Origin of the sequence: Alterinioella nitratireducens (assembly GCF_013155465.1) — a bacterium.
GTDB lineage: Bacteria > Pseudomonadota > Alphaproteobacteria > Rhodobacterales > Rhodobacteraceae > Alterinioella > Alterinioella nitratireducens.
Genome location: NZ_JABJVX010000006.1, coordinates 108,342 through 163,288, shown reverse-complemented (window position 1 = coordinate 163,288; position 54,947 = coordinate 108,342). Strand labels below are relative to the sequence as shown.

General features: G+C 67.0%; 56 protein-coding genes (2 of these 56 cut by a window edge). 40 read left to right on the top strand and 16 right to left on the bottom strand.

The features are described 5' to 3' along the window. Positions 1 to 464 carry the 5' portion of an ActR/PrrA/RegA family redox response regulator transcription factor gene (locus tag HNS34_RS11890; protein ID WP_172320292.1) on the bottom strand. The gene continues 94 nt to the left of window position 1, outside the view, so the window shows 464 of its 558 coding nt (coding positions 1-464); it begins with the start codon at positions 462 to 464; its stop codon lies off the left edge, out of view. Positions 465 to 704: 240 nt separating this feature from the next. On the opposite strand from HNS34_RS11890, the gene HNS34_RS11885 reads away from it, so the two are divergent. Further along, complete coding sequence (locus tag HNS34_RS11885; protein WP_172320291.1) at positions 705 to 1,298, top strand: NAD(P)H-dependent oxidoreductase; 594 nt, start codon at positions 705 to 707, stop codon at positions 1,296 to 1,298. 76 nt (positions 1,299 to 1,374) lie between these two features. Here the strand turns inward: HNS34_RS11885 and HNS34_RS11880 are convergent, their stop codons facing one another. Further along, the gene (locus HNS34_RS11880) at positions 1,375 to 1,983 is read right to left on the bottom strand and encodes a helix-turn-helix transcriptional regulator (RefSeq protein WP_172320290.1); all 609 of its coding nucleotides are present in this window, start codon (positions 1,981 to 1,983) and stop codon (positions 1,375 to 1,377) included. Between the two features lie 14 nt (positions 1,984 to 1,997). Between HNS34_RS11880 and HNS34_RS11875 the strand changes: the two genes are divergently transcribed. Further along, the gene (locus HNS34_RS11875) at positions 1,998 to 2,477 is read left to right on the top strand and encodes an SRPBCC domain-containing protein (protein ID WP_172320289.1); all 480 of its coding nucleotides are present in this window, start codon (positions 1,998 to 2,000) and stop codon (positions 2,475 to 2,477) included. After that, positions 2,474 to 2,896, top strand: a complete 423-nt coding sequence (locus tag HNS34_RS11870) for a DUF6855 family protein (RefSeq protein WP_172320288.1) — start codon at positions 2,474 to 2,476, stop codon at positions 2,894 to 2,896. Before HNS34_RS11875 ends, HNS34_RS11870 begins: the two co-directional genes overlap by 4 nt. Positions 2,897 to 2,922: 26 nt before the next feature. Here HNS34_RS11870 and HNS34_RS11865 read toward each other — a convergent pair whose 3' ends face one another. Beyond that, positions 2,923 to 3,558, bottom strand: coding sequence for an SCO family protein (locus tag HNS34_RS11865; RefSeq protein ID WP_172320287.1), 636 nt, complete (start codon positions 3,556 to 3,558; stop codon positions 2,923 to 2,925). A 104-nt stretch (positions 3,559 to 3,662) separates the two neighbouring features. Here HNS34_RS11865 and regB point away from each other — a divergent pair, with 104 nt between their 5' ends. The 8 genes from regB to trxA all read left to right on the top strand — a co-directional run bounded on the left by regB (position 3,663) and on the right by trxA (position 15,655). Further along, on the top strand, positions 3,663 to 5,066 hold the full coding sequence (gene regB, locus HNS34_RS11860) for a sensor histidine kinase RegB (protein WP_172320286.1): 1,404 nt from the start codon (positions 3,663 to 3,665) through the stop codon (positions 5,064 to 5,066). 57 nt (positions 5,067 to 5,123) lie between these two features. Further along, positions 5,124 to 6,707, top strand: coding sequence for a PAS-domain containing protein (locus HNS34_RS11855; RefSeq protein WP_172320285.1), 1,584 nt, complete (start codon positions 5,124 to 5,126; stop codon positions 6,705 to 6,707). Between the two features lie 49 nt (positions 6,708 to 6,756). Next, a complete protein-coding gene (tsaE, locus tag HNS34_RS11850; RefSeq protein WP_172320284.1) occupies positions 6,757 to 7,245 on the top strand; it encodes a tRNA (adenosine(37)-N6)-threonylcarbamoyltransferase complex ATPase subunit type 1 TsaE in 489 nt (162 codons plus the stop codon). Further along, on the top strand, positions 7,242 to 8,147 hold the full coding sequence (locus HNS34_RS11845; RefSeq protein WP_172320283.1) for an aminoglycoside phosphotransferase family protein: 906 nt from the start codon (positions 7,242 to 7,244) through the stop codon (positions 8,145 to 8,147). Before tsaE ends, HNS34_RS11845 begins: the two co-directional genes overlap by 4 nt. Further along, a complete protein-coding gene (locus HNS34_RS11840; RefSeq protein WP_235952705.1) occupies positions 8,144 to 8,830 on the top strand; it encodes a nucleotidyltransferase family protein in 687 nt (228 codons plus the stop codon). The genes HNS34_RS11845 and HNS34_RS11840 overlap by 4 nt, the downstream gene beginning before the upstream one ends. Beyond that, positions 8,823 to 11,765 carry a double-strand break repair protein AddB gene (gene addB / locus HNS34_RS11835; RefSeq protein ID WP_172320282.1) on the top strand — a complete coding sequence of 981 codons (2,943 nt, stop codon included), beginning with the start codon at positions 8,823 to 8,825 and terminating at the stop codon, positions 11,763 to 11,765. The genes HNS34_RS11840 and addB overlap by 8 nt, the downstream gene beginning before the upstream one ends. After that, entirely contained in the window at positions 11,762 to 15,130 is a 3,369-nt protein-coding gene (addA, locus tag HNS34_RS11830) for a double-strand break repair helicase AddA (RefSeq protein WP_172320281.1), read from the top strand. The genes addB and addA overlap by 4 nt, the downstream gene beginning before the upstream one ends. A 204-nt stretch (positions 15,131 to 15,334) precedes the next feature. Continuing rightward, a complete protein-coding gene (trxA, locus tag HNS34_RS11825; RefSeq protein ID WP_172320280.1) occupies positions 15,335 to 15,655 on the top strand; it encodes a thioredoxin in 321 nt (106 codons plus the stop codon). Between the two features lie 163 nt (positions 15,656 to 15,818). On the opposite strand, the gene HNS34_RS11820 is transcribed toward trxA, so the two are convergent. Beyond that, positions 15,819 to 17,132 carry an ammonium transporter gene (locus HNS34_RS11820; protein WP_172320279.1) on the bottom strand — a complete coding sequence of 438 codons (1,314 nt, stop codon included), beginning with the start codon at positions 17,130 to 17,132 and terminating at the stop codon, positions 15,819 to 15,821. Positions 17,133 to 17,152: 20 nt separating this feature from the next. Continuing rightward, positions 17,153 to 17,491 (bottom strand): P-II family nitrogen regulator, encoded by a 339-nt coding sequence (locus tag HNS34_RS11815; protein WP_172320278.1) that lies wholly within the window; start codon positions 17,489 to 17,491, stop codon positions 17,153 to 17,155. A 256-nt stretch (positions 17,492 to 17,747) separates the two neighbouring features. Here HNS34_RS11815 and HNS34_RS11810 point away from each other — a divergent pair, with 256 nt between their 5' ends. Further along, a complete protein-coding gene (locus HNS34_RS11810) occupies positions 17,748 to 19,910 on the top strand; it encodes a transglycosylase domain-containing protein (RefSeq protein ID WP_172320277.1) in 2,163 nt (720 codons plus the stop codon). 65 nt (positions 19,911 to 19,975) lie between these two features. Here the strand turns inward: HNS34_RS11810 and HNS34_RS11805 are convergent, their stop codons facing one another. The 3 genes from HNS34_RS11805 to HNS34_RS11795 all read right to left on the bottom strand — a co-directional run bounded on the left by HNS34_RS11805 (position 19,976) and on the right by HNS34_RS11795 (position 23,322). After that, positions 19,976 to 21,916, bottom strand: a complete 1,941-nt coding sequence (locus HNS34_RS11805) for an acyltransferase family protein (RefSeq protein WP_172320276.1) — start codon at positions 21,914 to 21,916, stop codon at positions 19,976 to 19,978. Between the two features lie 61 nt (positions 21,917 to 21,977). Further along, positions 21,978 to 22,589, bottom strand: coding sequence for an MlaC/ttg2D family ABC transporter substrate-binding protein (locus HNS34_RS11800; protein ID WP_172320275.1), 612 nt, complete (start codon positions 22,587 to 22,589; stop codon positions 21,978 to 21,980). Continuing rightward, complete coding sequence (locus HNS34_RS11795) at positions 22,579 to 23,322, bottom strand: MlaA family lipoprotein (protein ID WP_172320274.1); 744 nt, start codon at positions 23,320 to 23,322, stop codon at positions 22,579 to 22,581. Before HNS34_RS11795 ends, HNS34_RS11800 begins: the two co-directional genes overlap by 11 nt. A gap of 218 nt (positions 23,323 to 23,540) precedes the next feature. On the opposite strand from HNS34_RS11795, the gene HNS34_RS11790 reads away from it, so the two are divergent. The 7 genes from HNS34_RS11790 (at position 23,541) to HNS34_RS11760 (ending at position 30,254) form a co-directional block, all read left to right on the top strand. Then, positions 23,541 to 25,277 (top strand): type I secretion system permease/ATPase, encoded by a 1,737-nt coding sequence (locus HNS34_RS11790; protein ID WP_172320273.1) that lies wholly within the window; start codon positions 23,541 to 23,543, stop codon positions 25,275 to 25,277. Next, positions 25,277 to 26,587 carry an HlyD family type I secretion periplasmic adaptor subunit gene (locus HNS34_RS11785; protein WP_172320272.1) on the top strand — a complete coding sequence of 437 codons (1,311 nt, stop codon included), beginning with the start codon at positions 25,277 to 25,279 and terminating at the stop codon, positions 26,585 to 26,587. Before HNS34_RS11790 ends, HNS34_RS11785 begins: the two co-directional genes overlap by 1 nt. 74 nt (positions 26,588 to 26,661) lie before the next feature. Then, positions 26,662 to 27,123: a RidA family protein gene (locus HNS34_RS11780; protein ID WP_172320271.1), complete on the top strand. Its 462-nt coding sequence runs from the start codon at positions 26,662 to 26,664 to the stop codon at positions 27,121 to 27,123. Continuing rightward, on the top strand, positions 27,120 to 27,872 hold the full coding sequence (locus HNS34_RS11775) for a glycerophosphodiester phosphodiesterase family protein (protein WP_172320270.1): 753 nt from the start codon (positions 27,120 to 27,122) through the stop codon (positions 27,870 to 27,872). Before HNS34_RS11780 ends, HNS34_RS11775 begins: the two co-directional genes overlap by 4 nt. A gap of 86 nt (positions 27,873 to 27,958) precedes the next feature. Then, positions 27,959 to 29,146: a GNAT family N-acetyltransferase gene (locus HNS34_RS11770; protein WP_172320269.1), complete on the top strand. Its 1,188-nt coding sequence runs from the start codon at positions 27,959 to 27,961 to the stop codon at positions 29,144 to 29,146. Beyond that, positions 29,143 to 29,442 carry a 4a-hydroxytetrahydrobiopterin dehydratase gene (locus HNS34_RS11765; protein ID WP_172320268.1) on the top strand — a complete coding sequence of 100 codons (300 nt, stop codon included), beginning with the start codon at positions 29,143 to 29,145 and terminating at the stop codon, positions 29,440 to 29,442. Before HNS34_RS11770 ends, HNS34_RS11765 begins: the two co-directional genes overlap by 4 nt. A 20-nt stretch (positions 29,443 to 29,462) precedes the next feature. Then, a complete protein-coding gene (locus tag HNS34_RS11760; protein WP_172320267.1) occupies positions 29,463 to 30,254 on the top strand; it encodes a mechanosensitive ion channel family protein in 792 nt (263 codons plus the stop codon). A gap of 113 nt (positions 30,255 to 30,367) precedes the next feature. On the opposite strand, the gene HNS34_RS11755 is transcribed toward HNS34_RS11760, so the two are convergent. After that, positions 30,368 to 30,856, bottom strand: coding sequence for a peroxiredoxin (locus HNS34_RS11755; protein ID WP_172320266.1), 489 nt, complete (start codon positions 30,854 to 30,856; stop codon positions 30,368 to 30,370). Positions 30,857 to 30,936: 80 nt separating this feature from the next. Between HNS34_RS11755 and HNS34_RS11750 the strand changes: the two genes are divergently transcribed. From HNS34_RS11750 to yaaA, 6 genes are all read left to right on the top strand, one after another. Beyond that, positions 30,937 to 32,145 carry an NAD(P)/FAD-dependent oxidoreductase gene (locus HNS34_RS11750; RefSeq protein WP_172320265.1) on the top strand — a complete coding sequence of 403 codons (1,209 nt, stop codon included), beginning with the start codon at positions 30,937 to 30,939 and terminating at the stop codon, positions 32,143 to 32,145. Beyond that, on the top strand, positions 32,142 to 32,708 hold the full coding sequence (gene rsmD / locus HNS34_RS11745) for a 16S rRNA (guanine(966)-N(2))-methyltransferase RsmD (protein WP_172320264.1): 567 nt from the start codon (positions 32,142 to 32,144) through the stop codon (positions 32,706 to 32,708). Before HNS34_RS11750 ends, rsmD begins: the two co-directional genes overlap by 4 nt. Continuing rightward, positions 32,701 to 33,351 (top strand): HAD family hydrolase, encoded by a 651-nt coding sequence (locus HNS34_RS11740; protein WP_172320263.1) that lies wholly within the window; start codon positions 32,701 to 32,703, stop codon positions 33,349 to 33,351. The genes rsmD and HNS34_RS11740 overlap by 8 nt, the downstream gene beginning before the upstream one ends. A 65-nt stretch (positions 33,352 to 33,416) precedes the next feature. Continuing rightward, positions 33,417 to 35,462: a DNA helicase RecQ gene (recQ, locus tag HNS34_RS11735; RefSeq protein ID WP_172320262.1), complete on the top strand. Its 2,046-nt coding sequence runs from the start codon at positions 33,417 to 33,419 to the stop codon at positions 35,460 to 35,462. After that, complete coding sequence (locus HNS34_RS11730) at positions 35,455 to 36,213, top strand: TSUP family transporter (RefSeq protein WP_172320261.1); 759 nt, start codon at positions 35,455 to 35,457, stop codon at positions 36,211 to 36,213. The genes recQ and HNS34_RS11730 overlap by 8 nt, the downstream gene beginning before the upstream one ends. A gap of 13 nt (positions 36,214 to 36,226) precedes the next feature. Further along, positions 36,227 to 36,991 carry a peroxide stress protein YaaA gene (gene yaaA / locus HNS34_RS11725; protein WP_172320260.1) on the top strand — a complete coding sequence of 255 codons (765 nt, stop codon included), beginning with the start codon at positions 36,227 to 36,229 and terminating at the stop codon, positions 36,989 to 36,991. A 41-nt stretch (positions 36,992 to 37,032) separates the two neighbouring features. On the opposite strand, the gene HNS34_RS11720 is transcribed toward yaaA, so the two are convergent. Further along, positions 37,033 to 37,350, bottom strand: coding sequence for a DUF1244 domain-containing protein (locus HNS34_RS11720; protein ID WP_172320259.1), 318 nt, complete (start codon positions 37,348 to 37,350; stop codon positions 37,033 to 37,035). A gap of 22 nt (positions 37,351 to 37,372) precedes the next feature. Beyond that, a complete protein-coding gene (locus HNS34_RS11715) occupies positions 37,373 to 38,128 on the bottom strand; it encodes an N-formylglutamate amidohydrolase (protein ID WP_172320258.1) in 756 nt (251 codons plus the stop codon). A gap of 120 nt (positions 38,129 to 38,248) precedes the next feature. Here HNS34_RS11715 and pyk point away from each other — a divergent pair, with 120 nt between their 5' ends. The 4 genes from pyk (at position 38,249) to rplT (ending at position 40,609) form a co-directional block, all read left to right on the top strand. Next, positions 38,249 to 39,694 (top strand): pyruvate kinase, encoded by a 1,446-nt coding sequence (gene pyk / locus HNS34_RS11710; RefSeq protein ID WP_172320257.1) that lies wholly within the window; start codon positions 38,249 to 38,251, stop codon positions 39,692 to 39,694. After that, positions 39,691 to 39,921 carry a hypothetical protein gene (locus tag HNS34_RS11705; protein ID WP_172320256.1) on the top strand — a complete coding sequence of 77 codons (231 nt, stop codon included), beginning with the start codon at positions 39,691 to 39,693 and terminating at the stop codon, positions 39,919 to 39,921. The genes pyk and HNS34_RS11705 overlap by 4 nt, the downstream gene beginning before the upstream one ends. A gap of 112 nt (positions 39,922 to 40,033) precedes the next feature. Further along, positions 40,034 to 40,234 (top strand): 50S ribosomal protein L35, encoded by a 201-nt coding sequence (rpmI, locus tag HNS34_RS11700; RefSeq protein WP_172320255.1) that lies wholly within the window; start codon positions 40,034 to 40,036, stop codon positions 40,232 to 40,234. A 12-nt stretch (positions 40,235 to 40,246) separates the two neighbouring features. Beyond that, entirely contained in the window at positions 40,247 to 40,609 is a 363-nt protein-coding gene (rplT, locus tag HNS34_RS11695; RefSeq protein WP_172320254.1) for a 50S ribosomal protein L20, read from the top strand. Between the two features lie 72 nt (positions 40,610 to 40,681). Here the strand turns inward: rplT and HNS34_RS11690 are convergent, their stop codons facing one another. Next, on the bottom strand, positions 40,682 to 41,821 hold the full coding sequence (locus tag HNS34_RS11690; protein WP_268879092.1) for an NnrS family protein: 1,140 nt from the start codon (positions 41,819 to 41,821) through the stop codon (positions 40,682 to 40,684). Positions 41,822 to 41,960: 139 nt separating this feature from the next. Between HNS34_RS11690 and pheS the strand changes: the two genes are divergently transcribed. Both pheS and HNS34_RS11680 read left to right on the top strand, forming a co-directional pair. Then, positions 41,961 to 43,025 (top strand): phenylalanine--tRNA ligase subunit alpha, encoded by a 1,065-nt coding sequence (gene pheS, locus HNS34_RS11685; protein ID WP_172320252.1) that lies wholly within the window; start codon positions 41,961 to 41,963, stop codon positions 43,023 to 43,025. Positions 43,026 to 43,028: 3 nt separating this feature from the next. After that, a complete protein-coding gene (locus HNS34_RS11680; protein ID WP_172320251.1) occupies positions 43,029 to 43,580 on the top strand; it encodes a hypothetical protein in 552 nt (183 codons plus the stop codon). A 557-nt stretch (positions 43,581 to 44,137) separates the two neighbouring features. Here the strand turns inward: HNS34_RS11680 and HNS34_RS11675 are convergent. Beyond that, positions 44,138 to 44,776, bottom strand: a complete 639-nt coding sequence (locus HNS34_RS11675) for an META domain-containing protein (protein WP_172320250.1) — start codon at positions 44,774 to 44,776, stop codon at positions 44,138 to 44,140. Positions 44,777 to 44,976: 200 nt separating this feature from the next. On the opposite strand from HNS34_RS11675, the gene pheT reads away from it, so the two are divergent. From pheT to mscL, 3 genes are all read left to right on the top strand, one after another. After that, positions 44,977 to 47,397: a phenylalanine--tRNA ligase subunit beta gene (pheT, locus tag HNS34_RS11670; RefSeq protein ID WP_172320249.1), complete on the top strand. Its 2,421-nt coding sequence runs from the start codon at positions 44,977 to 44,979 to the stop codon at positions 47,395 to 47,397. A 104-nt stretch (positions 47,398 to 47,501) separates the two neighbouring features. Then, the gene (locus tag HNS34_RS11665) at positions 47,502 to 47,945 is read left to right on the top strand and encodes a YtoQ family protein (protein WP_172320248.1); all 444 of its coding nucleotides are present in this window, start codon (positions 47,502 to 47,504) and stop codon (positions 47,943 to 47,945) included. A gap of 123 nt (positions 47,946 to 48,068) precedes the next feature. Beyond that, a complete protein-coding gene (gene mscL, locus HNS34_RS11660) occupies positions 48,069 to 48,515 on the top strand; it encodes a large conductance mechanosensitive channel protein MscL (RefSeq protein ID WP_172320247.1) in 447 nt (148 codons plus the stop codon). Here the strand turns inward: mscL and HNS34_RS11655 are convergent. Together HNS34_RS11655 and HNS34_RS11650 are read right to left on the bottom strand one after the other, a co-directional pair. Further along, entirely contained in the window at positions 48,512 to 48,844 is a 333-nt protein-coding gene (locus HNS34_RS11655) for an AzlD domain-containing protein (RefSeq protein ID WP_172320246.1), read from the bottom strand. The two genes, mscL and HNS34_RS11655, sit on opposite strands and share 4 nt — an antisense overlap. Further along, entirely contained in the window at positions 48,841 to 49,545 is a 705-nt protein-coding gene (locus HNS34_RS11650) for an AzlC family ABC transporter permease (protein ID WP_172320245.1), read from the bottom strand. The genes HNS34_RS11655 and HNS34_RS11650 overlap by 4 nt, the downstream gene beginning before the upstream one ends. 53 nt (positions 49,546 to 49,598) lie before the next feature. On the opposite strand from HNS34_RS11650, the gene HNS34_RS11645 reads away from it, so the two are divergent. The 6 genes from HNS34_RS11645 to HNS34_RS11620 all read left to right on the top strand — a co-directional run bounded on the left by HNS34_RS11645 (position 49,599) and on the right by HNS34_RS11620 (position 54,849). Continuing rightward, on the top strand, positions 49,599 to 50,492 hold the full coding sequence (locus tag HNS34_RS11645; protein ID WP_172320244.1) for a formate dehydrogenase accessory sulfurtransferase FdhD: 894 nt from the start codon (positions 49,599 to 49,601) through the stop codon (positions 50,490 to 50,492). Positions 50,493 to 50,565: 73 nt separating this feature from the next. Next, on the top strand, positions 50,566 to 51,177 hold the full coding sequence (gene mobA, locus HNS34_RS11640; protein ID WP_172320243.1) for a molybdenum cofactor guanylyltransferase MobA: 612 nt from the start codon (positions 50,566 to 50,568) through the stop codon (positions 51,175 to 51,177). After that, on the top strand, positions 51,174 to 51,665 hold the full coding sequence (gene mobB / locus HNS34_RS11635) for a molybdopterin-guanine dinucleotide biosynthesis protein B (RefSeq protein ID WP_172320242.1): 492 nt from the start codon (positions 51,174 to 51,176) through the stop codon (positions 51,663 to 51,665). The genes mobA and mobB overlap by 4 nt, the downstream gene beginning before the upstream one ends. Continuing rightward, entirely contained in the window at positions 51,662 to 53,764 is a 2,103-nt protein-coding gene (locus tag HNS34_RS11630; RefSeq protein ID WP_172320241.1) for a molybdopterin-binding protein, read from the top strand. The genes mobB and HNS34_RS11630 overlap by 4 nt, the downstream gene beginning before the upstream one ends. A gap of 64 nt (positions 53,765 to 53,828) precedes the next feature. Further along, a complete protein-coding gene (locus HNS34_RS11625) occupies positions 53,829 to 54,305 on the top strand; it encodes a hemerythrin domain-containing protein (protein ID WP_172320240.1) in 477 nt (158 codons plus the stop codon). Positions 54,306 to 54,369: 64 nt separating this feature from the next. Beyond that, positions 54,370 to 54,849 (top strand): VOC family protein, encoded by a 480-nt coding sequence (locus HNS34_RS11620; RefSeq protein ID WP_172320239.1) that lies wholly within the window; start codon positions 54,370 to 54,372, stop codon positions 54,847 to 54,849. Positions 54,850 to 54,922: 73 nt separating this feature from the next. Here HNS34_RS11620 and HNS34_RS11615 read toward each other — a convergent pair whose 3' ends face one another. Beyond that, positions 54,923 to 54,947, bottom strand: the end of a protein-coding gene (locus HNS34_RS11615) for a hypothetical protein (protein ID WP_172320238.1). Its footprint extends 998 nt past the window's final position; only the last 25 of its 1,023 coding nucleotides appear in the window; its start codon lies off the right edge, out of view — the gene reads right to left on this strand; the stop codon is at positions 54,923 to 54,925.

Sequence of the window (54,947 nt, the reverse complement as noted above, 5' to 3'; positions counted from 1 at the left end):
TCATAGACGCGCTGGATATGCTCCCACCGGACGCGATCGGCCGACATCGGGTTCTCGGGCGGCGGCGGCATTTCCTGCGGCTCGGCCAGAAGGGCCGCGGTGACGTCATTGGCGTCGGCGGGTTTCGACAGGTAATCCGTGGCGCCGATCTTGACGGCGGCGACGGCGGTGGCAATGGCCCCATAGCCGGTCAGCACCACGATGCGGGCGTCGGGGCGTTTTTCGCGCAGCACCTCGACCACGTCGAGCCCGTTGCCATCCTCGAGCCGCAGGTCGATCACCGCATAGGCGGGCGGACGGGCGGTGGCGATGGCCTTGCCCGCGGCGACGGAGCCTGCCGCCTCGACCTCGAAGCCGCGCTTTTCCATGGCGCGTTCCAGGCGACGCAGGAAGGGCTCGTCATCATCGACCAGAAGCAGGGACTTGTCGGGGCCGATATCCCTCAGACTGCGTTCAGATGCCATATGCGTTCCCTCTCGCGGTGCGTTTCACCTACTTAGACGGGTTGCGCGGGCGAGGTCAATTCGGGGCGGGGCGGCGCTCGGTAGACCGCGCGCAGGTGCGGCCCGTGGGCGGGGCCGCCGCGCGCTGTGGGGATGCGCACAGGCGCTGTTCGGTTCGGCTCCTTTGACGGGCCGGTGCGGGGGCCTATTTCCCAGTGCATGGGACATCCATCCGACGCTACAGAAAAAGGGAGCGACCCGATGAGCACGCCAAAGATCGCGATCATCTTCTACACAACCTATGGCACCAATCACGCCATGGCGCTGGAGGCGCAAAAGGCCGCCGAGGCGGCGGGCGCCGAGGTGCGCCTGCGCCGCTTCGCCGAAACCGCCCCCGACGAGGTCGTGCAGGGCCAGGAGGCCTGGGCCGCGCAGCTGGACAAGATGCAGGACATCCAAGAGGTTTCCCATGACGACATGGTCTGGGCCGACGGATATTTCATCTCGGCCCCCACCCGCTATGGCAACATGCCAAGCCAGGTGCGCGCCTTCATCGACACGCTGGGCGGGCTCTGGCAGGAGGGCAAGCTGGTGAACAAGACCATCAGCGCCACGACCAGCGCGCAGACCCTGCATGGCGGGCACGAAACGACGCTGTGGTCCCTCTATGTGAGCGCGATGCACTGGGGCTGCATCATCGTGCCGCCGGGCTATGCCGATCCGCTGAAATTCGAGGATGGCGGCAACCCCTACGGCTATTCGACTCCGGCCGGCGGGTTCGACGAGACCGGCAAGCGCTCGGTGGCCTTCCAGGCGCAGCGGCTGGTCGAGGTGACGGCGAAACTGGCGGGCTGAGCGGGGACGCGCTCGGTCGACCGAGCGCGTGTGCGGCCCGAGGGCGGGCCGCCGCTCGCCCCGGGGGGGGCGCCGATCAGAATTGCAGCGCGGAGACATTGACCCGCCCCCAATCGGACAGCGGCACCCAATGGTCCACCCGTCCATCGCGGACGGCCCAATCCGCGCCGTCGAGTCGCATCGCCGTTGGATGGATCGCGATCTCACCCAATGTCGAAAACCGCAGCCTGACCTTCAGCCGGTTCCGCACCGCGTGCGCCATCGCCTTGATGCGGGGGTCGTGTTGCCTCCCGTCACCGGTTACCGTGAACGTCTCCGACATTCTTTTCGCCGCAGCCCTCGACTTGTCCGGCAGGCTTTCGACAAGCTTTGCGCGCGCCCGCCGCGCCGCGTCCTCGGCGCCAAGGGCAGAGACCAGGGGACTGGGCGCGGCCAGGATAAGACCAAGCGCCTCGGCCTCGTCCTGCGCGAGACCCGTCAATCGCGTTCGGTAGTTGAAGCCAAGCTCGATGCCGCCCTGGTTCCCCTGATACACGATGATCGGCAGGCCGGCCTCCGTCATCGCATCGACATCGCGCAGGATCGTTCGGCTGGACACTTCCAGTTCAGACGCAAGTTGTGCCGATGTCAGGCGGCCCCGGTTCTGGAGGAGGAGCAGGAGTTGCAGCAATCTGGCGGCGCGCATCGAATGTCTCGAACATGACAGGAGATGTCATATTACTCCGGTTAGATGTGTTTTCGTCAACAGGGGGGGTGAGCGTGAAGACATACGAGACAACGATTCGGATCGACGCACCGCGCGAGAGCGTCTGGCGCGTGCTGACGCAAGAGGTTCCACGCGACCCCGCACCGTTCGGCATTCTCAGGCTGGAGGGCGAGATTCGGCCCGGGGCGCGCTTGATGCTCTGGTCGGAGGTGGCCCCCGACAGGGCATTCGCGCTGACCGTCACCGAATTCGATGCCCCCGGACGGATGGTGTGGCGCGGTGGGATGCCGCTCGGGCTTTTCACCGGCACGCGGTCCTTCGATCTGTCGCCAATGACGGGCGGGACGCAATTTGCCATGCGGGAGGTCTTTTCCGGGCCCTTGTCCCCTCTTATCGCGAAATCCATCCCCGATCTGACGCCCAGTTTCGAAAAGTTCTCCCAAACACTTAAGGAAAAGGCGGAATCGCAATGAATGATGTAACCTACGGATCGGGCACTGCGGAAGACCCCTGGATTCTGAAGACGCCACCGCAGACGTCGGAATTTCAGGTCTGGAAAGTCGAGGACCAGGATCCCCCGGCATTGGTGGTGCAAGTGGGCAAGACACGATTGTCCTATCAGGTCCGGGCATTGCAGGACGCGCATGGGATGCTGAAGGAGCATGGCGATTGGATGCCCCTGGGAAATGCGGATGAGGGCAAACCGGTGACCGAGGGGACGTTGGAAGCCTGGGCGCGATCCCCCGACAACCCGGTCGGGGGCTATTACGGTCTGCGCAAGGGCTACCGGGGGAGATTTGCGAACTATGTCGCACCGACCATGGAGCTTCTGGGTTTGGTCGAGCTTGAGCACAATGCGCGCAACAACCGGATCAGGGCCATCGGACCGTGAGCCGGACCAAGGGCCGTGCTGTTCGCCTATGAGGCCGCGTCGATGAAACAGGCGATGCGGTCGGCCATCTCCTCGGGGCTGGTGTCGCGGCGGAAGAATTCCACGAAGCCGTGTTCGGGCAGCACCAGGTAGGAGAAGGTCGAGTGATCGACGAGGTAGAATTCGTCCCCCTCGGCGTCATGGCGGTTGTAATAGGTGCGGTAGGCGCGCGAGGCGGCGGCGACCTGCGCCTCCGACCCCGTCAGCCCGATCATGCGCGGGTGCATGTTGTCGGTGAACTCGGCCACGCGGGCCACGTCGTCGCGGGCGGGGTCCACGGTGACGAAGACCGGCGTGATCATCCGGCCGCGCTCCTCCAGGATTTCCGTCGCGATGGCGTTGCGCGAGACGTCGAGCGGGCAGATATCGGGGCAGAAGGTGTAGCCGAAATAGATCAGCACCGGCTCGGTGATCACCTCTGCCTCGGTCACCGTCTCGCCGGTTTCCGAGACCAGTTCGAACGGCCCGCCGATATCGCCCGCCCCGCCCGCCACGCGGGTGGCGCGGCACTGCGCGAAAGGATCGTCGCGGCCATTGAGATTGCCCCACAGGATATGGGCCCCGATCCCCCCGATGAGGGCGGCGATGAGGGCGAGGGCGCTGATCGCGTAAAGACGGGACATCGGACAGACTTTCGGGCGGATGGGCTGCGCACCGTTGATCCCCCATATTTCCCCGGCTATCAATTCACGTCTGGTATTCCGCGACAAAAAGGCCCCATCCGCGCATGGCCCTCCTGACCGAGTCTTCCCCGCCGCCGGTGACGCAGGATCTGCGCAACGGCTGGGTGCGGCTGCGGACGCTTCTGATGCTGCGCTGGCTGGCGATCCTGGGCCAGACCGTCACCGTGGTGGTGGCCAGTTTCTTCCTGGGGCTGCGGATCGAGCTGGGCCTGTGTTTCCTGGCCATCGGCGCCTCGGTCCTGTCGAACATGATCGCGATGACGGTGTTTCCGCCAAGCCAGCGGCTGCGCGATGTCGATGCCATGCTGACGCTGATCTTCGACATGACGCAGCTGTCTTTCCTGCTGTTCCTGACCGGCGGGCTGAACAACCCCTTCGCGCTTCTGATCCTGGCCCCGGTGACGATCTCGGCCACCGCGCTGACGCTGCGTTCGACCGTGATCCTGGGCGTCATGTCGGTGGCGATGATCACGCTGGTGGCGTTCTACCACATCCCGCTCAGGCAGATGGATGGCACCGTGCTGGCGCAGCCGCGCCAGATCCTGCTGGGGTTCTGGATCTCGATCGTGATCGGGATCGTCTTCCTGTCGGTCTATGCCCGTCGCGTGGCGCAGGAGGTGCAGACCATGAACGAGGCGCTTCTGGCGACGCAGGAGGCGCTGGCGCGCGAACAGAAGCTGACCGATCTGGGGGGCGCCGTGGCCGCCGCCGCGCATGAGCTGGGCACGCCGCTGGCCACGATCAAGCTGGTCTCGACCGAACTGGCCGAGGAACTGGAGGGCAACCCCGAACTGGCCGAGGATGCCCGCCTGATCCGCCAGCAGGCCGACCGCTGCCGCGACATCCTGCGCGACATGGGGCGGGCCGGGAAGGACGACCTGCACATGCGATCGGCGCCTTTGGGGGCCGTGATGCACGAGGCCGCCGAGCCGCATGAAGATCGCGGCGTCGCGCTGCATTTCGCCTTCGAGCCGGTCGGCGGCGAGGCCGAACAGCCGGTGATCTTCCGCCGCCCCGAGATCATCCACGGGCTGCGCAACCTGGTGCAGAACGCGGTCGATTTCGCGAAATCCGATGTCTGGATCGACGGGGCCTGGGGCGATGGCCAAATCCGCCTGAAGATCGTCGATGATGGCGAGGGCTACCCGACCGACCTGATCGGGCGGCTCGGCGATCCGTTCCTGCGGCGGCGGCGGTCGGGGCGCGAGCAGAGCCGCAGGCCGGGCTATGAGGGGATGGGCCTGGGCCTCTTCATCGCCAAGACGCTGCTGGAGCGCTCGGGCGCGACGGTCAGTTTCCGCAACGCCCGCGATCCCTTCCTGCTGGACGAGGAAAGCGGCGCGCGGCGCGGCGCGATGGTCGAGGTGACCTGGCCCGCCGCCGCGATCCAGATCGGGGACGCCGAGGCAAAGGCGCCACTCGGTGTTAATCGGCGGTTTCCCGCTTAACCCCCCCTTAACCATTTGCCTGTTCAATTCATCTCAATTCGTCACGGGTGGGCCTGAATGCTGTTTTCCGATCCTCTTACGCTGATGTTCCTGGCGGGCACCAGCATCGCCGCGGCGGGGTTCGCCGTCTTTGCCGCCAGTTGGATGGCCTCTGCCTCGGGGCGCGGCCATGTGATGCTGCAAGGCGTCGACCTGCCGCGCGATTACCGGTTCCGCGATGGCTACCTCCTGTCCGACATCGAGGAGGAGGACGCCTTTCTGCACGACCCCGACGACCGGGTCGGCGCGTGGAAGGACCTGGCCGATTGCCTTGCGGGGCTGAACGCGGACGCGGTGGCGCGGATGAACCGGCTGCGCGAACGCGGCGAGGGCTTCGTGCTGATCGGCAAGATCGGCGATGACAGCCTGTCGATCACCGGTCGCCGGGAAGAGGATCAATGCGTGATCTCGGTCTCGGCGCTGGATGCCCGCCGCGCCCGCCGCAGCATCGACCAGGCGGGTCTGGACGCGCTGGAGCATGAGGTTGACCTGCTGCGCACCGCGATGGACCATTGCAGCGCGGTGATGTGGCGCGCGGGGCCGGACGGGCAGATCACCTGGGCCAATGCCGCCTATTACACCTTGCTGGAGGAGGTCGATGACAGCGCCGGCGCGCTGGTCTGGCCGATCAAGCCGATCTTCGACCCGCACACCACGCCTCCACCCGAGGAGGGTCGCGTGCGCCGGTGCTCGCTGGAGATCGCGGGCCAGCCGCTGCCGCGCTGGTTCGACATCTCGATGACCGACCAGGGGGTGGGCGTGTTGTTCACGGCTCGGCCCATCGACCAGCTGGTCGCGGCGGAAACCTCGCTGCGCGAATTCGTGCAGACCCTGTCGCGCACTTTCGCGCATCTGCCCATCGGGCTGGCGATCTTCGACCAGCGGCGCAAGCTGGTGCTGTTCAACCCGGCGCTGGTGACGCTGTCCACCCTCTCGACCGAATGGCTGTCGACGCGGCCCGACCTGTTTTCCTTCCTCGACCAGCTGCGCGAACACCAGCGCATGCCGGAGCCCAAGAATTACCACGCATGGCGCGCGGAGCTGGCCGAGCTGGAACAGGCCGCGCGCGATGGCACCTACCAGGACATGTGGACCCTGCCCACGGGCCAGACCTACCGCGTGATCGGGCGGCCCCATGCCGATGGCGCGGTGGCCTTCATGTTCCAGGACATCACCTCGGAAGTGTCGCTGACACGCCAGTTCCGCGGCGACCTGGAGACCTACCAAGCGGTCATGGATGAAAGCGAAGAGGCGTTGGCGGTGTTTTCCGCCGATGGCCAGCTGACCCTGCGCAACACCGCCTATGACGCGCTCTGGGGCGCGGCGACGGGCGCAGCCCCGGTCAGCGTCACCGATGCCACCCGCGCCTGGTCCGACCAAAGCGTGCCGACCCCGCTCTGGGGCGAGATCCGCAATTTCGTCGGCGGCTATTCCGATCGCAGCCCGTGGTGCGAGACCCTGACGCTGAGCGATGGACGCATGTTGCGGGCTCGCGTTTCACCGTTGAAGGGTGGCGCGACCCTGGTGGCGTTCGATGCCGTGGAGGCGCAGGATCACCCCGCCCTTGTCGAGGCGCCGGTCAAGGCGGTTTCGGCAGGCTGACCCCTCGCATCCGTTTGCGGCGGCGCGCACCTGCGCTAAAGTCGCCGCCATGAGCGATCCCTCCCCCCTCTTCGATCTTGGCACGATGCGCCTGCCCGATGCCGATGCGACCAGCGCCCTTGCCCTGCGTCTGGCCCCGCTTCTGGGACCGGGCGATTGCCTCTGCCTGATGGGCGATCTGGGCGCGGGCAAGACCCATTTCGCGCGGGCGGTAATCCAGGCGCGGTTGACGGAGCCCGAGGATGTGCCCTCGCCCACCTTCACGCTGGTGCAGACCTATCAGGCGGGCGGGCTGGAGATCTGGCACAGCGACCTCTACCGGCTGAGCGATGCGCAGGAGATGGACGAGTTGGGCCTGACCGAGGCGTTCGAGACCGCGCTCTGCCTCATCGAATGGCCCGACCGGTTCGCGGATGAGATGCCCGAGGCGGCGCTCTGGCTGCATTTCACGATGGCGGGCGAGGGGCGCGTGGTCACGCTGCGCAGCGCCCGCCCCGATCCGTGGCAGGCGCGGCTGGCCGGGGTTGTGCCGGGATGAGCGTCGAGGCGTTTCTGGCCCGCGCCGGATGGGGCGATGCGCAGCGGGAGCCTCTGGCGGGCGATGCCTCCACGCGCCGGTATGAGCGATTGCACCGGGGCAGGGACAGCGCGGTCCTGATGATCGCCCCGCCGCAGGAGCGCGCGGCGTTCGACGCGTTTCAGAACATCGCGGGGCGGTTGCGCGCGGCGGGATTGTCCGCGCCGGACGTGCTGGAGGCGTCCCCGGACAGCGGGCTGATGTTGCTGGAAGACCTCGGCGCGGAGACCTTCGCGGATCTGCCGGACGCGCAAGGCCCGAACCGGGTGGCGGTGGATGTGCTGGCGCATCTGGCAACCCGTGGGCCCTGGCCGGTCAATCGCCTGACACCGGACGTGATGGCGCGGATGACCGCGATTGCCCTGCCCGAGGGGGCGGAGGCGGCGCTGGCCGCGATGGAGGCGGAATTTGCCCGTATCTTCACCGATCCCCTGGTGCCGGCCTTGCGCGATTTCCATGCGGAAAACCTGATCTGGCTGCCGGAGCGCGCGGGGCTGGCGCGGGTCGGGCTCTTGGACTTTCAGGACGCGGTTATGGCGCCCCCCGGCTATGACCTGACCTCGCTGACGCATGACGCGCGGCGGGATATGGGCCGGGAGGGGCAGGCGGAGCTGACGGCGCGCTATGCGGGTGCCTTGGGCCTGGGTCACGACCGGTTCGCCACCCAATGCGCGGCTCTCGTGTTCCAGCGCAACCTGCGGATCATGGGCGTCTTCCGGCGTCTGGCGCGGGCGCGCGGCAAGCCCGGATACCTCGCGCATCTGCCACGTGTCTACGGCCATGTGACGGGGGCCCTGAGGCATCCGGAACTATCCGACCTGTCCCGCGCGATGGCCCCGCATCTGGAGGCGATCGCGCCATGAGGGGCTGCATGATCCTGGCGGCAGGCTTCGGCACCCGGATGGGCGCGTTGACAAAAGACCGGCCCAAGCCGCTGATCCCGGTGGCGGGCAAACCCCTGATCGACCACGCGCTGGACCAGGCGCGGGCGGCGGCCGACCGGATCGTGGTCAACGGGCATTACCTGGCGGATCAGATGCGGGCGCATCTGGCGGGCATGGAAGACGTGACGTTTCAGGAGGAGATGCCGGAGATCCTCGATTCCGCCGGTGGTATCCGCGCGGCACTGCCCCTGCTTGGCGGAACGGAGGTCTTCACGCTCAACGCCGATGCGGTCTGGACCGGGGCGCGGGCATTGGGTGAACTGGATGCCGCATGGGACGCGCAGAGGATGGACGCACTCCTGCTGATGCTGCCGCAGCCGCGCGCGGTGGGGCGACAGCCGGGGGGCGATTTCGCCATCGGCGCGCAGGGGCGGCTCAGCTGGGACAAGGCGGGCGCGGTCTATACCGGGGCGCAGATCGTCAAGACCTCGCTTTTCGAGGGCTACAAGCCGGGCCCGTTTTCCCTGCACGCGGTCTGGAACGACGCGCTGGCGCGGGGGCGGCTTTTCGGCACGCTGCACGAGGGCGGATGGGCCGATGTGGGCCACCCGGAGGGCATTGCACTGGCCGAGGAAATGGTGAGACAACAAGGCGATGTTTGACCCACAGGACACCCCCCGAGTCTTTGCCACGCCGATCGGGGTCGATTTCTCGCGCGCCGTGGTGGCAGGAATCGCCGAGCGGATGGCGGGCGCGCCGCCCGAGGCGCTGGCCCGCGTCGAGGTCTATGTGAACACCGCCCGCACGCAGCGCCGGTTGCGCGAGATCTACGCCCAGAGCGGGCCGGGTTTCCTGCCGCGCATCCGGCTGATTACCGACCTCGCGGCGCGCGCGGATATGGCGGGGCTGCCCGCCCCCATCCCCGACCTGCGGCTGCGTCTGGAACTGTCGCAACTGGTCGCGGCGCTGCTCGACCGGCAGCCCCAGCTTGCGCCGCGCTCCTCGCTCTATGGTCTGTCCGATGCGCTGGCCGACCTGATGGCCGAGATGCAGGAGGAGCGGGTGACCCCCGACACCGTCGCGGGCCTGGACGTGGAGGGGCATTCTGATCACTGGCAGCGCGCGCAGGAATTCCTCAGGATCGTCGCGCCCTATTTCGCGGAAGGGGATGACGCGGCGCTGTCCATCGAGGCGCGGCAATCGCGGGTGGCCGACATGCTGGCCGCCGATTGGGCCAAGGCCCCGCCGCAACACCCGGTGATCGTGGCGGGCTCCACCGGGTCGCGCGGGCCGACCGCGCGCTTCATGGCCGCCGTCGCGCATCTGCCGCAGGGCGCGGTGATCCTGCCGGGGCTGGATTACGACCAGCCGGGCGAGGTCTGGGACAAGCTGACCGACGGGCTGAGTGCCGAGGATCATCCGCAGTTCCGCTTCATGAAATTCGCCACTGGCCTGGGGCTGCACCCGCTGGATATTGCCCGCTGGAGCACCGATACCCCGGCGAACCCGCCCCGCAACCGCTTGATTTCGCTGGCCCTGCGTCCCGCCCCTGTCACCGATCAATGGCTTGAGGAAGGTCCGAAGCTGGAGGGGTTGGCGGAGGCCGCTTCGGGCCTGACGCTGATCGAGGCGCCGACCCCGCAGGCCGAGGCCGCGGCGATTGCCTTGCGCCTGCGCCGTGCCGCCGAGGACGGGATCACCGCGGCCCTGATCAGCCCCGATGTGACGCTGACCCGGCAGGTGACGGCGGCGCTGGACCGCTGGGGGATCGAGCCCGACGATTCCAGCGGGTTGCCCCTGTCGCACACCGCGCCGGGGCGGCTCCTGCGCCATGTCGCCGAGGCGCGCGCCACGCGGGTCAGTGCCGAGACGCTGCTGGTGCTCCTGAAACATCCGCTGACCCATGCGGGGCGCGCGGACCGGGGCGAGCATCTCAAGCGCACGCGCGACCTGGAACTGCAGCTCCTGCGCCGCGAGGCCCCGTTTCCGACCCGCGCCGACCTGACGCGATGGGCGGAGAGACGCAAGAACGACGCGGGCGCGGTGGCCTGGGCCATGTGGGTCTCGGATACCGTGCTGGACCTGTTCGCGCCGGAGCAGCAGCCCTTGCAGGCCCATGTCTCGGCGCATCTTGAGGCGGTCGAGCGGCTTTCGGCGGGGCCGGGGGGCGGCGAACCGGCGGAGCTTTGGGAGAAGGAAGAAGGCCGCAAGACCCGCGCGCAGATGCAGGCATTGACGCGCGAGGCCGAGGCGGGCGGCACGCTGACGGCGGGGGAATACCGCGATTTCCTGACCGCGATCCTGGCCGAGGAGGAAGCGCGCGATCCCGTAAGCCCGCATCCCCGCATCATGATCTGGGGCACGCTGGAGGCGCGGGTGCAGGGCGCCGACCTTGTCATCCTGGGCGGGCTCAACGAAGGCTCCTGGCCCTCCGCGCCGGGGGCGGATCCGTGGCTCAACCGCCGGATGCGGGCCGAGGCGGGGCTGCGCCTGCCGGATCGGGTGATCGGGCTGGCGGCGCATGATTTCCAGCAATCGGTGGGCGGGGCGGAGGTCTGGCTGAGCCGCGCGCGCCGTGATGCCGAGACGGAAACGGTGCCGTCGCGCTGGCTCAACCGGATCACCAACCTGATGGAGGGGGCGAGCGACGAGAGCCGGACGGCGCTGGAGGGGATGCGCGAACGCGGCGCGGACTGGGTGGCGATGGCAATGCGGCTGGATGAGCCGGTCGAGACGGTGCCCGCCGCCAAGCGTCCCGCGCCCTGCCCGCCGGTGGGTCAGCGGCCAAACCAGCTCAGCGTGACCGATATCGAAAAGCTCATCCGCGACCCCTACGCGATCTATGCCCGCAAGGTGCTGGACCTCCACGCGCTGAACCCGCTGCGCCAGATGCCCGATGCGCCGCTGCGCGGCACGATCCTGCACGACATCCTGCGCCGCTTTACCGAGGTCACGATGGAGGGCCTGCCCGAGGACGCCGAGGCGCTCCTCCTGCGGATCACCGAGGAGATGCTGGAGGACGGCGCGCCCTGGCCCGCCGCGCGGCGCATCTGGCTCGCGCGCATCGCCCGCGTCGCGCCCTGGTTCATCGAGACGGAACGCGCGCGGCGCGCATTGGGCCAGCCGGTGCTGCTGGAGGAGAAGCGCCAGACCCGGTTCGAGGCGCTGGATTTCACCCTGACCGCGAAGCCCGACCGGGTGGATGTGACACCGGATGGCCGCGTGATCCTCTATGATTACAAGACCGGCGGCGTGCCCACGACCGAGCAGGAGGCGCATTACAACAAGCAGCTCTGGCTCGAGGCGCTGATGGCGCGCGACGGCGCGTTCGGCGATCATCGTGACGTGGCCCGGATCAGCTATATCGGGCTTGGCAGCGGCGGCAAGATCACCGAGGCCGAGGTGTCAACGGCTGAGCTGGACGAGGTCGCGCAGGGCTTCGCGCGGCTGATCACCCATTTCGCGGACCCAGGCAGCGGTTACCCCTCGCGCCGGGCAATGGAAAAGCTGGCCTATTCGGGCGATTTCGACCACCTCGCGCGGCATGGCGAATGGGATGAGACGATGGAACCCGTGAAGGCGAAGGTGGGCGAATGAGGTTCGACGACGCCACGCTTGCCCAGATCGAGGCGGCCGATCCCGGTGCCTCCACCTGGCTTTCGGCCAACGCGGGCAGCGGCAAGACGCGGGTGCTGACGGACCGGGTGGCGCGGCTCCTGCTGCGCGAGGTGCCGCCGGAACGCATCCTGTGCCTGACCTACACCAAGGCCGCCGCCTCCGAGATGCAGAACCGGCTGTTCAGGCGATTGGGCGAATGGGCGATGCTGGCCGAGGGCGAGTTGCGCGGCGCACTCATCGGGCTCGGCGTGCCGCAGGCGGAGGTCACGGAGACGCTGCTGGCGCGTGCAAGAACGCTCTTTGCCCGCGCCATCGAGACGCCGGGCGGGCTGAAGATCCAGACCATCCATTCCTTCTGCGCCGCGATCCTGCGCCGGTTCCCGCTGGAGGCGGGCGTGTCGCCGCGCTTCACGGAGATGGACGAACGCGCGCAGGCGATCCTCTGCGCCGACGTGCTGGACGGGCTGGCCGGTGGCGGCGACGTCGGCGCGGTCGATGCGCTGGCCGAATATCTCTCGGGCGATGACGCAATGCCGTTCCTCAAGGCGCTGCTGGGGTGGCGCGAGGCGATCGGGGCGGGGGCCACGCGCGATGAGGTGTTCGACTGGTTCGGGGTGCCCGCGGGCGAGACAGAGGCGCGCATCGTCGCGGATGTGTTCGAGGGGGGCGAGGGCGACCTGTGCCACGCGGTCAGTGCCTATCTGGACCCGGAAAAGAAGAACCACGCCAGCAATATCGCGCGGTTTCAGCGGGTGACATGGGACGCGCCGGGGCTGGCGGATGTGGAATTGCTGGAGGAGGCGTTCCTGAGCGGCTCGGACACCAGGACACCGGATACCGCCAAGATCGGCAGCTTCCCGACCAAGCCGATCTGGGCGCAGATGGCCGAGCTTACCCCAGACCTTGAGGCGCTGATGGAACGCGTCGAGGCCGCCCGCCCGCGCCGCCGCGCGTTCCAGGCGGCACAGAAAACCGCCGCGCTGCATCGCTTCGCCGCCGGGTTCCTGCCCGCGTTCGAGGCCGCGAAAGCGGCACTTGGCTGGCTCGATTTCGACGATCTGATCCTGCGCACGCGGGCGCTGCTCAGCCGGGGGGGCGTCGCGCAATGGGTGCTCTTCCGGCTCGATGGCGGCATCGACCATATCCTCGTCGACGAGGCGCAGGACACCGCCCCCGCCCAATGGGAGATCATCGCCGATCTGGCGGGCGAGTTTGCGTCAGGGGCCGGCGCGCGAACGGACGTGGCGCGCACGATCTTCGTCGTCGGCGACAAGAAACAGTCGATCTATTCCTTCCAGGGCGCCGATCCCGGCGGGTTCGACCGGATGCGGGAGCATTTCCGGCAGGGCCTGACCGCGTCCGGCGCACCGTTCCAGGATTGCGCGCTCCTGCATTCCTTCCGCTCCGCGCCTCCGGTCCTGGCGCTGGTCGATCGGGTGTTCGAGGGCGAGGGCGGCGCGGGCGTCGGCACGGATGTGGAGCACATCGCCCACAAGGCGACGCTGCCGGGCCGCGTCGACATCTGGCCGCATGTCGAGGAGGTCAAGGCGGGCGCGCCCGCGCAATGGGACGACCCCGTCGACCGGCTCTCGGATGACGACCACAAGGTGATCCTCGCCCGCCGCATCGCGCAGGCCATCGACACGATGCTGACGGATGGCACGCCGATTGTCGTGGAGGGCCAGCGCCGCCCGGTGCGCGCGGGCGATATCCTGATCCTGGTGCAGCGCCGCTCCGACGTGTTTCACGAGATCATCGCGGCGATCAAGGCCAGGGGGCTGCCCATTGCGGGGGCCGATGTGATGCGGCTGGCCGCCGAGCTTGCGGTGAAGGATCTGACGGCCCTCATGGCGTTCCTGGCCACGCCCGAGGATGACCTGTCGCTGGCCGCGATCCTGCGCTCGCCCCTCTTCGGCTGGTCCGAGGCGGGTTTGCACGATCTGGCTCATGGCCGGGGCAGCTACCTCTGGCGCGCCTTGCAGGACCGGCAGGCCGAATTCCCCGAAACGGTGAAAATGCTGGTCGACCTGCGCAACCGGGCCGATTTCCTGCGCCCCTACGACCTGTTGGAACGGGTGCTGATCCGCCATGACGGGCGGCGCAGGCTGCTGGCGCGTCTCGGGGCCGAGGCCGAGGACGGGATCGACGCGATGCTGGCGCAGGCGCTGGCCTATGAGCGGCTGGAAGTGCCGAGCCTGACCGGCTTTGTCGGCTGGCTGCAAACCGATGACGTCAAGATCAAGCGCGACGCCAGCCGCGCGGGCGACCAGATCCGGGTAATGACGGTGCATGGCGCGAAGGGGCTGGAATCGCCCGTGGTGATCCTGCCCGATACCGGCTACCGGCAGGGCGGCGGCAATCACCAGGTGCTGCTGGCGCCCGAGGATGGCCCGGTGATCTGGGCCGGGGCCAAGGCCGACAGCCCCGACCGCCTGCGCCCCCTTTTCGAGGCGCGCGCGGACCGCGAGGCCGAGGAACGCAACCGCCTGCTCTACGTCGCCATGACGCGGGCGGAAAGCTGGCTGATCGTGGCGGCGGCGGGCAAGATCGAGACCAGGGAAAACGGCAGCTGGTTCACCCAGATCCGCGAGGCCGCGCCGCGTGTGGGCGGGCGTGAGCAGCTGTTCTTCGACGCCCCCGGCTGGCGGATCGAGACCGGGGATTGGGGGCGGATCGCCCCTGACAAGGACGCCACGCAGGAGGCCGCGCCGCTGCCCGATTGGGTTCATCTCAGGCCCAGGGCCGAGGCGCGCGACGTCAAGCCGCTCTCGCCCTCTGACCTCGGCGGAGCCAAGGCGCTGCCCGGCGAGGGGCTGGACGAGGAGGAAGCCAAGGCGCGCGGGCGGCGGCTGCATCTGCTGCTGGAGCATCTGCCCGAGATCGCGAAACCCGCCTGGAGCGCTGCCGCACCGGGGATATTGGCGGGCGAGGGCGCGGTCGAGGATGCCGAGGCCGGGGCCCTGCTGCAGGAGGCCGTGGCCTGCCTGACCGCGCCGCACCTGGCCGCGATCTTCGCCGAAGGTGCCCTGGCCGAAGTGTCTCTGACCGCCGACAGCCCCACGCTTGGCCGCAAGCTGGTGGGCCAGATCGACCGGCTGATCCTGTCCGACACGAGGCTCCTCGCCGTCGATTTCAAATCCAACGCAATCTGCCCCTCGGGACCGGAGGAGGTGCCCGAGGGCCTCCTGCGCCAGATGGGGGCCTATGCCGAGATGCTGGCCGCGATCTATCCGGGCAAGACCGTTGACACCGCGATCCTGTGGACCCGCGAGGCGCGGCTGATGCCCCTGCCGTCAGAACTCACCACCCCGGCCCTGACCCGCGCCCGCGACGCGCTTCCTTGACCCGCGCGGCCCGCGTTTCATCTGCGCAGGGGGTGTACGGGGGGTGCATCGGGGGGTGTACGGGGGGCACCCCCCTCATTTCGGGCGGAATGTGCCGCCCCGATCACATGATTGCGCAGCCGTGTTTCAGTCGCTTGACCTTGTCCGCCCCCGTGCCTAGGTTTCGCCCCTGACCCGCTCAAAACGCCTCCAGGAGGGCTAGATATGGCCACCATCGCCGTCACCGACGCAACATTTGATAGTGAAGTGAAACAGTCCGACATCCCCGTCGTGGTGGATTTCTGGGCCGAATGGTGCGGCCCCTGCCGCCAGATCGGCCCCGCCCTGGAAGAGATCTCCGAGGAGATGGGCGACAAGATCAAGATCGTGAAGATCAACGTCGACGAAAACCCCAACGCCCCCATGCAACTGGGCGTGCGCGGCATTCCGGCGCTGTTTCTGTTCAAGGGCGGCGAGGTCGTCTCGAACAAGGTCGGCGCGGCCCCCAAGGCGGCGCTGCAAAGCTGGATCGAAGGCGAGATCTGATCTCGTTCGACTGACCGAAAGACATGGGAAACCCCGCGACGGTGTTGGCCGTGGCGGGGTTTTTCATGTGCTGGGGCGCGATGGTGGGCAGAACCGCCCACCCTATGGGGCCCTCGGAACGTGAAGAAGGGCACCCGGCAGGGGTGCCCTTCCATTTGGGTATTCAGGCGTCCGAGAACTCCGGATAGGCCTCCATGCCGAGCTCTGCCATGTCGAGGCCGGTGATCTCGTCCTCCTCATCCACCCGCAGCCCGAAGATGGCGCGGATCACGATGAAGACAGCCAGGCTGACCACGAAGACGAAGGCGCCGATGGCGGCCATGCCCATGATCTGGATGGCGAAGGACGCGGCCGGGTTGGTCCAGGGCACGATCAGGGTGCCCCAGAGGCCCGCCAGAAGGTGCACCGGGATCGCGCCGACCACGTCGTCGATCTTCATCCGGTCAAGGGCCGGAACCGCGAAGACCACGATGGCCCCGCCGACACCGCCGATCAGCAGCGCCTGGAACAGCGACGGCGTCAGCGGCTCGGCGGTGATCGAGACGAGGCCCGCCAGCGCGCCGTTCAGCACCATGGTCAGGTCCGCCTTGCCGAAGATCAGCTGCGTCATGACCAGCGCCACGATCGCCCCCGCGGCCGCCGCCATGTTCGTGTTGGCGAAGATGCGGCTCACGTCGGCCACGTCCGAGATCGTGCCCATGGCAAGCTGCGATGCGCCGTTGAAGCCGAACCAGCCGAGCCACAGGATGAACGTGCCGAGCGTGGCCAGCGCCAGGTTCGAGCCGGGCATCGGGTTGACGCGGCCATCCTTGTACTTGCCAAGCCTCGGCCCGAGCACCAGCACACCGGCCAGCGCCGCGAATCCGCCTGTGGCATGAACCAGGGTCGAGCCCGCGAAATCGGAGAAACCGGCCTCAGCCAACCAGCCGCCGCCCCACTGCCAGGACGCCTCGATCGGGTAGATCAGGCCGGTCAGGACCACGACGAAGGCGAGGAACGGCCAGAGCTTGATGCGCTCGGCCAGGGTGCCGGACACGATCGACGCGGCGGTGGCGGCGAACATCAGCTGAAAGAAGAAGTCCGACCCGGCGGACGCGTAGTCGACCGACGTGCCATCGGCGCCGACGCCCACGGGCTCGAGCGAGGTGACCTGGAAGAGCGGGCCCATGACACCGTCGATCAGCCAGTCGCCGGGATACATGACGCCGTAGCCCACCAGCCAGTACATCACGGCGGCGATGGAGAAGAGGGCGATGTTCTTGGTCAGTTGCATCGCCACGTTCTTGGAGCGGACGAGACCGGCCTCCAGCATGGCAAAACCCGCCGCCATCCAGAAGACGAGGAAGCCGCCGATCAGGAACAGGAGCGTGGTGAGAATATAGCCCACATCCTCGAACGAGGACGGCGCTTCATTGGCGAAGGCGGCGACCGGAAACACGGTCAGCGCGGCGGCCAGGGGGAGGGGTTTCAGTATCATATCGAGGGGTTCCTTGCGCATCAGATCGCGTTCTCATTGGTTTCTCCGGTGCGCACCCGCATGGCCTGCGCCACGTCGAGCACGAAGATCTTGCCATCGCCGATCTTGCCGGTTTCGGCGGTCTTGCGGATGGTCTCGACCGCCTGGTCGGCCAGCCCCTCGGGGACGACAAGTTCCAGCTTGGTCTTGGGCACGTAGTTCACGGCATATTCCGCGCCGCGATAGATCTCGGTATGGCCGGACTGGGCCCCGAAGCCCTTGACCTCCGAGACCATCATGCCGCGCACGCCGATCTCGGTCAGCGCCTCGCGGACCTCCTCCAGCTTGAAAGGTTTGATTGCTGCGATGATGAGTTTCACGCCTTTGCACCTTCTTGTGGTTCATGGACCGCCGGGGTTGGCGGAATGAGGCAAGAAAGAGCGCGGGAGACCGGAAATGGGAATGAAACCGGGCATCGGGCCGGGGCGGATTCGCCCTGAATCGCACAATTTTCGCACCTTTGTGGCAGAACGCCCGAAAAACAGGCAGGTTTGAAATTCCGCGCTGCGGCATCGCCTCTCCACAAAGCGGTCGAAACCGCTTATGGTGACCCAAAATGACGAGCAGGTTTAGAGAATGAGCAATTCGGGAAATCGCGGGCGGCGGGGCCAGGGCGGCAGGCGTCTGGTGGCGGATCGGCGCAACAGCACCACGCCCGCCAAGCCGGCGCAAACACGCAGGCGCAAGACAACGCGGCGCAAGGCCCCCGCCCGGCGCCGCGGCATTCTGGGCTTTTTCGGGCGTGTCTTGCGCTTTGTCTTGCGGCTGATCTTCGGCTTTCTGTGGCGCGGGACGCTGGCGGTTCTGCTGATCCTGGGCGTCGCCACGGCCTATATGTACACGACCCTGCCCCCACTCGGCGAGGTGATCGACGGCCGCCAGCGCGGCTCCGTCACGATGCTGGATCGCGATGGCAATGTCTTTGCCTGGCGCGGCGAGCAGTTCGGCGGCATGGGCGACCCGACCTCGATCTCGCCGCACCTGGTGAATGCCGTGGTGGCGACAGAGGATCGGCGGTTCTATCGCCATTGGGGGATTTCCCCGCGCGGTATCGCGTCCGCCATCCGCATCAACCTGAGCGAAGGGCGCGGGCCGCTGGAGGGGCATGGCGGGTCCACCATCACGCAGCAGGTGGCGAAGCTGATGTGCCTGGGCGTGCAGTACGACGCGGCGGAATGGGAATCCGAGGCCGAGTATGAGGCCGATTGCCGCCGCTCGTCCTTGTGGCGCAAGATCGCCGAGATCCCCTTCTCGCTGGCGATGGAACTGCGCTATACCAAGGACGAGATCCTGACGATCTATCTCAACCGGGCCTATCTGGGGGCCGGCGCCTACGGGGTCGAGGCCGCGATGCAGCGCTATTTCGGCCGTTCCGCGGCCGAGGCGAATCCGCAGCAAAGCGCCATGCTGGCCGGCTTGCTGACGGCGCCCTCGCGTTTTGCGCCCACGACCAACCTGCAACGCAGCCAGGATCGCGCGGCGGTCGTGTTGGGCCTGATGGCGGCCGAGGGCTATCTGACAGAGGCCGAGGCCGAGGCGGCGCGGAATGATCCGGCGGTCCTCTCCGACGCGGCAGAGGCGCGCGCGGGCGGTTATTTCGCCGATTGGATCATGACGCAGGGCCCCGATTTCCTGACCACGGACACGACCGAAGACGTGATCGTGCGCACGACCTTCGACCCGCGCATGCAGGAGGCCGCCGAGGCCGCGCTGGCCGAGGTCTTCGCCAACCAGGCGAGTGAGGGGTCGGATGCGGAGGCGGCCATCGTGGTGATGTCGGCGGATGGATCGGTGCGCGCCATGGTGGGCGGGCGCGAGTCCGGCACCGGCCTCTTCAACCGCGCGACGATGGCGATGCGGCAGACAGGATCGGCCTTCAAGCCCTTTGTCTACGCCACCGCGCTGGACCTGGGCTGGCGCTTCGACGACATGATCATGGATGAGCCGCTGACGATCAACGTGCCGGGCTCCGGCCCCTATTCACCGGTCAATTACGACCGGCGATTCCGGGGGGAGGTGACGTTGACCGCGGCGTTGCAGCATTCGCTGAACATCCCCGCCGTCCGCCTGTCCGAGGCCGTGGGCCGCGATCTCGTGCGCACGGTGGCCTCGCAATTCGGCATCGAAAGCGACCTGGCCGCCGGTCCCGCGCTGGCGCTTGGCGCGTCGGAAAGCACCCTGATCGAGATGACGGGGGCCTATGCGGGGATCCTCAACGGCGGCTCGGCGGTGACGCCCTACGGTCTCATCGACCTGCGCCTTCTTGGCGACAGCGAGCCGATGATCGGGCAGGGCGGCGGTATCCGCGAGCGTGTGATCTCGGAGGCGGCGGCGCGGCAGCTGACCTACATGATGGCGCAGGTCGTGGCCAATGGCACCGGTCGACGCGCGGCGCTGGAGGATCGGCCCGTGGCGGGCAAGACCGGCACCACATCGGCCTTGCGGGATGCCTGGTTCGTCGGGTTCACGGCGGATTACGTCGCCGGTGTCTGGATCGGATATGACGACAACCGGTCCCTCTCCGGCATCACGGGCGGCGGTTTGCCCGCCGAGATCTGGCGCCAGACGATGGAGCGCGTCCATGACGGGTTGCCACCGCGCCCCCTGCCGATGATCGACCCGGTGGCCGAGGCACGCCCGCCCGAGGAGCCGCAGGGCATCCGCCTGCCCGGCAACGAGCCCGGTGAGCCGGACCAGGGCCTTGGCGGGTTCTTGCGGCAGTTGTTGGGCGGCAACTAGGACGGGGAAGGGGACGGCCCGTCGACGGGCCGCTCTCGCGCTCGGTCGACCGAGCGCCTGTCCCGCTAACGTTCGAGGAAGGCGCTCAACTCCGTGTCCTCCAGCATCGCGGCGAACCATGCCAGCCCCGCGGGGCTGAGATGTTGTTCGTCGAAATAGAGGATCGGGCCGGTGGCACCATCGAAGACCGGGCAAGCGCCCCCGGTGCAGACCATCGCGTAGCGGTCGAGGAACTCCGCGCCGCGAGAGGCCGCGCGCGCGGCCAGATCGGCGGAGGTCGCGGCGATGTCGAAGGCGAAACTCTCGGGCCCGAGCGGCGCCAGGGCGCGCAGGGTGGTGCCCGCGAACCCGGCCTCGGTGGCGTGGGTCTCCATCGGGCTGGCGAAGGTCGGGCCGGGGCCGATCACGAGGGTATCGGCATCGACCGCGTCCAGCGTCGCCAGGGTGGCCGAGACGTTTTCATGCTCGCCCTGCCACCAGCGCGCGGCGAGGATCACCGGCGGCAGGGCGCCGCGCGCGGCCAGTGTCTCGATGATCCGATCCAGCGCATCGAAGCACAGCGACCGGCCCCGGATATAGGTGGCGGGCACGCAGGAGGATTGATGCAGCATCGTGACATGCTGGCCCGGATAGGCCATGAGCATGGCGGCCAGCACGTCGCGCCCGTGGCTGTCGCCGATCAGCAGCACGGTGTCCTCGGGGGTCGTTGGGTCGGTCAGGCAGGCAAGCATCGCGTCGGTGCTGGCGATGTCGTCGAAACTGCAATAGCGGGCATTGGGCATGTCGCCCGCGCTGATCCGGTCTTGCAGATCGAGGTAATCCGCGCGGGCCCGGTCGATCTGGGTGATTGTTGCGCGGGTCGTGGACAGCGGCAGGGCCTCGCGCAAGGCCAGCACCGCGGCGGTCGGCAGGGCGAGGCCGATGGCGGCGATCACGGCCAGGGTGAGCGTGCCGTGGCGCAGGATCGCGCGGCTTTCGCGGAACCCTGACCCGGTGCGCACCGGCGTCTCGGCAAAGCGGTAGATCAGGTGGCCAAGCAGGATCGAGACCGGGATCGCGACGGTCAGGATGCCTTCGGATTGGTTCATCTCGGAGGGCGTGATCGCCACCATCAGCGGCCAGTGAATGAGGTAGATCGCGTAGGAGCGCTGCCCGACCCATTGCATCCAGCGCCACGACAGCATCAGGCGCAGCGGGTCGCGCGGGGATTCGGGCGCGATCAGGATGATCAGCGTGCCCAGGACGGGCAGCCCCGCGCCAAGGCCCGGAAAAGGACCGCCGGCATAGGCGAGGATCATCCAGAAGATCAGCGCGAGGCCCGCGCCGCGCAGGAGCGGGCCGGCGAAGGGAAGCGCAAGCCGGGGCAGCAGGGCGACAACACCGCCCGCCGCGAATTCCCAGAACCGGGGCGGAGTGGCATAGAAGGCCCAGTTGGCATTGCCCGCGCGGATCAGGATCTCGGAATAGGCCAGCGATGCTGCGGAAATCGCGATGAGCCCGAGGATGGTGGCGTCGCGCCCGAACCGGTGAAGGATCATCAGCAGTGGCGGCATGATCAGGTAGAATTGCCATTCCAGCGACAGCGACCAGGTGTGCAAGAGCAGGTTGGTATCGCTGGCGCGGGCGAAATAGCCGGCCTCGGAAGCGAACTGGTAGTTGGAATAGAAGAACCCGGCGCTCAGGAAATGACCCGCGAAATCGGCGAAGGCCCCGTCGCCCTTGAGGATCAGCGCGGCGACCAGGGCGAAGGCCAGCACCGGCACCATCGCGGGCAGGAGGCGGCGGGCGCGGCGCAGCCAGAAGCGCAGCGGCGCGAACCCGCCCGCATCCAGCCCGATCATGATCTGTTGCGTGATCAGGTAGCCCGAGAGGACAAGGAACACGTCGACGCCGATGAACCCGCCCGCGACATCGTTATAGCCCGCGTGGTAGCCAAGCACCGCCAGCACCGCGATGGCGCGCAGCCCGTCGAGCTCATGACGATAGGCGATCGGGGCGGCGCTCATCTTTGGGCGGGTCCGGGACAGGGGAGGGCATGGCCCTCGACGGGATGCGCGGGCCGAAGGGTCAGCTTGCGTTGCGCAGATCGGCGATCATGGCGTCGATATTGCCGCCGTTGCGGTCCAGCATCGCGCCGATCTCCTGCCGTTCGGTGGTTTGCAGGTTGATGCCCTCGATCACCAGGTTGAAGAACTTGAGCTGCCCCGAACCGCTGGAGACCAGCCAGATCACCTCGAACGGGGCCTCGTTGCGCAGGTTGGCGGTGGTCGTCACCTCGATGAAATTGCGGATCTGGCGCGCGCCGGTGATCTCGAACGTGCCGCCGATCAACTCCTGGAAGCGGCTGCCGTATTTGCGGGCGATATAGCTGCGAAAGGCGGTGATGAAGTCGCTGCGCTGCGCGTTCGAGGCCCGTCGCCAATCGACGCCCATCACGGTCTGCGCGATGATCGGCAGGTCGGCATAGCGGTTCAGCAGGGTTTCGAAATCCGAATAGAGTTGGCTGGTGGAGCGGCCCGCATTGATCAGCGCATAGAGATCGACCAGCAGTGCATCGACCAGCGCGCGCGCGGCGTTCACGGATTGCGCGATGAGTTGCGTGGGCATCGCGGCCAGCGCCGCGGCACCGCCCATCAGGCCCAGGAAGGCACGGCGGGTCGGGGTGATCTTATTGAGCATAGGGATCCTCATACGTATCGGTATAGGGGTCGAAATAGTCGTCCTGCGCCTCGCCGCGCAGCTCGAACCGGCGGTTGGACAGATACAGGATGCGTGCGGCGGCATAGCCATCGGCGCTTTCATAGTAGAGCTCGTCGATGGTGTCGGAAAAGCGGTAGCGCGTGTTGAGCGCGCCGCCAATGCCCGCGGCCGTGGCATAATAGCTTTCGGGCGGCTCGACGAAGAAGCGCACCGGGTTCATGGCGCGATCGACGACAAAGCCCACCGTGTCGCGGCTGGTGGAGGGGCCCAGGACCGGCAGCACCACATAGGCCCCTTCGGGCGCGCCCCAGACATGCAGCGTCTCGCCGAAATCGGTGGCCTCTGCGTGCAGGCCGATCCCCGAGGCCGGATCCAGCAAACCGCCGAGACCAACGGTGGAGTTGATCGCGAAGCGGAACGTGTTGGCCAGCGCGTCGTCAATGCGCAGTTGCAACAGGTTGTTCAGCACGTAGCGCGGCTGATCAAGGTTGTCGGCGAAATTGCCGATGCCCTGGCGCACCGGTTCCGGCACCGCATTGCCCGCCCCCACCGACAGGGGCCGCACGATGGCGCGGTCAACGGCGACGTTGAAGGCATGAACCTCGCGGTTCTGTACCTCGGAGGGGTCGTTGATGACACCCTCGCCGGGCAGCGTGGCGGGGCCGCAGGCCGCAAGACCTGCCAGAAACGTCGCGGCAAGGGCCGTCTTCATGTGTCGAACTGGACCGGAATGAAACAATGGAGTATCCGTCAATGCTTTCGTAGGTTAATCGGGTTAGGCCGTTACACCGTAGGATGCGGGGACAACGCCAGAGCCGAATCCACCCGGCCCGCATTTCAGGTATAGTGTGTGGCAGGGCTGTCAACAACCGGCGGGGAATGGCCCGCCACAAGGGGCGGGAGACCGCCCTTGGGGGAATGAGCGGGACGATGACGTCAATCGGTGTGACGCCTTCACAGGAGCTGCGCGAGGTGCGGCGCAGGAATTCCGGGCTGCTTTGGGCGGTATTTATCTTCAGCATGTTCACCAACCTGCTGATGCTGACCGGCCCGCTGTTCATGTTGCAGGTCTATGACCGGGTGCTCGGGTCCGGCTCCGAGGAGACGTTGTTGGCGCTGTCGCTCCTGGTGACGTTCCTGTTCCTGATGATGGGCCTGCTGGATTACGCGCGGGGCCGCGTTGCGGCGCGCGTCGGGGCGCGGTTCCAGGACCAGATGGACAGCCGCGTGTTCCGGGCCGCGCTGACACAGGCCGCGCGCCGCGGGGGCGCGCAGACCGGGCTGGCGGATCTGGAGTCGATCCAGAAACTGATGGCCTCGCCCATCTTCCTGGCGATCTTCGACATGCCGTGGACGCCCGTTTTCCTGGCCGCGATCTTCATCTTCCACCCCTGGCTCGGCTGGCTGGCGATGGGGGGCGGCGTGCTCCTGGTTCTGATTGCGCTGCTCAACCAGGCGCGGTCGGCGCAGCCGCTGGCCGAGGCGCAGGGTGCGGCGCTGCATGCCGACCGGATGGCCACGCGGCTGCAATCGGACAGTGAGCTTCTGCGCTCGCTCGGGATGCAGGGCGCGGCGCTGTCAAGGTGGCAGAAACTGCGCGCGCAGGCCCTGGGGCGGGGCATGGAGGCGTCGGATCGGGTCGGCGGCTACACCACCCTGACCAAGACGCTGCGGCTGTTCCTGCAATCGGCGATGCTCGGCCTCGGGGCGTGGCTGGTGCTGCGCGGCGAATTGTCGGCGGGCGCGATGATCGCGGGCTCGATCCTTCTGGGCCGCGCGCTGGCCCCGATCGAGATGGTGATCGGCCAATGGCAGAGCGTCGCGCGCGCCCGCACCGGATGGCGCAGGTTGCAGGAGCTTCTGACCTTTGTGCGCCCCGAACCTGTCCGCCTGCCGCTGCCGCGCCCGAACGCGCTGTTGGAGGTCAACCAGTTGTCGGTGGTGCCGCCGGGCGCGCAACAGGCCACGCTGCGCGGGGTGACGTTCAAGGTGCTGCCGGGGCAGGCCGTGGGCGTGATCGGCACATCGGGGGCGGGGAAATCCACGCTGGCCCGTGCGCTCACCGGGGTCTGGCCACCCGCCGGGGGGCAGGTGCGGCTGGATGGCGCAACGCTGGACCAATATGACCCCGATATCCTGGGCCGCCTGATCGGCTACCTGCCGCAGAGCGTGACCCTGTTCGATGGCACCCTGGCCGAGAATATCGCCCGGCTGGACGAGGATCCGGACCCCGAAAACGTCGTCGCCGCCGCGCGCAAGGCCGCCGCCGACCGGATGATCCGCGAACAGGTCAACGGCTATGACACGCGGATGTCCTCTGATGGCGGGCGGCTCTCGGGCGGGCAGATCCAGCGGGTCGGCCTGGCCCGCGCGCTTTATGGCGATCCGGTCCTGCTGGTGCTGGATGAACCGAACTCGAACCTCGACCATGAGGGCAGCGAGGCCCTGAACACCGCGATCCGCACCATGAAGGCCGAGGGCAAATCGGTCCTGATCATGGCCCACCGTCCCGCCGCGATTGCCGAATGCGACATGCTTCTGGTGCTGGATGGCGGCCTGCCCAAGGCGTTCGGGCCGCGTGACGAGGTGCTGCGCAAGGTGCTGTCCAATCATGATCAGGTGACCGGCCCGAATGGTGAGGGACCAAGACCGGGGGGGATAAGCTGATGTCAGGGGATACGCCGCAAAAGGCCTGGTCGGTGCGCTGGCCGATGCTTCTGGGGATGGCGACGCTCTTGCTGCTGGTCGGTGGCTTCGGGGCCTGGTCCATGTTCTCGAACATCGCGGGCGCGATCGTGGCACCGGGCCAGATCGAGGTCGACCAGAACCGGCAGGCGGTGCAACACCCCGAGGGGGGCGTCGTCGCCGCGCTGATGGTCGATGAGGGGCAGTTGGTGGCCGAGGGCGATATCATGCTGCGCCTCGACGGCTCGGTCATCCAGTCCAACCTGGCCGTGGTCAACGCGCAATATGCCGAATGGCGCGCCCGCCGTGCCCGGCTTGTGGCCGAACGCGACGGGCTGGAGGAGGTGGTGTTCCCCGCCGATGTCGTGGAGGCCGCCGAGGGCAATGACGACCTGCGCGAGGTGCTGGAGGGGCAGCGCAACCTCTTCGAGGCGCGTCGTGAGACATTGGCGCAGGAGATCGACCAGTTGGGCCGCCGCGCCGATCAGATCCGGGCGCAGATCGGCGGGATCGCCGCACAGCGTGTCGCATTGGAGGAACAGCAGGACCTGGTCACCGAGGAACTTGTCAACGTGCAGAACCTGGTCGATCGCGGCCTCACCGAGGCCACCCGCGCGCTGTCCCTGCGGCGCGAGAATGCGCGGCTTCTGGGCACTCTCGGAGAGCTTGAGGCCAGCGCCGCCGAGTCCGAGGGGCGGATCACCGAGATCGAGCTGGCGATCTTGCAATTGCAGACCACCCGCCGCGAGGAAGCCATCGCCGAGCTGCGCGAGGTCCGGGTGCAGGAGGCCGAACTGGCCGAACGCCAGCGCGCGCTGTCGCGGCAATTGTCCGAGATGGAGGTCCGCGCGCCCGTGGGCGGCATCGTCTACGGCCTCCGCGTCTTCGGCACGCGCTCGGTGGTGCAGGCCGCCGAACCGGTGCTGTTCCTGGTGCCGCAGGATCGCCCGCTGGTGATCTCGGCGCGCATCAGCCCGACCAATGTCGATGAGGTCTATGTCGGCCAGACCGTCGTGCTGCGCTTTCCGGTCTTCGACGCCCGCACCACGCCGGAACTGGCGGGCCGTGTCAGCCAGGTTTCGGCCGATGCCTTCACCGACGAGACCACCGGCGTCAGCTATTTCGAAGTCGAGATCGTCTTGAGCGACGGCGAGATCGACCGGCTGGAGGGTGAGACCCTGCTGCCCGGTATGCCGGTCGAGGCCTATATCCGCACCCAGGACCGCACCCCGATGGCCTATCTGCTGCGCCCGCTGACGGATTATTTCAACCGCGCCTTCCGGGAAAGCTGATCGGCGCTTTTCAGCACCGGGCCCGCGGGGTAACGTGGCCGCAACTTTCGCAACGCAGCCGAGGTGTCTGAGAAATGAGCCAGTTTGAATCCCGTCTCGCCGATATGGGCGTGACCCTGCCCGACGCCCCCGCGCCCGCCGCCAATTACGTGCCCTCGGTACGGGTGGGCGACATGCTCTATGTCTCGGGCCAGGTCTCGATGGGGCCGGACGGGTTCATCACCGGCAAGCTCGGGGCCGATATGGAAACCAACGAGGGCGCGCAGGCCGCGCGGACCTGCGCGATCAGCCTGCTGGCGCAGGTCAAGGCCGCCTGCGACGGCGACCTGGACCGGTTGCAACGCGTCGTGAAGCTGACCGGCTTCGTCAACTCGACGCCCGAGTTCGGCGAACAGCCCGCCGTCATCAATGGCGCCTCGGATTTCCTGGCCGAGGCCCTGGGCGATGCCGGGCGGCACAGCCGATCCGCCGTGTCCGCCGTGTCGCTGCCCTTCGGCGTTGCCGTCGAAATCGAAGGCATTTTCCAGATCTCATGACATTGCGCCAGCGCTTCCTCGAACGGCCGATCGCGCATCGCGGTCTGCATGATGCCGGCGCGGGACGCCCGGAAAACGGCCTGAGCGCGATCCAGGTTGCGGTCGATGCGGGCTATGGCGTCGAGATCGACCTGCAACTGTCCTCGGACGGGGTGCCGATGGTGTTCCACGACCATGAGCTTGAGCGCATGACCGGCATGCGGGGTGAAATCTCGGATATGCCCGCCGAGGACCTGGTGCAAATCCCGCTGCGCGGCACCGACCGGCCGATCCCGACGCTGCACGCCGCCTTGCAGGTCGTCGAGGGGCGGGTGCCGCTGCTGATCGAGATCAAGGACCAGTCCCGCGTCATGGGCGAGGTCGATGGCGTGCTGGAACGCGCCGTGGCCGAGATGCTGGACCATTATGCCGGCCCCGTCGCGGTGATGAGCTTCAACCCCCATTCCATCGCTGCGATGGCCGAGGCCGCCCCCGACGTGACCCGTGGCCTTGTCACCGGCGGCTACGATCACCCGGCCTGGGCGCCCCTGGGTGAGGCACGCCTGGAGCAGCTGCGCGCGATTGCCGATTTCGACCGGGTCGGGGCCAGCTTCATCAGCCATGACAAGGACGACCTGGACGATCAGGCGGTGCAGGAGCTGCGCGGGCGCGGCGTGCCGGTCCTATGCTGGACCGTGACCTCGCCCGAGGAAGCGGATGACGTGCGCGGCAAGGCCGATAACATCACCTTCGAGGGCTTTCGCCCCTGACGCGCCGTGCGATCGCTGCGCATTGATCCTGCCGCGATCCGCCCCATCTGTTTCCTGACCAGCCCTTGCACAGGACCGCAGCCGAGATGGATGGCGAAACACAACTTGAGGTGACGGCCCATGCCAGCCTGGCCGATATCGACCCGGTCGATTGGGATGCCTGCGCCTGCCCCGAGGCGGCGGATGGCCCTCCGACCGACCCGTTTACCACCTATCGGTTTCTCTTCGCGCTGGAGCAATCCGGTTCCGTCGGACCCGGCACCGGCTGGCAGCCGCATTACCTGCTGGTGCGGGCGGGGGGCGAGGTCATTGCCGCGGCCCCGCTTTACGCCAAGGGGCACAGCCAGGGCGAATACATCTTCGACCACAACTGGGCCCATGCGTTCGAGCGCGCGGGCGGGCAATATTACCCCAAGCTGCAAGTCGCGGTCCCCTTCACTCCTGCCACCGGGCGCCGGTTCCTGACCCGTCCGGGATGGGAGGATGCGGGCCGTGCGGGGCTGGTTCAGGGCGCTGTGCAGGTGGCGGAGAATGGCGGGCTCTCTTCGGTTCATGTCACCTTCTGCACCGAGGAAGAGGCCGAGCGCGGCGCGCAGATGGGCCTCCTGCATCGCATCACGCAGCAGTTTCACTGGATGAACCGGGGCTATGCCGATTTCGACGGGTTCCTGGCCAGCCTCGCCTCGCGCAAGCGCAAGGCGATCCGGCGCGAGAGGCGGCAGGCGCAGGCGTTCGGAGGCGAGATCGTCAACCTGACCGGCGATGACCTGCGGCCAGAGCACTGGGATGCGTTCTGGACCTTCTACCAGGATACCGGCGCGCGCAAATGGGGGCAGCCTTACCTGACGCGCAGATTCTTCGACATCGTTCAGGAGACGATGCGCGACGATGTGCTTCTGGTGCTGGCGTTGCGCGACGGGCATCCGATCGCGGGCGCGCTCAACTTCATCGGGCGCGACGCGCTTTTCGGCCGCTACTGGGGCTGCATCGAGCATCACCCCTGCCTGCATTTCGAGCTGTGCTATTATCAGGCCATCGACGCCGCCATCGCGTGCGGTCTGTCCCGTGTCGAGGCCGGTGCGCAGGGCGATCACAAGCTGGCGCGCGGCTATCTGCCGGTGGCCACCCATTCGCTGCACTGGCTGGCCGATCCCGGCTTCTCGGAGGCGGTGGCGAATTACCTTGAGGCGGAACGCGACGCGATGGAGGACGAGATCGAGGTGCTCACCTCCTACGGGCCGTTTCGCAAACCGGATGTGGAGGAACAGGAATGAGCGACAAGTTGAGCGACGAGGAGCGCAAGGAGGATCTGGCCCCGCTGCTGCAAAACGGATGGGATATGGTCGACGGGCGCGATGCCATCACCAAGCGGTTCACCTTCCGCAATTTCGTCGATGCGTTCGGCTGGATGACCCGCGCGGCGATCTGGTCCGAGAAGTGGAACCACCATCCCGAATGGTCCAATATCTACAAACATGTGGACGTCACCCTTGCCAGCCATGACGTGGACGGGTTAAGCGCCCGCGACGTAAAGCTGGCGCGCAAGATGGACGCGCTGGCCGAAAAATAGGCCAACAGGAGACGCGACCCATGGATCAGGAGTTCTTCATCGCGCTGGCGATCAACGCGATCACGGCCCTTGTCATCGCCATCGTGGCGCTGTGGTTCAGCGGGTGGGTGCGCACGCGCATCGTCAAGCTGTCGGAGCGCAACGCGCGCTTTGACCGGACGCTGGCGCATTTCCTGGGCTCGGTCGCGCGCTACGCGATCCTGGCGCTGGCGGTTGTCTTCATCCTGGGCCGGTTCGGCATCCAGACAACCTCGCTGGCCGCGATCATCGGTGCCGCGGGCCTCGCCATCGGGCTGGCGCTGCAAGGCTCGCTGTCGAACCTCGCCGCCGGGGTGCTGCTGGTGGCGCTGCGGCCCTTCAAGGCGGGCGACTACATCAGCGCGGGCGGCGAAAGCGGCACGGTCGATGAGATCACGCTGTTCAATACCGAGATGACGACGCCCGACAACGTCAAGATCATCGTGCCAAATGGCGATATCTTCTCGTCCGCGATCACCAACTATTCGCATTACGACAAACGCCGTTGCGACCTGGTTTTCGGCGTGTCCTATGACACCGACCTGAAACAGGCCGAAACCGCGATCCTGTCCTGCATCACCGCCGACCCGCGCGCCCATCAGGAGCCGGAGCCCTTCGTCAAGGTCTCGAATCTCGGCGACAGCTCGGTCGATTTCACCGTGCGCGTGTGGTGCGATGCCAGCGATTACTGGGGCCTCAAGTTCGACCTTACCCGCGCCGTGAAAGAGGCCTTCGACGCGGGCGGCATCGACATTCCGTTCCCGACCCAGACCCAGATCAACGTCGAGGCGTAGGGGCGAAACAGCCTCGTTGTAGGTTCCAATGCCGGACCCTCAATTGGTCGGGTATTGCGGTAACGACAAGAAAATGGCACCTGTTCTGGTGCCATTTTCGTTCAAGACTTAACTCACATCTGTTCGGCCAGCGCCTCGCCGCCCGAGCGGTCGCAGACGCCGGGGCCGTCCTCGATGTTCAGCACTGTCACCTCGCCGTCTTCCACCAGCATGGAAAACCGTTGCGACCGGTCATAGAGGCCAGCAGGCGGGGCGGTGAAGTCGAGGCCGAGCGCCTTGATGAAGCCCGCGCCGGGATCGGCCAGCATGGTGATGCCCGCATCCGCCGCACCCGTCGCCTCGCCCCAGGCCTTCATCACGAAGGGGTCGTTGACCGAGACGCAGATCACCTCCTCGACGCCCTTGGCGGCAAGGGCCGCCTGCGCGCGCATGAAACTGGGCACATGCGCGGTGGAACAGACGCCGGTATAGGCGCCGGGCAGGCCGAAGATGACAACCTTGCGGCCCTTCACAAGCGGCCCGAGCGCGACCTCTTCCGGGCCGTCCGCGCCCAAGCGCATCAAGTTGGCGTCGGGCAGGGTGGAGCCTTTGGCAACTGTCATGTTTTATCCTTTCGGGAAATGGTGCATATGGTCATCAACTTAGGGCTGAAGCCATCATAGGCACGGGGTCGGGGAAAGCTATGTCTCATATTGTGGTTATCGGGGCCGGGCAGGCCGGATCGTCGCTGGTCGCGAAACTGCGCAGCGAGGGGTTCGAGGGGGAGATAACGCTGATCGGTGAGGAACCCACGCCGCCCTATCAGCGCCCGCCACTGTCCAAGAAATACCTGACCGGCGAGATGGACCTTGAGCGTCTGTTCCTGCGCCCCTCGGCCTATTACGCCGACAACAATATCGAGCTTCTGCTGAGCAGCGCCGCCAAATCCATCGACCCGGAGGCCAGGACCGTGACCGTGGGCGACCGCAAGATTCCCTATGACCAGCTTGCCCTGACCACCGGGTCGATCCCTCGTCGCCTGCCCGATGCGATCGGTGGCGGGCTGAAGGGCGTGCATGTGGTGCGTGGGCTGGCGGATGTCGATGCGATGGCGCCCGGTGTCGCGACGGGCAAGCGCGTGCTGATCGTCGGCGGTGGCTATATCGGGCTGGAGGCGGCCTCGGTCTGCGCCAAGATGGGCATGACGGTCACGCTGGTCGAGATGGCCGAGCGTATCCTGCAACGCGTGGCCTGCCCCGAAACCTCGGCCTATTTCCGCGACCTGCACCGCGCCCACGGCGTCGATATCCGCGAGGGCGTCGGGCTGGACCGGCTGGTGGGTGAGGACCACGTCACCGGCGCGGTGCTGTCGGACGGCACCAAGCTGGCGCTCGACATGGTCATCGTCGGTGTCGGCATCGCACCCGCGACGGAGCTGGCGGAGGAGGCAGGCTTGGTAGTTGAGAACGGTATCCGCACCGATGCGCAGGGGCGCACCTCCGATCCGTCGATCTGGGCCGCGGGCGATTGCGCCTCGCTGATTTACAAGGGCAACCGGATCCGGCTGGAATCGGTGCAGAACGCGATTGATCAGGCGGAATGCGTGGCCAGCAACATGTTGGGGGCAGGGAAGGATTATGCGCCCCACCCGTGGTTCTGGTCCGATCAGTATGATGTGAAATTGCAGATTGCCGGACTGAACACGGGCTATGATCGCGTCGTGGTCCGGCCCGGTGAGGGCCAGACAGTGTCGCATTGGTATTACGCGGGCGACACGCTGCTGGCGGTCGACGCGATGAACGATCCGCGCGCCTACATGGTGGGCAAGCGGCTGCTGGAGGCCGGGAAAAGCCCCGCGGCGGAGGTTGTGGCGGACCCGGAGACCGAGCTCAAGGCGCTGCTGCGGCCGTGAGGATCATCGCGGGCCGCAACCGGGGCAAGGCGCTGGCCTCGGTCGGCAAGGGCGATGCCAGGGCGCATCTGAGGCCGACCAGCGACCGGGTGCGCGAGAGCCTCTTCAACCTGCTTCTGAATGGCGGCTACGGCGATCCGGTGACCGGCGCGCGGGTGCTGGATCTTTTCGCAGGCACCGGCGCGTTGGGGCTGGAGGCGCTGTCGCGTGGCGCAGGCTTTGTCTGCTTCGTCGATGACGGCATGGCGGCACGGGCGCTCTTGCGCGAGAATATCGGGCTGTGTCAGGCGCAAGGCGTGTCCAAGGTTTTCCGCCGCGACGCGACCCGGTTGGGCGAGGCGCAGCAACCGGCCTTCGACCTGATCTTCCTCGACCCGCCCTATGGCAAGGGCCTGGGGGAAAAGGCGCTGGCCTCGGCGCTGGCGGGGGGCTGGATCGCGCCCGATGCGTTGATCGTCTGGGAGGAGAGCGGCCCGCCGGTCCTGCCTGAAGGGTGCGACTTGCTGGACCAGCGCCGCTATGGCGACACGGTGATCACGATCGCGGGGCTGTCGGATGGGTAGGCCGGAGCTGGTGATCTTCGATTGCGACGGCGTGCTGGTCGATAGCGAGGTGATCGCGGTGCGGGTTCTGGTCGCCAACCTGGCGCGGCACGGCCTGGCGCTGACGGAGGCAGACGCGCACGCGATGTTCGTTGGCGGAACGATGGCCAATAATGCCGAGGTGGCGCGCGCGGCGGGGGCCGACCTGGGGCCGGATTGGGTGGCGGGCATCTATGCCGAGATTTACGCCGCCCTGCGTGACGGGACGCCGGTGACAAAGGGCGTGCCGGAGTTGCTTGACCGGCTGGACACGGCCCGCGTGCCTTATTGCGTCGCGTCCAATGGCAGCGAAGAAAAGATGCAGATAACGCTTGGCCAGACGGGTCTTTGGCATCGGTTTCAGGGCGCGGTGTTCTCGGCCCATACGCTTGGCGTGGCCAAGCCCGACCCACGATTGTTCCTGACCGCGGCGGGGGATGTCCCGCCCGAAACCTGCGTCGTGATCGAGGACAGCCCGACCGGCGTGCGCGCCGCGATTGCCGCTAGAATGCGCTGCCTGGCATACGCACCCGAGGGCGATGGCGTCGCGTTGGCGGGGCTTGGGGCGGAGGTCTTCACGTCAATGACGGATCTGCCGGAAATGCTGCACCTGACACGGGCCTGAGCTTGCCCCCTTCGGCCCGATATGCGACCGTCCGCGCAACCAGAAAAACCGCAGATACAGGCCCCATGTCGGATCTTTCCGCCCTTCTTTCGACCGTCTTCGGATTCGACCGCTTCCGCCCCGGCCAGGAGGAGATCGTGGAGGCCGTGATCGCGGGCGAAAACGTGCTGGCGATCATGCCGACGGGGGGCGGGAAATCGCTGTGCTTCCAACTGCCCGCACTTTGCCGTGAGGGCGTCACGGTGGTGATCTCGCCACTGATTGCGCTGATGCGCGACCAGGTGCGCGCCTTGCGTGAGGCAGGGGTTGCGGCGGGGGCGTTGACCTCGGGCAACACGGAAGAGGAGACCGACGCCGTCTGGCGCGGGCTGGAGGAGGGGAGCCTCAAGCTGCTTTACATGGCGCCGGAGCGGCTGGCCTCGGGCGGCACGGAACGGATGCTCAAGCGGACGGGTGTGAGCCTCATCGCGGTCGATGAGGCGCATTGCGTCAGCCAGTGGGGCCATGATTTCCGGCCCGATTACTTGCGCATCGGGGCGCTGCGCCGCGCGCTTGATGTGCCGCTGGCGGCCTTCACCGCGACCGCCGACGCGGAAACGCAGGTCGAAATTGTCGAGCGCCTCTTTGATGGTCAGCCCCCCGCCAGCTTCCTGCGCGGGTTCGACCGGCCCAACCTGAGCCTCGCTTTCGAGGTCAAGAACCAGCCGCGCCAGCAGATCCTGGCCTTTGCCGCCGCCCGCAAGGGGCAGTCGGGCATCGTCTATTGCGGCACGCGGGCCAAGACCGAGACGCTGGCGCAGGGCCTGCGCGAGGCGGGGCACAACGCCTGTTCCTATCACGGCGGCATGGAGGCCGAGGATCGCCGCATCGTCGAGAGCCGCTTTGCCGTGGAGGACGGGCTGATCGTCGTCGCCACGGTGGCCTTCGGCATGGGGGTGGACAAGCCCGACATAAGATGGGTGGCCCATGCCGACCTGCCCAAGTCGATCGAGGCCTATTACCAGGAAATCGGCCGCGCCGGCCGCGATGGCGCGCCTGCCGATACGCTGACGCTCTATGGTCCCGACGATATCCGCCTGCGCCGGTCCCAGATCGACGAGGGGCTGGCCCCGCCAGACCGCAAATCCGCCGATCACGCGCGGCTGAACGCACTGCTTGGGCTGGCCGAGGCGCTGGACTGCCGCCGCAAGGGCTTGCTTGGCTATTTCGGCGAGGAGGCCGGGAATTGCGGCAATTGCGACCTCTGCGCCACCCCGCCGGACACTTTCGACGCGGGCGTCGCGGTGCAAAAGGCGTTGAGTGCGATCCTGCGCACGGGAGAATATTTTGGCGCGGGGCACCTGATCGACATCCTTCTGGGCAATGTGACCGACAAGATCCGCCAGCGCGGCCATGACGATCTGCCCACCTTCGGCGTCGGCACCGAGTTCGACAAGCGCGGCTGGCAGGCCGTGTTTCGTCAGATGGCCGCGCATGACCTCGTGCGCCCCGATCCCGACCGTTTCGGCGCGCTGCGGATGACCGAGGCCGCGCGCCCCATCCTGCGCGGCGAGGCAGGCATCACCCTGCGCCGCGACACCATCGCCAAGGCGCCGCGCCGCCCCGCGATCAAGATGCTGGTCAGTGAGGAGGACGCGCCGCTTCTCTCCGCGCTCAAGGCCAGGCGGCGCGGGCTGGCCGAGGCGGCGGGGGTGCCGGCCTATGTGATCTTCACCGACAAGACCCTGATCGAGATGGCCGAGACCCGGCCCGAGAGCATGGACGCGATGGCGCGCGTCAGTGGTGTCGGCGCGGTCAAGCTGGAACGCTACGGCGCGGCCTTCCTGGAGGTGATCACAGGCGCCGCGCCCGCCCCCGACCACCCTGCACGGCGCAAGCTGGCGGGCCGCGCGGCGGGCCCGGTGTTCGACCGGCTGATGGAGGCGCAGGTGGAACTGTCGCGCGGCGAGATGGGGACCGAGAAATACCTCTCCTGCACCCATGCGACGCTGCGCCAGATCGCCGAGCGGCGGCCCGGATCGCTGGAGGATCTTGCCCGCATTTCGGGCATGGGCGCGCAGAAGGCAGACCGTTTCGGCCCCGCCTTCCTCGATATCCTGCACGATGCTTGACCTTGGGTGGGAGGTGCTGGCGCTGCTTGTCGCGGCGGGCTTCGTCGCAGGGTTCATCGACTCGATTGCGGGCGGTGGCGGGCTGATCGGGGTGCCGGTGCTGCTGCTGGCGGGCGCCGACCCGGTGACCGCGCTAGCGACGAACAAGATCCAGGGGCTGTTCGGCTCGGCCTCGGCCGCGATCAGCTATGCAAGGGCCGGGCTGGTCAATCCGCGCCGCCAACTGGCACCCGCGGCGATGGCCTTCGCGGCCTCGGTCCTGGGCGCGCTCGCGGTCAGCGTGTTGCCCACGGACCTGTTGCGCGCGGCACTGCCCGTCCTGCTGATCGCCATCGCGCTTTTCTTCGCGCTGAAACCGGGGCTGGACGACCTGGACCGGGCCGAGCGCATCTCGCCGCGCCTCTTCATGCTGACGCTGGCGCCTGCCATCGGGTTCTATGACGGATTGCTTGGCCCCGGCGCGGGATCGTTCTACATGCTTGGCTTCGTGATGCTGGCGGGCTACGGCGTGTTGCGGGCGACGGCGCATACCAAACTGCTCAACCTCGCGTCGAATTGCGGCGGGTTGCTGGCCTTCGCCTTCGTGGCAACGCCCTGGTGGGGTGTTGGCCTGTTGATGGGGGTGGCGCAGTTCGCGGGCGCACAGGTGGGCGCGCGGCTGGCCACGCGGATCGGCGCGCGGTTGATCAAGCCGCTTCTGGTGATGATGACCACGGCAATGGCGCTGCGCCTGATGTGGGACTGGATTTGAAGGGGAAGGCTGAATGCTGATCGTGATTTCACCGGCCAAGCGGCTGGATTGGGCCGCGCGCGATGTCGAGATGACCGAGCCGATGTTCCAGGCCGATGCCAACCGGCTGGCCACCACGGCCAGGCAGCTGAGCGGCAAGAAGCTGCAAGAGTTGATGGATATCAGCCCCGACCTGGCCAAGCTGAACCGCGAGAGGTTCCAGCGCTTCGCGGAAGGCGCGGACAAGCGCCCGGCGGTGCTGGCCTTCGCGGGCGATACCTACCAGGGGCTTGAGGCGGCCTCGCTCGACCCCGAGGAACTGGCCTTTGCGCAGGATCATCTGCGCATCCTGTCGGGGCTCTACGGTCTGCTGCGACCGATGGATGCGATGCAGGAATACCGGCTGGAGATGGGCAGCCGGCTCAAGACGCGGCGGGGCGAGTCGCTCTATGACTATTGGGGCGACCAGATCACCAAGGCGCTGAATGTGCAGGCCGAGCGGCTTGGCACGGACACGCTGATCAACTGCGCCTCGGTCGAGTATTTCACCGCCGCCAACCGCAAGGCGCTGAAACCGCGCGTGATCACGCCGCAATTCCTGGAAGAAAAACCGGGCGGGCCGAAGATTGTCAGCTTCTTCGCCAAGAAGGCCCGCGGCGCGATGGCGCGCTTCATCATCACGCGGCGGCTGACCGATCCCGAGGGTATCCTGGAGTTCGACACCGGTGGATATGAATACGCGCCGGGGTTGAGCGAAGAGGGGAAACCGGCGTTTCTGCGGCCCGCGAGCGCGGCCTGAGATCGGGGCGGGGACGCGATGTCGACAACGCGTGACCGTATTTACCGGTTCTGGTCGCCCACATTCTCCGCGAAGGCCTTGTTGAACGCTTCCACCTTTTCGGGGCTGGCATCGGTCTGATACTTCGCCTTCCAGTCCGACATCGGCATCCCGTAATAGGTCTCGCGCGCCTCTTCCTTGTCCATGTCGATACCGCGCTCGGCGGCGGCCTCCTGATACCAGCGGGCCAGGCAGTTGCGGCAGAACCCGGCCAGGTTCATCATGTCGATATTCTGCACATCCGGCCGGTCCTGCATCAGGTGTTTCTGCAGGCGGCGAAAGGCGGCGGCTTCGATCTCGGTGCGGGTCTGGTCGTCCATGGCATGTGTCTCCTTCTGCCTCTCAAACCTGTGCGTCGGCCAGCGCGCCGTCAAGGATGGGGGCCAGCCGGTGCGCCCATTGCCGCTGTTGGTCAGGCGTTTTGATCAGGTCGTTGCGCAGCTCGATCAGCACGTGCGGGCGGCCCGTCTGCACGCCGTGGCGGTCCAGCGTGTCGCCGGGGAGGTGGCCGGAATAGGGCTCGTTATCGCCCACGAATATCCCCGCTTCGGCGCGCAGCCGCTCCAGCAGCGGCAGGGCCAGGCGGTTGTCTTCGGCATAGAGCACGCCGACATGCCAGGGCCGCATCTCGCGCCCCTTGAATTGCGGCGTGAAGCTGTGGACCGACAGGATCACCCGGTCGTCACGCTGCGCCGCAAGCCCTGCCAGCGCGTCGTGATAGGGGCGGTGGAAGGCGGCGAGGCGGCGCTCGGTTTCCGCGGCATCCGCATTTCGGTTGGCCGGGGTGATCGAGCCGTCATAGAGCCGCATCAAGACGGTCGGGTCATGCTCGCCCCGGTTCGGGTCGATGACCAGCCGGGAAAAGCGCGACAGGATCAGCGGCGCGTCGAGATCGCGGGCCAGGTGGCGCGACAGCCCCTCGGCCCCGACATCATAGGCGATGTGGCGGGTCATATCGGCCTCAGGCAGCCCAAGGTCGCCGCCGTTCACGCAATCCGGCACGAGGTTGGTCGCATGGTCGCAGGTGACCAGCCAGCGGGCCGGGCGGTCGGCGCCGTCGATCTCATAGGGTTGGGTTGTCCGGGGCTCGTCTCTCATCGCAGAATGTCACATACGCCAGGTTGCGCCCAAGGACCAGTTGTCCTGTAATGGGATTTGAGAGATAAGGGCGCCAGCTGATATGTGAGCGCTAACATCCTACCAGAGAGGCAGGTCCGCATGAAACGCCAACGCAATGTGAAGATCGTGGCAACCCTAGGGCCCGCGTCCAACGATTACGAGATGATCCGGGCCCTGTTCGAGGCCGGGGCCAACGTGTTCCGCCTCAACATGAGCCATGGCGACCACGAGGAGATTCGTGCCCGTCACGCGATCATCCGCAAGGTCGAGCAGGATCTGGGCCAGCCGATCTGCATCCTGGCCGACCTGCAGGGGCCGAAACTGCGCTGCGGCGTGTTCGCCGATGGCCCCTATGAGTTGCAGGACGGCGCGTCGTTCCGGTTCGATCTGGACGAGGCCGAGGGCGATGCCACCCGCGTGCAACTGCCCCACCCCGAGATCTTCGCGGCGCTGGAGGTGGGCTCCACCCTTCTGGTCAATGACGGAAAGATCAAGTTGCAGGTGCAGGGGTGCGGCGCCGATTTCGCCGATTGCACGGTAATCGCGGGGGGTGAGATTTCCAACCGCAAGGGCGTGAACGTACCCGACGTCGTGCTGCCGCTGGCCGCGCTTTCCGACAAGGACCGGGCCGATCTGGAGTTTGTCTGCGGCCTCGGCGTCGACTGGCTGGCGCTCAGCTTCGTGCAGCGTGCGGCGGATGTCTCCGAGGCGCGCGCGCTGGCCAAGGGGCGTGCCGCGATCCTGTCGAAGATCGAGAAACCCGCCGCCGTCGAGGCGTTCGAGGAGATCCTCGCGGCTTCGGACGGCATCATGGTGGCGCGCGGCGATCTGGGGGTGGAACTGCCCGTCCAGAACGTGCCGCCGATCCAGAAACGCCTGGTGCGCCGCTGCCGGGCCAGCGCCAAGCCGGTGATCGTGGCGACCCAGATGCTGGAATCGATGATCGAGAGCCCGGTGCCGACGCGGGCCGAGGTCTCGGACGTGGCCACCGCGATCTACGAGGGCGCCGATGCCGTCATGCTGAGCGCCGAAAGTGCGGCGGGCGATTACCCGGTCGAGGCGGTGACGACGATGCACAATGTCGCGCTGGAGGTCGAGGCGGACCCCACCTATCGCGAGATCATGGTCAACACCCGCAGCGTCAAGCGCTCGACCGTGGCCGATGGCATCGTCGCCTCGGCGCGCGAGATCGCCGAGACCACGGATATCAAGGCGATCTGCTGCTTTACCCAATCGGGCACCACGGGGGCGCTGGTCGCGCGCGAACGGCCCACGGTGCCGATCATCGTGATGACGCCACTGGTCGATGTTGCACGCCGGATGAGCCTGACCTGGGGCACCAATTGCGTCGTGACGGAAGAGTTCTCGCGCTTCAAGCTGGCCGTCATCGCCGCCGCCCGCGCCGCGCGCAGCACCGGTTTCGCGACCTCCGCCGATCAGATCGTGGTGACAGCGGGCGTGCCCTTCAACGTGCAGGGCACCACGAACATCATCCGCGTCGCGCCCTGCGCCGAGCATCTGATCCTCTCGACCGATCTGGAATGATCCCCGACGCGGATATCCTGCTGGCGGTGTCCACGCTGGTCTGCGGGTTCGCGATCGCCGGGTCGCTGGCGGCCTGGGTGGATAAGCGGTTTCCGGTCGTGGCGCTGGCGGTGCTGGCCGCGGCTGCGGGCGTCTTTGTCTATGCCTATGCGCAGATCCCCGACCCGAACGGTTGGCGCGAGGTGCCCGACGCCTTCATCTCGGTCGCGGCGCGTTTGCTCAACTGAGGTCTTGCCCCTGCGCGGGTTTGCTTGTAGCAAGCGCGCTCCAACCGATGCGTGCGGCCGATGTGGCATGCCGAATCGCATCCGAACCGACCCAAACAAGATGGAGACGGAAATGCCCAAGATGAAGACGAAGTCGAGCGCCAAGAAGCGCTTCAAGGTCACGGCCTCGGGCCGTGTGAAGGCCGGACAGGCGGGCAAGCGCCACGGCATGATCAAACGCAGCAACAAATTCATCCGCGACGCCCGCGGCATGACCGTTCTGTCCGCCCCTGACGAGAAGATCGTCAAGGCATTCATGCCCTACGCACGCTAAGGAGGCCCCGATATGTCCCGAGTCAAAGGTGGGGTTGTCACCCACGCACGTCACAAGAAGATCGTCAAAGCCGCGAAGGGCTATTATGGCCGTCGCTCCACGACCTTCCGCACCGCCACGCAAGCCGTGGACAAGGCGAACCAATACGCAACCCGCGATCGCAAGAACCGCAAGCGCCAGTTCCGCGCGCTGTGGATCCAGCGCATCAATGCCGCCGTGCGGTCGCATGACGAATCGCTGACCTATTCGCGCTTCATCAACGGCCTGTCGCTGGCCGGGATCGAGGTGGACCGCAAGGTTCTGGCCGATCTCGCCGTGCATGAGCCCGAAGCCTTCGGCGCCATCGTCGACCAGGCCAAAAGCGCGCTGGCATAAAAGCATTGCGCAACCCGTTGCAGAAAGGCCGCCCCCCGCAATGAGGGCGGCCTTTTTCATTGTCCGGATGAATCAGGCCGGGTGTCGCGGCGCGATCATGACCGGCGCATAGCGCAGGGCGAAGAGGGCAAAACCGACGATCCACAGCGTTGCCGACAAGTGCAGTGTCCACAGGGGCGCGGCTGGGAAGGTCGAGGCGATGCGGGATAGCGCGGCCAGCGGCAGCGCGGCCAGGAACGCGGTCTCGACCCATCCGGCTTTCAGCGGGCGGCCCGAATGGCCAAGCGTCGCGCGGCTCATCACTGTCAGGGTCATCGCGCCGATCGCGCCGACCGTCCAGCTGTGGATCGTGGACATCGCGGGGACCAGCCCGAAGGCAGCGAGACCCGCCAGCAGGAAGCCGAGGCCGACGAAGCCATAGGCGATGTGCAACGTGAAGAGCAGCGGCTCGGACCGCGTCGCCCACCCGCACCAGCGCGCAAGGCGAAGGATGTGCAGCGCGCCAAGCGCAAGCCCCGCGATGCCGGTCAGCGGGTGGGCGGGCAGCGCCACCCATAGCGCGAGGGCCGGGACGGTCAGGGCCAGTGTCGCCTTGTCGAACGCGTTCATCTCGGCGGGCAGGGCGCTGGCCCCTTGCGCCTTCAGCCAGTTGCGGGTGAAGGCGGGGATGATGCGGCCGCCGATCAGGCAGATCAGGCCGACAAGGACCGCGATGCCGATCCGCCCGCCGTAATATCCGGACCCTGCCAGCGTCTCCCAGTGAAAGAGCGCGTCGCCGATCAGGAACAGCACGCAAATCGCCAGAACCGGCAGGTTGCGCCTGTTGCCGCCCGCGATGATCTCGCGCCCCGCGAAGGCGCTGAAGAGGGCGGGAAAGGCGAGGTCGAGGGCAATCAGCGAGGGCGAGACTTCCTCTGGTCCGATCAGGAACCCGATCCGCGCCGCCAGCCAGATCAGGGCCAGTGCCGCCAGCGGCAGGCCCGAAAGCGGCGGGCGCCGGGTCCAGTTCGGGATCGCCGTCAGCAGGAAGCCGCACAGCACCGCGCCGCCATAGCCGAAGACCAGTTCATGCACATGCCAGTCGAGCGGCAGGAGCGGGCCGGTCAAGGCCATGCCACCCGCCCAATAGGTGATCCAGATCCCCATCGAGATCGCGGCCCAAAGGGCGGCCATGAGGAAGAAGGGGCGGAAACCTTGGCTTAAGAACGGCATGGGCGGGGACTTTCTGACCGATTTGGTCGGATATGAACCCTGCGGGCCGTGGGATGCAATGCGGCGAAATGGTGCGGGCCGATTTGCTTTCGCGTCAAGTTCTGCTAGCAGGTCGGCAACACCCCAAGAGGAAGTGAAGATGGACGATCTGCGCGACAAGTACCTGACGGCGATTGCCGATGTGACGGATGAGGCGGGCCTCGAGGCATTGCGCGTGCAGGCCGTGGGCAAGAAGGGTGAGATCAGCCTCAAGATGCGCGAGTTGGGCAAGATGACGCCCGAGGAACGCCAGGTCGCGGGTCCGGCGTTGAATGCGCTCAAGAACGAGGTCAACTCGGCGATTGCGGCGAAGAAGGCCGCACTTGGCGATGCCGCCCTGGACGAGAGGCTGCGCGCCGAATGGCTGGACGTGACCCTGCCGGGCCGCCCGCGCCGGATGGGGACGATCCACCCCGTCAGCCAGGTGATGGAAGAGGTCACCGCGATCTTCGCCGATATGGGATTTGCCGTTGCAGAAGGCCCGCAGATCGAGACCGACTGGTACAATTTCGACGCGCTGAACATCCCCGGCCACCACCCCGCGCGGGCCGAGATGGACACGTTCTACACGCATCGCGCGCCGGGGGATAACCGCCCGCCGCATGTGCTGCGCACCCATACCAGCCCGGTGCAGATCCGGCATATGGAGAAATACGGCGCCCCCTGCCGCATCATCGCGCCGGGCCGCGTCTACCGCGCCGATTACGACCAGACGCATACCCCGATGTTCAACCAGGTCGAGGGGCTGGCACTGGATCGCGATATTTCCATGGCGAACCTGAAATGGGTGCTGGAGGAGTTCTTCTCGGCCTATTTCGGCGAGAAAGTCAAAACCCGCTTCCGCGCCTCGCATTTCCCGTTCACGGAGCCCTCGGCCGAGGTCGATATCCAGTGTTCCTTCGAGGGCGGCACCGTCAAGGTGGGCGAGGGCGACGGCTGGCTGGAGGTTCTGGGGTCCGGCATGGTGCATCCCAATGTGCTGAAGGCGGGCGGGATTGATCCGGCGGAATGGCAGGGCTTTGCCTTCGGCATGGGGATAGACCGGATCGCGATGCTGAAATACGGGATCCCCGATCTGCGGGCCTTCTTCGACAGCGACCTGCGCTGGCTGCGGCATTACGGGTTCAGCGCGCTGGACGTGCCGGCGGTGCATTCGGGGGTGTGAGAGATGTGGTGGGCGTTCTTTGCCGCAATCGTCGCGTCCAGTACGGCATTGTATATAGCAATGGTTGTATACCCTAGCCAGAAAGAGGTTGACCGAAAATTCGAGCTTAGGAGGGAGCGGCGCAAAGAATACCGACGCTTCTTTTACCTTACTTCTAGCGTCAGGCTGTCGTTTGAGCGGTTCTCTTTTCAAGACGGTGCTGAACCATTTGAAGCTTTTGAAGAGTTGTTGCGGGCTCGGGAGAGTTTCGAAGTCGCTTTGCTCGGCCTCAGCCTCTTGGGCGAAAAAGAAGTTGTTGACGAAGCCATGACGGGACACGGCCTGGTATCGGAGATGATTGACGAAGCAGAGCGGACTTTGGAACAGATTAAGCTTGAGGTGAGCAGGCATGTTCCCGCTAAGGAAGTGGCACGGAGGATTCGGGCAGGTTTTCGACCGTACAGAAGTCGCTATCTGTCTTTCCAAACTGGCCTCGTGAAGACGATGCGCAGCTCGGAGATCGATGACGATCTAGAACTCTCTGTTGATGTTCCTGGAGGGAAACCTCTCGGCTAACTGAGAAGAAGAAACTGCTGCCTCTCTGACCCGCGCGGAATCAAGGCCGTAGGCCGCCGCGCGATCGCCAGCATTGACCCGGCAGGCGATTTCCAACGGAAATCTGCCGAGAGGGGGCCGCCCCCCGGGCTGGCGATATGGTGAGGCAAACGCTCCGTTCTGGAGCCGGAATGACTTGGCCAGCATAAAGTGCATCCACCACCGTCGCATCGCCACCCCGCGGTCTGGCCATCGCGCGGCTTCGCACCAGGACACTATGCGGACACCCGTCGCCGCGCTACGCTCCCCGAATTCTCAACGCGGAGCGCAGATACGCTTAAGTCCTTTTCCACCACCCTCTGAACCGCCCCGGCTTTACCGGAGACCCAGAAGTAAGGATACTGGGTTATGGGAAAGACGAAGAACGGAGCCTCCCGACCTCCTTCACGCTGCTGCTTGGCACCTGTTTCGATGCGCCGACCGATGCGATCCGGGCCGAGGCACGGTAGGCCGGACGGATTGCGGGCGCGGCGATCCGGTCAGGGACGCCGCGCCCGTTGGTCTTGGGGCGGCAGGTCTTACTCGGTTTCGGCGCTGAAACGCACCAGCGGTTCGCCGTCGACGCTGAGGAACACCAGCCGGTCACGGCCATGAGCGAAGAGTGCTGCCTCCGACAGGCTGCGGGTGAGCGCCCGTTCCATGCCCTGCACCGGCTCGGAACAGGCCATGAGGGTCGCCATGATCTCACCGGTTTCCACGGTGCCGGCGTCTTCCTCGAGATGGCCGAAGATCGAGTTGCAGCCGACCGAGGCGTTGAAATTGCCCTCGACATCGACGCTGAACTCGGCCCGCGCCAGAAGCTCGTCCGAGAAGACGAGCGGCACGGAGCCCGCGCCGTAAATCTCCAGCAAGTCCCAGTCACCGGCGAAGGAAACCGGCACCGGCGGCTCGATGATCGGGGCGGCCTCGATGGCGCCGTCGATGTCGAAACCGGGCATCCGGTCGGCCATCATGTCACGGATGAAGGCCGAGGCGATTCCGAACCCGTCGCCAAGCGGCTGGATATGGCCGGGCATCCGCATATTCGGCATCGCGGGCATCTGGATATCGGGCATCGCCCCGGAGGGGCCGGATTGAATGATCGTAATATCTGCATGGGCAACAGTGCCAAGCAGGGTGGCGGCGATAGTGGCCGCGGTCAGGGTCTTCAGGGTCATGTCATGTCCTTTCAAAGCATGAATGTCCCCGCAACATCACCCCCAACATAGCCGAAAACGCCTGCCAGTTCAATGAAAAAGTGTATTAGCCACACCAATCATGTTGCCTTCCCGGATACCTGGCCCGACGCGCCCCGGCTTTTCAATGGCGGGCACATGCGCTAAGCGGTCCCCTGCAAAGACGCAGAGGGACGCGCGACATGAAATTCACCCTTTCCTGGCTGAAGGATCACCTCGAGACCGAGGCCACGCTGGACGAGATCTGCTATGCCCTGAACGATCTGGGCCTCGAGGTCGAGGAGGTCACCGACCGGGGCGCGAAACTGGCCGATTTCACCATCGGCAAGGTCCTGAGCGCCGAGAAACACCCCGATGCGGACCGTCTGCGCGTCTGCCAGGTCGAGACCGACGAGGGTGTGCAGCAGATCATCTGCGGCGCGCCCAATGCGCGGGAGGGCATCACCGTGGTGATTGCCAAGCCCGGCGTCTACGTGCCCGGCATCGACACCACCATCGGGGTCGGCAAGATCCGCGGCATCGAGAGCTACGGCATGATGGCCTCCGAGCGCGAGATGGAGCTTTCGGACGAGCATGACGGCATCATCGAGCTGCCTTCGGGCGAGGTCGGCGACCGTTTCGTCGATTGGCTGGCCGTCAATGACCCGGCCAAGGTCGATCCGGTGATCGAGATCGCCATCACGCCGAACCGGCAGGACGCGCTTGGCGTGCGCGGCGTGGCGCGGGATCTCGCGGCGCGGGGCCTCGGGCGGTTGAAACCGCAAGACGAGGTCGAGGTGCCGGGCAGCTTCGCAAGCCCGATCGGGGTGAGTATCGACGCCGACACGCTGGAGGAGGCACCGCATTTCACCGGGCGGGTGATCAGGGGCGTCAGAAACGGGCCGTCGCCTGCGTGGTTGCAGGACCGTCTGCGCGCCATCGGGCTGCGCCCGATCTCGGCCCTGGTCGATATCACCAACTTCTTCACCTATGACCAGAACCGCCCCCTGCACGTCTTCGATGCCGACAAGGTCAAGGGCGATCTTCGGGTGCATCGCGCGGCAGGCGGCGAGAGCCTGCGCGCGCTGGATGACAAGGATTACACGCTGTCCACGGGCCATATCGCGATCTCCGATGAGGCGGGCGTCGAGAGCATTGCGGGCATCGTCGGTGGCGAGCCCACGGGCTGCACCGGCGAGACGGTCAATGTCTTCCTGGAAAGCGCCTGGTGGGATCCGATCCGGGTGGCCTATACGGGCCGCGATCTGAAGGTCAATTCCGATGCCCGCTACCGGTTCGAGCGCGGCGTCGACCCGGATTACACAAGACCCGGGCTTGAGGCGGCGACGCGGATGATCCTGGAAATCTGCGGCGGTGAGCCCTCCGAAGTGGTCGAGGCCGGGGCCGCGCCGAAGGTCGCGCGCAGCTACCCGTTGGATACCGCGCGGGTGATCAGCCTGGTCGGCATGGAAATCCCCAAGGCCGAACAGGTGCGCATTCTGACCGCGCTCGGGTTTTCCGCGACGGGATCGGGCGACGTGCTGGAGGTCTGGGTGCCAAGCTGGCGGGGCGATGTGCAGGGCGAGGCCGACCTGGTCGAGGAGGTGGCGCGGGTGGCGTCGCTTACCAAGCTGGAAGGCCGCCCCCTGACGCGCCCGACGGCGGGCGTGCCGAAACCGGTGCTGACACCGATGCAGTTGCGTGAACGCGCCGCGCGGCGGACTCTGGCCGCGCTCGGCTACAATGAATGCGTCACCTACAGCTTCATCGACCGTGCCAGCGCCGAGATGTTCGGCGGCGGTGATGACGCGACGATGCTGGAGAACCCGATCTCCAGCGAGATGAGCCATATGCGCCCCGCGCTGCTGCCCGGCCTCTTGCAGGCGGCGGCGCGCAACCAGGCGCGCGGCATGATGGACCTGGCATTGTTCGAGGTCGGCACCGCGTTCCAGGGCGGCGAGCCGGGCGAGCAGCACCTGCAAGCCACCGCGCTGGTGGTGGGGCACTCCGCCGGACGCGATCCGCACGGATCGCGGCGGACGGTGGATGTTTTCGACGTGAAGGCCGATGCCGAGGCCGTGCTGGCCGCGATGGGGGCGCCCGCCAAGGTGCAGATCCTGCGCGGGGCCCCCGGTTGGTGGCATCCGGGCCGTCACGGCATGATCTGCCTGGGGCCCAAGAAAATCCTCGGCGTCTTCGGCGAGTTGCATCCACGGGTGCTGGCGGCGATGGACGTGAAGGGACCGGCGATGGCGCTGACGCTCTTCCCCGAGGAGATTCCGATCGCGCGGGCAAAGAGCGCGTCACGCGGGGCGCTGGATATCAGCGATCTGCAGGCGGTGGAGCGGGATTTCGCCTTTGTCGTCGATGCGCAGGTCGAGGCGATCAACCTGGCCAATGCCGCCGCCGGGGCCGACAAGAAGCTGATCGAGGATGTCCGCATCTTCGACGAGTTCTCGGGTGAGAAGGCCGAGGCGCAGATGGGGGCGGGCAAGAAATCCATCGCGCTGTCGGTGCGGATGCAGCCGCGTGACAAGACCCTGACCGAGGAGGAGATCGAGGCGGTCGGTGCGAAGATTGTCGAGAAGGTGCAGAAAGCGACGGGCGGCGCGCTGCGCGGCTGAGGGTTTCGCCGCCTGACGGCGGCGACTCGCCGGGGCTCTGCCCCGGACCCCGAGGTATTTTCGGCAAAATGAAAGTGCGGCGCTAAGGTTTAAAGGAGAGCGAGATGAAGGTTTATCTGTCGGGTGAGATTCACACCGATTGGCGGGAACAGATCATAGCCGGAGCCGAGGGGCTGGATGTGGAGTTCTCCGCGCCGGTGACCGATCACGATGCCAGCGACGATTGCGGCGTGGCGATCCTGGGGGCCGAGGACAGCAAGTTCTGGCACGACCACAAGGGCGCCAAGCTGAACGCGATCCGCACCCGCAACGAGATCGAAAGCGCCGACCTGGTCGTGGTGCGCTTTGGCGAGAAATACAGGCAATGGAACGCGGCCTTCGATGCGGGCTATGCGGCTGCGCTCGGCACGCCCCTGGTCGTCATGCATGGGCCCGAGCATCAGCACCCGCTGAAAGAGGTCGATGCCGCGGCGCTGGCCGTCACCGAGACGCCGGACCAGGTGGTGCAGATCCTGCGCTACGTGCTGACCGGGGATTTGCCGGGCTGAGACACCGGTTTTTCGGGTGCGGAGCGCGGGAATGTGCTGACATCGCGCCCGTCTCCGTGTCTAGTTTCCGTTAACCCTCTTTCTGCGGAAATGGGGGCGAACAGGATAACGGAAGCGGAACCCATGCTAAAAGAATTCAAGGATTTCATCGCGCGCGGCAATGTCATGGACATGGCCGTCGGCATCATTATCGGGGCGGCCTTCACCGCCATCGTCAGCAGCCTTGTGGCGGACCTGATCAACCCTTTCATCGGCCTCTTCACCGGCGGGCTGGATTTCACCAACCAATATGTCGTGCTGTCGGGCGAGGTCGCGGCCGGGGCCAGCCTGGAGGCCGCGCGGGAGGCTGGTGCGGCGGTCTTCGCTTATGGTGCCTTCCTGATGGCGGTGCTCAATTTCCTGATCATCGCCTTCGTGGTCTTCATGCTGGTCCGGTCCGTGAACAAGCTCAAGGATGCCGCCGCGCGCGAGCAGGTCGAGGCGGCACAGGCGCCCGCAGAGGATCCGGCGCCGACCGAGCTGGAGATCCTGGTCGAGATCCGCGACAGCCTCAAGGCGCGCCAGGCCTAGAAGCCCGCGAACTGCACCAGGTAGAGCGTGGCCATCCCGCCGACAATGGCCACGATCGCATTGCGGGTCACGTAGCCGCCGATCAGGGCAACGGCGGCGGCGGCCAGGCGGGCGGGGTCGGTCTGGCCTCCGGTGGCCTCGGGCCAGAGCACCGCGGGCGTGATCAGCGCGGGCAGGATGGTGACCGCGGTATAGCGCAGGTGGCGCAGCGCCCATTCCGGGATCGCGCGGCCCCCCAGAAGCCCCAGGAAGGACAGGCGCAGCGTGTAGGTGCCAAGCCCGAGCGCGGCCATGATGCCCCAGATCGCGGGGTCGGACCAGGCGGTCATTGCGCGGTGCCTCTGCGTTCGACCTCGGCCCCGACGATCATGCCGCCGATGCCTGCCGCGAGGATCCACAGGTTATGCGGGATCCAGCCAAGCGCCAGCGCCAGGATGACCGAAGTGGCCGCCGCCGAGACATGGGCCAGCGTGCGCAGGCCCGGGGCCACCAGCGCGATGAAGGTGATGGGCACCGCGAAATCGAGCGCAAACTCCGGCGGGATGGCGGCGCCCGCGACGGCCCCCACATAGGTGGCCACGACCCACATCGGCAGGATCGGCGTGGCGCAACCGAAGAAGAAGGCGACGCGTGCGGGAAGGGGCATCTGGGGCTCCGCCTCGAATTGCTGATGCGACATGGCATAGGTCTGATCGACATTGAGATAGGCGATGATCGCCCGCTGCCAGAACGGGGCCGGTCCGAGATAGGGGGCCAGTGCCGCCGCATACATCGCCATGCGCAGGTTGACCGCGAGGGCCGAGACGATGACGACGATGGTGGGGGCCTCATCCACCATCAGCTGCACGGCGGTGAACTGCGCCGCGCCCGCGATGACGAGGGTCGAGAACCCCATCACCTGCGCCAGGTTCAACCCGGCCTCGGTTCCGACCACGCCGAAGAGCATCCCGAAGGGAACGACCACCAGCAAAAACGGAAGCGCGCCGGTCGCGCCCTTCAGATAGGCGCTTTTGGGTGTGGAGATTGCCATGCCGGACCCCTAGTTTGGGACATGACCCCTCGCTTATGCGCTTGCGGCAGGAGATGCAAATGGCTGTTCGTGATGACTTTCTGGCGCGCTACCTGATCGCCCCCGACCCCAAGGCGGCGGCCCTGTCGCGGGCGGTCGAGGGGCATGACGAGAGCGGCGCGCAGGTGACGCTGAACGTGGTCGAGGAGCGGCCCCTGACGATCTACCTGAACGCGCGCGAGATCGTGACGGCGATGACCATCGGCGACCACCCCGAATACCTGGCGCTCGGGTTCCTGCGCAACCAGGGGATGTTGTCAAAGGCGGATCGCGTGACAGGTGTGGACCATGACGCGGAGCTCGGGGTCGTCGTCGTGCGCACCGAGGCCGAGACCGATCACGAGGCCAAGCTGGCGCGAAAGACCCGGACCAGCGGCTGCGCGGTCGGCACCGTCTTCGGCGACATGATGGAGGGGCTGGAGGGGCTGACCCTGCCGCGCGCCGAGTTGCGGGCATCTTGGCTTTATGCGTTGAGCCACCAGATCAACCGCACGCCGAGCCTCTACCTGGAGGCCGGTGCCATTCACGGCACGGTGCTGTGTCAGGGCGACCGCCCGCTGGTCTATATGGAGGATGTCGGGCGGCATAACGCGGTCGATAAGGTGGCGGGGTGGATGTATGACACCGGGGCGGAGGCGGCGGACAAGATCCTCTACACCACAGGGCGGCTGACCTCGGAGATGGTGATCAAGACGGCGCTGATGGGCATTCCGGTGCTGGTCTCGCGCTCGGGCTTCACCGCCTGGGGGGTGGAGATCGCGCGCCAGGTCGGGTTGACCCTGATCGGGCGGCTGAAGGGGCGGCGCTTTGTCTGTCTGGCGGGGGAGGCGCGGTTGGTGCGCGACGTCGATCCGGCGGGCGTGGGCGAGGAACCGCGCAAACACGGGCGCAAGGGGGCGCGCGGATGAGGGGCATTTTGTTTCGAAACAAGATCCGGGAATTTTCGAAAATTCCCGAACGCGCGGGCGGGGAGGGTTGGTCATGAAACAGCCTCTCGGCGTGATCCTTGCAGGTGGCCTCGCCAGCCGCATGGGCGGCGGTGACAAGGGCCGGTTGATGCTCGGCGGGCAATCGTTGATTTCCCGCGTGATCGACCGGCTGGAGCCGCAGGTCGCGGGCCTTGCGCTCAACGCCAATGGCGATCCGGCCCGGTTCGCCGATCTGGGGCTGACGGTGCTGCCCGACAGCGTGGGGCGGCATCCGGGGCCTCTGGCCGGGGTGCTGGCGGGGATGGATTGGGCCGCCGGTGATGGCGCGAGCCACATCGTCACCGCCGCCGCCGATACGCCGTTCTTCCCCGCCGACCTGGTGCCGCAATTGTTGCTGGCGGCAGAGGCGCAGGGGAAACCCATTGCGCTGGCCGCAACGCATGACCCGGAGAAAGGCGCGCTCAGGCAACCCACATTCGGCCTCTGGCCCGTCGATCTGCGCGACGATCTGCGGGGCGCGCTGGACGAGGGCATCCGCAAGGTCGTGGCCTGGACCGACCGGCACGGCACGGCCTTGGCGGTCTTTCCCGGCACGCCCTTCGATCCGTTCTTCAACGTCAACACGCCAGATGACCTGATCCTGGCCGAGGGGCTGCTGGCATGAGGCTTTTCGGTGTCGTGGGCTGGAAGAACTCCGGCAAGACCGGGCTGGTGGAACGGCTGGTGACGGAGTTTGCGGGCCGGGGTCTCACGGTTTCCACCATCAAGCACGCCCATCACGCGGTCGATGTCGATCAGTCCGGCACCGACAGTTTTCGTCACCGCGCCGCAGGGGCGAGCCAGGTGTTGTTGGCCTCAAGCACCAGATGGGCGCTGATGACCGAATTGCGCGGCGCGGAGGAGCCGGGGCTTGAGGCGCTGCTGGCACAGCTCTCCCCCGTCGATCTGGTGCTGGTCGAGGGGTTCAAGCGCGCGGGGCACCCGAAGATCGAGGCGCATCGGGGCGTGACCGGGCAGGGGTTGCTGGCCGATAGCGACCCGACGATCCGGGCCGTTGCTTCGGACAGCGTGCCCGCTACGGATCGGCCCGTTCTGCATCTGGATGACACCCAGGCCATCGCCGATTTCATCGCAACGGAGATCGGGCCATGAGCCGCTTCGACACCATCGTCATGGTCGATTGGTCCGGCGGCAACGATCGCGGCGCGGTGCCCAAGCCGGACGCGATCTGGGCCGGGGTCGTGCGGAATGGCGTCGAGGAGGAGCCGGTCTACCTGCGCAACCGGCAGGTGGCCGAGGCGTGGCTTGCGGGTCTTTTTCGTGAGGAGATCGCCGCCGGACGCCGGGTGCTGGCCGGGTTCGATTTTCCCTTTGGCTATCCGCAAGGCGTGGCGGGCGCGGTGACGGGCAAGGCCGATCCGTTTGCGCTTTGGGACTGGCTGGAGGCGCGGATCGAGGATGGGCCGCAGCGCAACAATCGCTGGCAGGTGGCAGCAGGGATCAACGCGCTTTTCCCCGGTGTCGGGCCGTTCTGGGGCAACGGGACCAGGCGCGACCTGGAGCATCTGCCGCGCAAGGGGCGGGACCGGCGGGGCCATGGCTGCGCGGAGTTTCGGCAGGTGGAGACGCTGGCGAAAGGCACGTTTTCCGTCTGGCAACTGGCGGGCGCCGGCGCGGTCGGGTCGCAGGTTCTGATGGGCCTGCCGGTTCTGGCGCGCCTGCGGCGGCGGTTTGACACGGCGGTCACAGTCTGGCCGTTCGAGGCGGCATCAGGCCAGGTCGTGCTGGCCGAGATCTGGCCCTCGCTGATCCGGGACGCGGTGAAGGCCGAGGGCGACGACATCCGCGACCGGGCGCAGGTGCGGCTGCTTGCGCGGGCCATCGCCCGATTGCCCGAGGCGGAACTGAACGCAATGCTGGCCATCCGCTCGGATGAAGAGGGCTGGATTCTGGGCCTCGGCCATGAGGACGCCCAGAACGCAGCGCTTGCCCCGACGCTGCACCCGCCCGCGTTGAAGGACGACTGTTTCGCCCTGCCGCCGGGGGTGGACTGGACGCCGGTGCCCGAGGCGCTGGCGCGGTTGCGCGACATCCTGCACCCGGTGGTCGGCACCGAGACCGTGCCGCTCCACGCCGCCTCGGGCCGTGTTCTGGCTGGGGATACCCGCGCCCTGCGCGCCAACCCGCCCAACCCAAACGCGGCGGTGGATGGCTACGGGTTCGCCCATTCCGCAACCGGGGACGGCCCGCAGGTTCTGCCGCTGGTCCGGGGCCGCGCGGCGGCGGGGTTGCGCTACGATGGCACCGTGCCCCCGGGCCACGCGATCCGCATCCTGACGGGGGCCGCGCTGCCCGAGGGCGTGGATACGGTGGTGCTGGAGGAGGATTGCCGCAGCGATGCGCGCCACGTTGCCTTCAACGGCCCGGTCAAGCCCGGCGCGAACACCCGCAAGGCGGGCGAGGACGTGGCCGAGGGCGACGTGATCCTGCCCGCCGGTCACCGTTTGCGGGCGCCCGATCTGGCGCTTCTGGCCGCCACGGGGCATGGCGTGGTGCCGGTCCATCGGCGGCTGAAGGTCGCGGTGATCTCGACCGGGGATGAGCTGCGCGAGGCTGGCGACAGCGCCGATGCAGGCCAGATCTACGACGCCAACCGCCCGATGCTGACCGCGATCCTGCGCGGGTGGGGCCATGAGGTGATCGACCTTGGCCGCCAGCCCGACGATGCGGGCGCGATCCGGCGCGCGCTGGATGACGCTGCGAAGGCCGATGCGGTCCTGACCTCGGGCGGCGCGTCGGCGGGGGATGAGGATCACATCTCGCGGCTATTGCGCGAGGAGGGGCGGCTGTCCAACTGGCGCATCGCGCTGAAACCGGGGCGGCCCCTGGCGCTGGCGCAATGGCGGGGCGTGCCGGTCTTCGGCCTGCCGGGAAATCCGGTCGCGGCGCTGGTCTGCACGCTGATCTTCGCGCGCCCCGCCCTCAGCCTGCTGTCGGGCGCGGGCTGGCAGGAGCCGCTGAGGATGCAGGCGCCCGCGGGCTTCGCAAAATCCAAGAAACATGGCCGCGCCGAATACCCCCGCGCCCGGATCGGGGCGGATGGCCGGGTGGAGCTTTTCAAATCCGAAGGCTCGGGCCGGATATCGGGGCTGTCCTGGGCCGGGGGGCTGCTGGAGCTGCCCTATGAGGCGCAGGAGATCACGCCGGGCGACCCCGTGACCTTCCTGCCCTATGCGGGGTTCGGCCTCTGACCCGGGAACCCTCGCCGCGCCCCGGCGTTGAGGTGTTTTCCCGAACAAGAACCGGAGACCCGACATGCCGACGATCTATGACGCCATCAAGAAGGACCACGATCAGCACCGCGCGTGGCTGGCGACACTGGCCGACGACGCCAGCGACAAGAGCGCCAGGAAACAGGCCTGGGACAGCTTCTATCGCGACGTGAAGGCCCATGCCGCCGCCGAGGAGGAGACGTTCTATTCCAAGCTCATCTCGAAGACCTGGGGCCAGGATGCTGCGCGCCATTCGGTGCATGAACATCAGCAGCTCGATGACCTTCTGGAGGAGCTGAACGGGATGGAGATCGGGGCCGAGGGCTGGTCGGACAGGTTCGACAAGCTCAAGCATGATTACGAGCATCACATCGACGAGGAAGAAGACGAGGTCTTTGCCCGCGCGAAAGAGGAGATCGACGCCTCGGAAATCGACGGCTACGGCGACCGGTTCCTCAAGCGCAAGGCGCAGGAGGGCGAGTTGATCGACGACAAGCGCGAGGACAGCCTGGAGGACTGACGCGGGCTGTGCCGGGTGTGGTAGACTGGACAGAGTCCAGTCATGCACGAGGAGGGCCCCGATCATGAGCATTCCGAGGAACCGCATCTGCCTCTGGTTCGACAAGGACGCCGGGGCCGCGGCCCGGTTCTACGCCGAAACCTTTCCAGATAGTGCCGTCACCGCCGTCAGCCGCGCCCCGAGCGATTTTCCGGGCGGTAAGGCGGGGGAGGTGCTGACGGTCGAATTCACCGTTCTGGGGCTGCCCTGCCTCGGCCTGAACGGTGGTCCGCACTTTCCGCAAACGCAGGCGTTTTCCTTCCAGGTCGCGACCGCGGATCAGGCCGAGACCGACCGCTACTGGGAGGCGATCATTGGCAATGGCGGGCAGGCCAGCCAATGCGGCTGGTGCAAGGACCGGTGGGGCGTCAACTGGCAGATCACGCCGCGCGTGCTGAGCGAGGGCATGGCGGCAGGCGGCGACGAGGCAGAGCGCGTTTTCGCCGCGATGATGGAGATGGACAAGATCGACGTGGCCCGGATCGAGGCGGCGCGGCGGGGGTGACCCTCATGGGCGGGTGATGCGCTCGGTCGACCGAGCGCACTCGCGGCCCGTTGACGGGCCGCAGCCGTCGCGCTCAGTCAAAGGTTCCCGTCACCCGG

Coding starts and splice junctions, on each gene's coding strand:
- HNS34_RS11885 (WP_172320291.1), top strand. CDS start 705: ATGAGCACGCCAAAGATCGCGATCATCTTCTACACAACCTATGGCACC.
- HNS34_RS11880 (WP_172320290.1), bottom strand. CDS start 1,983: ATGCGCGCCGCCAGATTGCTGCAACTCCTGCTCCTCCTCCAGAACCGG.
- HNS34_RS11875 (WP_172320289.1), top strand. CDS start 1,998: ATGACAGGAGATGTCATATTACTCCGGTTAGATGTGTTTTCGTCAACA.
- HNS34_RS11870 (WP_172320288.1), top strand. CDS start 2,474: ATGAATGATGTAACCTACGGATCGGGCACTGCGGAAGACCCCTGGATT.
- HNS34_RS11865 (WP_172320287.1), bottom strand. CDS start 3,558: ATGTCCCGTCTTTACGCGATCAGCGCCCTCGCCCTCATCGCCGCCCTC.
- regB (WP_172320286.1), top strand. CDS start 3,663: ATGGCCCTCCTGACCGAGTCTTCCCCGCCGCCGGTGACGCAGGATCTG.
- HNS34_RS11855 (WP_172320285.1), top strand. CDS start 5,124: ATGCTGTTTTCCGATCCTCTTACGCTGATGTTCCTGGCGGGCACCAGC.
- tsaE (WP_172320284.1), top strand. CDS start 6,757: ATGAGCGATCCCTCCCCCCTCTTCGATCTTGGCACGATGCGCCTGCCC.
- HNS34_RS11845 (WP_172320283.1), top strand. CDS start 7,242: ATGAGCGTCGAGGCGTTTCTGGCCCGCGCCGGATGGGGCGATGCGCAG.
- HNS34_RS11840 (WP_235952705.1), top strand. CDS start 8,144: ATGAGGGGCTGCATGATCCTGGCGGCAGGCTTCGGCACCCGGATGGGC.
- addB (WP_172320282.1), top strand. CDS start 8,823: ATGTTTGACCCACAGGACACCCCCCGAGTCTTTGCCACGCCGATCGGG.
- addA (WP_172320281.1), top strand. CDS start 11,762: ATGAGGTTCGACGACGCCACGCTTGCCCAGATCGAGGCGGCCGATCCC.
- trxA (WP_172320280.1), top strand. CDS start 15,335: ATGGCCACCATCGCCGTCACCGACGCAACATTTGATAGTGAAGTGAAA.
- HNS34_RS11820 (WP_172320279.1), bottom strand. CDS start 17,132: ATGATACTGAAACCCCTCCCCCTGGCCGCCGCGCTGACCGTGTTTCCG.
- HNS34_RS11810 (WP_172320277.1), top strand. CDS start 17,748: ATGAGCAATTCGGGAAATCGCGGGCGGCGGGGCCAGGGCGGCAGGCGT.
- HNS34_RS11805 (WP_172320276.1), bottom strand. CDS start 21,916: ATGAGCGCCGCCCCGATCGCCTATCGTCATGAGCTCGACGGGCTGCGC.
- HNS34_RS11800 (WP_172320275.1), bottom strand. CDS start 22,589: ATGCTCAATAAGATCACCCCGACCCGCCGTGCCTTCCTGGGCCTGATG.
- HNS34_RS11795 (WP_172320274.1), bottom strand. CDS start 23,322: ATGAAGACGGCCCTTGCCGCGACGTTTCTGGCAGGTCTTGCGGCCTGC.
- HNS34_RS11790 (WP_172320273.1), top strand. CDS start 23,541: ATGACGTCAATCGGTGTGACGCCTTCACAGGAGCTGCGCGAGGTGCGG.
- HNS34_RS11785 (WP_172320272.1), top strand. CDS start 25,277: ATGTCAGGGGATACGCCGCAAAAGGCCTGGTCGGTGCGCTGGCCGATG.
- HNS34_RS11780 (WP_172320271.1), top strand. CDS start 26,662: ATGAGCCAGTTTGAATCCCGTCTCGCCGATATGGGCGTGACCCTGCCC.
- HNS34_RS11775 (WP_172320270.1), top strand. CDS start 27,120: ATGACATTGCGCCAGCGCTTCCTCGAACGGCCGATCGCGCATCGCGGT.
- HNS34_RS11770 (WP_172320269.1), top strand. CDS start 27,959: ATGGATGGCGAAACACAACTTGAGGTGACGGCCCATGCCAGCCTGGCC.
- HNS34_RS11765 (WP_172320268.1), top strand. CDS start 29,143: ATGAGCGACAAGTTGAGCGACGAGGAGCGCAAGGAGGATCTGGCCCCG.
- HNS34_RS11760 (WP_172320267.1), top strand. CDS start 29,463: ATGGATCAGGAGTTCTTCATCGCGCTGGCGATCAACGCGATCACGGCC.
- HNS34_RS11755 (WP_172320266.1), bottom strand. CDS start 30,856: ATGACAGTTGCCAAAGGCTCCACCCTGCCCGACGCCAACTTGATGCGC.
- HNS34_RS11750 (WP_172320265.1), top strand. CDS start 30,937: ATGTCTCATATTGTGGTTATCGGGGCCGGGCAGGCCGGATCGTCGCTG.
- HNS34_RS11740 (WP_172320263.1), top strand. CDS start 32,701: ATGGGTAGGCCGGAGCTGGTGATCTTCGATTGCGACGGCGTGCTGGTC.
- recQ (WP_172320262.1), top strand. CDS start 33,417: ATGTCGGATCTTTCCGCCCTTCTTTCGACCGTCTTCGGATTCGACCGC.
- HNS34_RS11730 (WP_172320261.1), top strand. CDS start 35,455: ATGCTTGACCTTGGGTGGGAGGTGCTGGCGCTGCTTGTCGCGGCGGGC.
- yaaA (WP_172320260.1), top strand. CDS start 36,227: ATGCTGATCGTGATTTCACCGGCCAAGCGGCTGGATTGGGCCGCGCGC.
- HNS34_RS11720 (WP_172320259.1), bottom strand. CDS start 37,350: ATGGACGACCAGACCCGCACCGAGATCGAAGCCGCCGCCTTTCGCCGC.
- HNS34_RS11715 (WP_172320258.1), bottom strand. CDS start 38,128: ATGAGAGACGAGCCCCGGACAACCCAACCCTATGAGATCGACGGCGCC.
- pyk (WP_172320257.1), top strand. CDS start 38,249: ATGAAACGCCAACGCAATGTGAAGATCGTGGCAACCCTAGGGCCCGCG.
- HNS34_RS11705 (WP_172320256.1), top strand. CDS start 39,691: ATGATCCCCGACGCGGATATCCTGCTGGCGGTGTCCACGCTGGTCTGC.
- rpmI (WP_172320255.1), top strand. CDS start 40,034: ATGCCCAAGATGAAGACGAAGTCGAGCGCCAAGAAGCGCTTCAAGGTC.
- rplT (WP_172320254.1), top strand. CDS start 40,247: ATGTCCCGAGTCAAAGGTGGGGTTGTCACCCACGCACGTCACAAGAAG.
- HNS34_RS11690 (WP_268879092.1), bottom strand. CDS start 41,821: ATGCCGTTCTTAAGCCAAGGTTTCCGCCCCTTCTTCCTCATGGCCGCC.
- pheS (WP_172320252.1), top strand. CDS start 41,961: ATGGACGATCTGCGCGACAAGTACCTGACGGCGATTGCCGATGTGACG.
- HNS34_RS11680 (WP_172320251.1), top strand. CDS start 43,029: ATGTGGTGGGCGTTCTTTGCCGCAATCGTCGCGTCCAGTACGGCATTG.
- HNS34_RS11675 (WP_172320250.1), bottom strand. CDS start 44,776: ATGACCCTGAAGACCCTGACCGCGGCCACTATCGCCGCCACCCTGCTT.
- pheT (WP_172320249.1), top strand. CDS start 44,977: ATGAAATTCACCCTTTCCTGGCTGAAGGATCACCTCGAGACCGAGGCC.
- HNS34_RS11665 (WP_172320248.1), top strand. CDS start 47,502: ATGAAGGTTTATCTGTCGGGTGAGATTCACACCGATTGGCGGGAACAG.
- mscL (WP_172320247.1), top strand. CDS start 48,069: ATGCTAAAAGAATTCAAGGATTTCATCGCGCGCGGCAATGTCATGGAC.
- HNS34_RS11655 (WP_172320246.1), bottom strand. CDS start 48,844: ATGACCGCCTGGTCCGACCCCGCGATCTGGGGCATCATGGCCGCGCTC.
- HNS34_RS11650 (WP_172320245.1), bottom strand. CDS start 49,545: ATGGCAATCTCCACACCCAAAAGCGCCTATCTGAAGGGCGCGACCGGC.
- HNS34_RS11645 (WP_172320244.1), top strand. CDS start 49,599: ATGCAAATGGCTGTTCGTGATGACTTTCTGGCGCGCTACCTGATCGCC.
- mobA (WP_172320243.1), top strand. CDS start 50,566: ATGAAACAGCCTCTCGGCGTGATCCTTGCAGGTGGCCTCGCCAGCCGC.
- mobB (WP_172320242.1), top strand. CDS start 51,174: ATGAGGCTTTTCGGTGTCGTGGGCTGGAAGAACTCCGGCAAGACCGGG.
- HNS34_RS11630 (WP_172320241.1), top strand. CDS start 51,662: ATGAGCCGCTTCGACACCATCGTCATGGTCGATTGGTCCGGCGGCAAC.
- HNS34_RS11625 (WP_172320240.1), top strand. CDS start 53,829: ATGCCGACGATCTATGACGCCATCAAGAAGGACCACGATCAGCACCGC.
- HNS34_RS11620 (WP_172320239.1), top strand. CDS start 54,370: ATGAGCATTCCGAGGAACCGCATCTGCCTCTGGTTCGACAAGGACGCC.